Origin of the sequence: Mycobacterium sherrisii, assembly GCF_002102355.1 — a bacterium.
GTDB classification, from domain to species: Bacteria; Actinomycetota; Actinomycetes; order Mycobacteriales; family Mycobacteriaceae; genus Mycobacterium; species Mycobacterium sherrisii.
Genome location: NZ_LQPT01000019.1, coordinates 114,603 through 172,273, shown reverse-complemented (window position 1 = coordinate 172,273; position 57,671 = coordinate 114,603). Strand labels below are relative to the sequence as shown.

The following is a 57,671-nucleotide window of genomic DNA, read 5'->3' as shown; positions in this document are numbered from 1 at the left end:
GGCGCGGTCGCCGACGTTCAGCGCATCTTGTCCGAACAGCACGCCGATGCGACACTGCTGGTCAATGCGGCCGGATTCTTTATCCCCAAGCCATTTCTCGAGTGCGATGAGCAGGTTTACGACTCCTACATGGAGCTCAACTATGCCCTGTTCTTCCTGACGCAAACCGTCGTTGGCGGCATGATCGCTAGGGCGCAGGGTGGCGCAATCGTCAATATCGGCAGCATGTGGGCTCACCAAGCGATGGGCGCGACACCATCCTCGGCCTATTCGATGCAAAAGGCCGGCCTGCACGCCCTCACCCATAACCTGGCCATCGAGCTCGCCGGTCACCAGATCCGGGTCAACGCGGTCGCCCCGGCCGTCGTGAAGACCCCGCTCTACGAGGGCTTCATACCCAAGGACCAGATCGACGCCACACTCGAAACTTTCGCGCCGATCCATCCGCTGGGACGTGTCGGCACCGCATCCGACGTCGCCAACGCCGTGACGTACTTGCTCTCCGACGAGGCAAGTTGGATCACCGGTGCGATCCTCAACGTCGACGGCGGCGTCATGGCCGGGCGCAACTAGCCCGACTCGGGAAACGTGCCGAAATGCCCAGCGCTGCAGCATCAGCAGGCGTGAACGAAGGAGAACAAGTGTCACACCAATACCGCAAGGACCCCGCCGCGGTCGAATCGCTAAGTGCCGCGCAATACCACGTCACCCAGGAGAGCGGCACCGAGCTTCCCTTCACGGGTGAATACTGCAACAACCACGAACCCGGCATCTACGTCGACATCGTTTCCGGAGAACCACTTTTCGCTTCGGTAGACAAGTTCGACAGCGGAACTGGCTGGCCCAGCTTCACCAGGCCAATCAGCGCGGATAACGTTGTCGAACGGCAAGACCGCAGCCATTTCATGGATCGGGTGGAGGTGCGTTCGGCCCACGGGGATAGCCATCTCGGGCACGTGTTCCCGGACGGCCCGACAGAGACCGGCGGGTTGCGCTACTGCATCAACTCGGCGTCGCTGCGATTCATCCACCGTGACGACCTGCAAGCCCAGGGTTATGGGCGCTATCTGCACTTGTTCGCCAAGGACGGCCAACAATCATGAAAGATGACCACAAGATCGCCATCCTCGCCGGTGGCTGCTTTTGGGGCATGGAAGAACTGTTTCGCCAGCGGCCCGGTGTCGTGTCGACCCGGGTCGGCTACACCGGCGGCAGGAACACCCATCCCACTTACCGCAATCATCCCGGACACGCCGAGGCACTTGAGATCACCTATGACCCAGGCGAGACCGATTACCGAGCGCTGCTGGAATTCTTCTTCCAGATCCACGACCCGACCACCCGACACCGTCAGGGCAATGATGTCGGAAGCAGTTACCGGTCGGCGATTTTCTATCTCGACGACGAGCAAAAGCGCATCGCGGTGGACACCATCGCCGACGTCGAGGCGTCGGGGCGATGGCCTGGCGCCGTTGTCACGGAGGTCAATCCGGCCGGCGAGTTCTGGGAGGCCGAACCTGAGCACCAGAATTACTTGCAGCGCTACCCATCCGGCTATACCTGTCACTACATTCGACCGGGATGGTCCTTGCCCGACCGCGACGGCGGAGTCGACCCGCCGGCAATTACCGCACACCATGGCACGCCCTGCCCGTAACGGCGTGGGCTCGGCCCCTCGCCAACGAACGCTGCCGAACCCATGACGCAGAATCCGAACCTGGCCGCCCTATCGGCAGCGGGGGTGTCCGTCTGGCTCGATGATCTGTCCCGCCCCTTGTTGCAATCCGGCGAGCTGCGGCGGCTGATCGACACGAGATGCGTTGTTGGCGTGACCACCAACCCGTCGACCTTCGAGCGTGCGCTCACCCAGAGCCACACCTACGACGGCCAGATCGCGAAGCTGATCGCCCGCGGCATCGATGCCGAAACCGCCGTCCGCACCGCGGTCATCGACGATGTCCAGGCGGCCTGCGATGTGTTGCGTCCGCAGTGGGAGGCCTCCGACGGCGTCGACGGAAGAGTCTCGATCGAGGTCGATCCGGAGTTGGCGCATGACACCGACGCGACGGTGACGCAGGCCACCGAGTTGGCTAAGGCTGTCGACCGGCCGAACGTGTTCATCAAGATACCGGCAACTGCGGCGGGGCTGCCCGCCATCACCGCCGCGCTGGCCAGGGGTGTCTGTGTCAACGTAACGCTGATCTTCTCGGTTGAACGTTACCGAGCTGTGGCGGACGCCTATCTGGCCGGCCTTGACGCCGCTCGGCAAACCGGTGCGGATATCTCACAGATACATTCGGTTGCATCACTTTTCGTGTCTCGGCTGGACGCCGAGGTTGACCGGCGGCTCGAGGCGATCGGCACCGGCGCGGCCCGCACGCTGCGCGGACAGGCCGGTATCGCCAACGCGCGGTTGGCCTACGAGGCCTACCGGCAAGTCTTCGAGGCAGCGCCACGATTTGCGGCACTGCGCGCTGCGGGCGCTCGTGTGCAACGCCCGCTCTGGGCCTCCACCGGTGTGAAAAATCCCCGCTACCCCGACACCATGTACGTCACCGAGTTGGTGGCTCCCAATACGGTCAACACCATTGCGCGGCCGACCCTGGAGGCGGTGGCCGACCATGCCGTCATCACCCGTGACACCGTGTCGGGGAAGGCGGCGCAGGCGCAGGAGGTTTTCGACCGACTAAGCGCGGTTGGCATCGATCTGCCCGACGCGTTCACCGTGCTCGAACACGTCGGGGTGTCCAAGTTCGCGGCTTCCTGGTCGCGGGCACTTCGACGTTGAAGCGTCGGCAGCGCTTGCACTTTCAATTATCTAGGAGATCGATCAATGGCCATCTCGGCGCCCCCGTTGCAGGAGTTGCGGGCCCGCCGCCCATTTCCGGAGCGTGCCGGCCCCACGGGCAACCTGATCTACCGTCTGATCACGACGACCGATCACAAGATGATCGGGATGATGTATATCGTCGCGTGTTTCGCGTTCTTTTTCATCGGCGGATTCATGGCGCTGCTGATACGTGCCGAGCTGGCCGCGCCCGGGCTGCAGTTCCTGTCCAACGAGCAATACAACCAGCTGTTCACCATGCACGGCACGGTCATGCTGTTGTTTTATGCGACGCCAATCGTGTTCGGGTTCGCCAACCTGGTGCTGCCCTTACAGATCGGGGCGCCCGACGTGGCCTTCCCGCGGCTCAACGCGTTCTCGTTTTGGCTTTTCATGTTCGGTGCATTGATCGCCCTAGGGGGCTTTGTCGCCCCTGGCGGACCGGCGGACTTCGGTTGGACTGCCTACACCCCGCTGTCCAATGCCGTCCATTCCCCGGGGCCCGGGGGTGACTTATGGATCCTTGGCCTCATCGTCGGTGGGCTGGGCACCATCCTGGGCGGCGTCAACATGATCACCACGGTGGTGTGCTTGCGCGCTCCCGGCATGACGATGTTTCGGATGCCGATTTTCACCTGGAACATCTTGGTCACCAGCATCATGGTGCTAGTCGCATTCCCGCTGCTGACAGCCGCCCTTTTCGGGCTAGCCGCCGACCGGCACCTGGGAGCCCACGTGTTCGACCCCGCGAACGGCGGAGTCCTATTGTGGCAGCACATGTTTTGGTTCTTTGGGCATCCCGAGGTCTACATCATCGCGCTGCCCTTCTTCGGCATCATTTCCGAAGTCGTCCCGGTGTTCTCGCGCAAACCGATGTTCGGTTACTCCACCATGGTCTACGCCACCCTCAGCATCGGTGCGTTGTCGATCGCGGTGTGGGCCCATCATCTTTATGCCACCGGTGCCGTGCTACTGCCGTTCTTTTCGTTCATGACCTACATGATCGCCGTGCCCACCGGGATCAAGTTCGTCAATTGGATCGGGACGATGTGGCGGGGGCAGTTGACGTTCGAAACGCCAATGCTTTTCGCGATGGGGTTTCTAGTGACCTTTCTGCTCGGCGGCCTGTCTGGCGTGCTGCTGGCCAGCCCGCCGGTCGACTTCCACGTCACCGACTCCTACTTCGTGGTGGCCCACTTCCACTACGTGCTGTTCGGCACCATCGTCTTCGCTACCTATGCCGGGGTGTACTTCTGGTTTCCCAAAATGACCGGGCGACTCCTTGACGAACGGCTGGGCAAGCTACATTTCTGGTTGACGTTAATCGGCTTCCACACAACGTTTCTGGTGCAACACGTGCTCGGCAACGAGGGCATGCCACGCCGCTACGCCGATTACCTGCCCACCGACGGATTCCAGGGGCTCAACATCGTCTCGACGATCGGCGCGTTCACCCTGGGGGCTTCGATGTTGCCCTTCGTGTGGAATGTCTTTCGCAGCTGGCGCTACGGCGAACCAGTCACTGTCGACGATCCGTGGGGCCACGGCAACTCCTTGGAGTGGGCCGCCAGCAGCCCACCGCCGCGGCATAACTTCACCGAGCTGCCCCGCATCCGCTCCGAGCGGCCCGCATTCGAGTTGCACTACCCGCACATGGTCATCCGGATGCGTAGCGAGGCCCATGTGCAACGAGGACGAGCGAGGAAGCGGAGGCGGCGCTGATGGGGATTTTCGAATTCGACGATGTGCAGGCCCATCTACTCGAACCAGAAGAGAGCCTGGACGCCGAACAGACGGGCATCGACCTCGACGAGGGTTACTCGCCCCCGGAACAACCGCGTGAACTGCGGGCGTGGGGCCTCACCGCACGGGAAGCGCGCACCCACGAAAGCCTGGCTCGCCGACTGGCCAGTGAGCTGCCCGAGGTGACCGATCAGACCGACGGCGATGGAATCGGTGATCGCGCCGACGGCGACGGTGAGCCGATCGACGATCAGGTCGGCGCGATGCGCGCCGGCCGGCTTGTCGCGTTCGACGTGGACGCCACGGATCCGAGCTCGGACTACCTTGCCCGCGACGTCGGCCTCGACGGTGGTGCCGCCTCGGCCGAGGAAGCCGCCATGCACATCGTCGTCGACGAAGACATCAGCGAGCAATGGGGTTTCTGACGAACCCCGACGCCAGTTCCGCCCGGGTGAATTCTGCCGAAAGCGGTGGATTCCCGAATACCGGTCAGGAGAACAGAATTGAACGCGATCGCCCTTTCCCGGCAGCAGCACAAGCCCACCTCGGTTGTCATCGTCGGCAGTGGATTCGCCGCTTTCGAGTGCGCGCGTCGACTGGTTCGATCGTTGGGCAGAGCGCGTGCCTCCGATGTGACCGTGACCATCGTGTCGCCGGTGGATTACTTGCAGTACTCTCCATTGTTGGCCGACGTCGCCGGTGGGCTGGTTGACCCGCGGTTAGTGTGCATCCCGCTGGCCGGAACACTCAGGGGCGTGCGGGCGGTGCGCGGCCGTGTCGACAGCGTCGACCTCGATCGGCATTCGCTCTCGTTCACCGATCCAGAGGGCGGGGTAGGGACACTGTCCTGGGATCGCTTGGTGTTGACGCCCGGCTCGGTGACCCGAGTGTTCGACACACCGGGCTTGGCCACTTACGCGCACGGGTTGAAGTCACCGGCCGAGGCGCTGTACCTGCGAGATCGCGTGATTGAACAGTTGGAACTGGCGTGCGTCGACGAAGACCAGGCGCGCGCGGCGGCGCGACGGACGATTGTCGTTGTCGGCGCCTCTTATTCCGGTTCCGAACTGACGGCGCAACTGCGTGCGCTGGCCGATGCGGCGGCGAAACAAATGGGCTTTGATCGGACCGCGGTGCGGTTTGTGCTGCTGGACTTGGCCGATCACGTCATGCCGGAGCTCGGTCGGAAGCTTGGCGACGCGGCGATGCGTGTGCTGCGCGCTCGCGGGATCGAGCTGCGGTTGGGCACGACGCTGAAGGCGGTCCACGCCGAGCATGTTGTGCTCACCGATGATTCGCGGATCGGCACGTATACGGTTGCGTGGGTGGCGGGGGTGACACCGTCACCGTTGATCGCCACCTTAGGCTTGGAGACCGAGCGGGGCCGACTCAAGGTGCAGACGGATTTGCAGGTACCTGGTCACCCCGATGTGTTCGCCGCGGGCGACGCTGCCGCTGTTCCGGATCTGACCCAGCCGGGCAAGATCGCCCCGCCCACCGCCCAGCACGCGGTCAGGCAAGGTAAGACATTGGCGTGCAATGTCGCCGCCAGTCTCGGCTACGGCAAGCGGAAGGAATACCGCCACAGCGACAAGGGTATGGTTGTCGATCTCGGCCCGCGCTACGCCGTCGCCAATCCGCTGGGCGTGCACCTATCGGGTTATCCGGCCAAGTTTGTCACCCGCGCCTACCACCTCTACGCGCTTCCGCGACTCGTCAACCGCTGGGCGATTGCAATCGCATATCTGACCGACGTCTTCTTTCCCCGCACCGTGTTGTCAATGGGATTCGTGTGCGGTGCCGACGTCGAGCTCACGGCCGGCGAAGCGCTGCGGCTACCCAAGGCCGCAGGGGCAGAATGATATTCGACGGTGCCGTTCACCCGGGTGAATTGTCCAACCGGATGACGACATGTCATCCCGTCGGGTGGATAGTGGTCGGTGAGCTAAGCCGCGACTCCCGACGCCCGCGTTGAGCGTGCTGACGGCACAGCGATCGCAACGACCCGAGTTCGCCGATCAATGATGAGAGGAAACGCACATGGCCACGCTCGAATATTTTGACACCCCCGGATACGGTGAGATCGCTCGTACCCGCAACCAATACCGGCAAGCATTGCGCGTTGGTGATCGCGTCGAGATTTCCGGTCAAGGCGGGTGGGAGGCGGACTTCACTTTGTCGGTCATGTCCCTGGAGGACGAGATCGTCAAGGCGTGCGACAACGTCGAAAAGACCCTCGCCGAAGCGGGAGCCAGCTGGAGCGACGTCGTCAATGTGCACTCCTATCACGTCCCGACAGACGAGGATGCCATTGGTGATCAACACATGTCGGTGATGGTCGATCAATTCCGCAAGCGATTCGGCGAAAGCGCGCCGCTGTGGACTGCGGTGGGCGTCCAGGCGCTGGCACTGCCCGAGCAGCGTGTCGAGATCGAAGTCGTCGCCATCGTCGGGTCCGGCGCCAAGTAGGCGTCGGCACCAGGCCGCGCAACGGGCCCTGGACGGAGACACGGGTGGACCGAATCTTTCACGCCCTGATCGGTGACGCGCCTGCTGCAATCGACGCCGCCATCAAAGCTTCCGCGCTGTTCCTCACGGCCGCGGTCCTGTTCCGATTCATGGAGCGCCGGACCCTCGCCGAATTCGCGCCGTTCGACTGGATCGCCGCGGTGGCTACGGGAGCCATCGTCGGACGGGCCGCGACGGCCGGCGACACCTCGTGGCTGAGCGCAACCACCGCCCTTGTTTGTCTTCTTGTCGCCCACGCGATCTTTGCGAGATTGCGCTTCATTCCGGGTCTTCGGCGCTTCATCGATCCGCCGCTAAGAGTGCTGATCCGGGACGGGCACGTCGATCGGCGCAACCTGCGTCGGTGCGGACTCACCACCGCCGACCTAGCGGCGGTGCTGCGAGAGCACGGACACGAAAGCCCCGATCATGTTCACCTGGCCATCTTCGAAGCCAAAGGGGTTATCTCGATTTTGGAACGGATGAACAGCAATGACGAAAGCGGCTGTGTCCGTGTCTCTCAAGGCGCATGACGACATGCGAGTCACCTCGCGGGTACACCGGGCGCGAACCATGAGTCGGCCGGGTGGCGCCTGGCGCTGCTGAGTCGTCGGCGGTCATCAGATCAGGCGGAAGCGGCCCGTTGAGACGCCAATTGGGACACGAACTGCTCGATGACCACGACATCGCGCGCGACTTCAGCGAGGGCGTGGGCCGGGGGACTAGGGATTTGGATTGCACCGGGGACGGCAGCGCCACCGACGACCACCACGTTTGATTCCGCTGCCAGAAGATCATCGGCCAGTGCGGACATGGCGGCATCGCAGGGGTGACTGGAAGCAAAGAGGACCGCGGTTAGCTGGGAGTCTGCATGCCGCACCAGGGCAGGTAGCTCGCGCTGGGCTATGTGGCCCTGGGCGTCAACCCCTGTCGCGTCGTTGGTGAGCAACGCCGCGTACAGAGCAACCGTGGCATGCTGGTCGAATCCGACGTAAGCCAAGCGCGAATCCTGCTGGGCCGCAACGCTGGCAGCCACTGCACGAAGTTCTTTCGGCAACGTCGTGGTGGCGACGACTCGCGCGATGTCGGCGACATCGTCGTTGTCCTCGTTGAGGATCATCGAGGCGACGTAGTCGTGGGCTATCAATGCGTTCAGAAACCCTGTGGGGCTTGCCGAAGCGCCGCTGCGCAACAGAACTTCGCAGTCCGAGACAGCGACCAGGGGACTGGCCATGTCATCGGTGATCGCGATCACCGCGTGCGGTACCGCGGTGCGACCGAGCTCCTCGGCCAAAGTTCCTACCTGTGGGCTGCAGCCCGACCGCGACGTGACGACCAGCATGGAGTCGGACGTGAGGAGCTGCGGATGCTCCAACAGATTCTTTGTATCGATCCACCAGGCCGCCTCGCCGGCTGCCACGAGCCGACGCCAACTCCGCAGGGCCGCGATGTGCGATGCGCCCATTCCGGTGAAGATGACGCGCCGGTGATGATCCCGTAGTAGCGGGTACAAGCCCAACGAGATCGGTGCCCGATCGAATTCGAGCAGCGACCGGGCCTGAGACCGTGCATTGACGCGGAGCCGCTGGGGCGAGCGTCTATCGCAAAGCAGCAGTGCCGTTCTGGGGTTCACCGGGTCCGTACCCCTTCTTGGTCGACGCGGCGGTGGCGGGTGCCGTGCGCCCACGTCCACGTCCACGTGGGCACGTGTGTGCAATCCGCGGGCTTTGCCAACGAGCGTGCGGGCCAACCGGGTGAGATGTCATCACCCGCGCGTCCGATTCACCCGGGTGATGGCGATTGAACCGGCATACCCACCGCGGTTTAGTGGGTGCCGGCCCGCAGGCTCACCCGGTCGCGGACGGCGTCGATCGCGTCTGCCAACAGCCACAGCGCCAGGCCGAGGAGCGCGATGTCTTTCATCAAGAACTCCCCATCGGCGGACAAGATGGGAAAGCCACCAGCGGACGCCTCACCGGTGCCGGGGGTTGTGACCATAAAGCTCAGCGTGGTCAGGAAGAACAGCGAGGCGAATACCCCGCCCACGATCGACGCCTTCGGAAACCATGGTTTGACGGCAAGAAGTGCCGCGGTGGCCAATTCTACTGTCCCGTTCAATCGACCGAACGCGTCGATGGACATGGCGTCGTAGACCCAACTCAAATAAGGGCTATTGGCCACCCAATGTGAAATGCCGTGGGCCTCATAGTATGTGAACTTCATCGCGCCGAACCAAACCAGGACGATGACCAGGCCATACCGCGCTACCAGAGGCGCGACGTTGGTCGTCAAAGACAGTCTTGGACTTTCGGTTCTTGTGGCCGTCGACTGATTGGTGGACATGGCGATCTCCGTTCGTTGGGCCGGTGTCGGTGCATGGTCGGCGCCGCACTCGCGCTGCCTTCACGAGGCCATTGCGAGGACTAGTGCGGGCGCAGTCAGACGAAATGGTGCGCCAGGCGGGCTGCGGTCGCGGCTCGGTAACGACCACTATGGCAGTGCACGAACCGAGCTGTCCTCATCCGCAGGTCCGATTCACCCGGGTGAACTCGGCTGGTACGGGCATGACGGCGTGCCAACACGATTCGCCGTCGCCACATCTGGCGGTGCCGACGGTCGAATTACAACAGGCCGAGTTCTCGCGCCCGGCTGACCGCCGCGCCGCGGTGTGCAACGCCGAGCTTGCGGTACACGGCGCGTTGGTGGGTCTTGACGGTATTGAGCGAAACATATAGTCGCGCACCAATTTCGCGCCGTGACAGCCGGGTGGCGAGTAGGCGCAGTACCTCAAGCTCTTTGGGGGTCAGTTCCTCGCCGACCACGCATGAGTCGACGTGGGGCGCGGCGCCCGCGCTCGGCTCGGCGCTCGCCGGCAGCGACGAGGCGATGCTGGAATCAGCGCAACCGCGCACCAGGGCGCCGGCTTCTTCGAGGGTGGCTCTCGCAGCCTGATGGTCGCCGACATGCTCGAAGATCTTCGATCTGACCATGAGCGCTTTGGCCACTTCGGGGATCGCTGCGCCTTGGCGCGCCGACATCACCGCCATTTCCGCGGCGGCCGCTGCGGCCTCCGCATCACCGCGCATGCGGAGCAGTTCGGCCGCTGCGAGGGACACCATCACGTCGACCAGATGTTCCCCATCCGCCAGATCCCTGGTGCTGCCGGAAGCTCGGCGGATCTGACGTTCGGCGTCGGCGATCTGACCGTGCTCGACCGCGATGAGCGCCAGACCCCCCAATGCGTACCTGCGGGTGCGGCGATCGCCCACCTTTTCGGCAAGCGTTACGGCCCGCCGGAAGGCGGCTTGTGCGTCGTGCGCACAACCCGAAAAGTACAGCGCGGCACCGTAAATGCAGTAGGCACTCGATCGTCCCAGCGGTGTCTCGCCGAGATCGAGGGTGATCGCGCGGCGAGCCGCTTCCAGCGCCTGGCCGAGTTCGGCCGTCTTGAACGAATGAACCGCGCGCAAGATGATCGCCTGAGCGCTGGCGATGCCCCCGACTGCCGTGTCGTTCGCGGACCCGGCCTCCACTGCCTCGATCCACTCGGCGGCATCATCCAATTGGCCCACGCTCAACGCGATCCACGCGCGGGCCACGCCCAGCCGTGGGTCCTGCAGAACCGTCTCCTCGGGAAGCAGATCCAGCAGGCCGGAGATGGTTGACAGGCCCGCCCCGTTGAATTCGCTGACCCAGTCCGCGGCGATCAGATCGGCGCTGCGGGCGATGTCACCGCCGGCGACCAGGTGGCGGACCGCCTCGTCGACGAGGCCCTCGCCTTCGAACCAGGCGGCGGCTCGCCGGTGCAGATCAGGGACGAGTTCGGGCTCGGTACGGCGTAATTCGGTGCGCAGTAGCTCTGCGAAGAGTTGGTGATAGCGGTACCAGTGACGTGACATGTCCATGGGGACCACGAACAAGTTTTCGCGTTCGATCTCCTCCAACACCGCCGCCGAGCCGCTCGTCTGCAGCACCGCGTCGCACAGCGGGCCGCTGAGCCGTCCCAAAATGGCGGTGCGCAACAGGAAGTCGCGCAGTTCTGCCGGCTGGCCATCGATCACCTCGGCCATCAAATAGTCGACGATATGACGGTTATCGCCCGCGAAGGTCTTGATGAACGCTGAAACGTCGTCGCGCCCCGTCACCGAAAGCGCCGCGAGGTAAAGCCCGGCGGCCCACCCTTCGGTTCGCTTGTGCAACAGCTGAATATCTTCCTGTGCCAACCCCAGGCCGAGAACATCATTGAGCAGGTGGTCCGTCTCGGTCGGTTCGAAACGTAAATCGTCGGTGCGCACCTCGGCAAGCTCGCCGCTGGCCCGCAGGCGCGCTAACGGCAGTAGCGGGTCCGACCGGGTGGCCAACACCAAATGCAGGTTTGCAGGGATCCGGCTGATGAAAAAGGCCAGCTGCTCATGAACCGCTCGATTTACCACGAGGTGGTAGTCATCCAGGATGAGCACCATCGGGTCGGGGACGGCGTCCAGATCATTGAGCAGCGTCGGCAGCACGACCTGCACCGGGTCGGCTCCCATCGCGAGGAGCTCGACCGCGCGAACCCCGACCTTGGGACTGATCGTCTGTAGTGCGGCAACCGCGTACATCCAAAACCACACCGGATCGTTGTCGGAGGCATCGAGCGTCAGCCAACCGAAAAGTTCGTCGTCGCCGGCGCCCAACGCCCACTGCGCGAGCAGTGTCGTCTTGCCCCAGCCCGCCGGGGCGCTGAGCAACGTGACTTTGCGCCGGCGGCCGCTCGACAGTACGTCGAGCAGTGCTGCGCGGTGAACGAGCTGCAAGCCGATGGCCGGGACGTGCAACTTGGTGGCAAGTAGCACTGCTCGGGCGGCTGCCTCTCGAATATCGTTGTCGCCGTGCCCATCTGATCTCATATCCGAACTCCGCGAATCCTTCGAATTCGGCGGCCAAGCGGGAGCGTTCGCAGTTGCCGCATCATGGTCGGGCGCCGGGTTTTCGGCGGCCCGGTCGCTCCCGGCAAGGTCGGTCTTGTTGTTTGTCCGCGGCGATCGGCCAAGACTTTGAATTATCTTGGCACGATTGGTCATCGGTAGACCTATTGAATCAGATGAATTTTCCCCGGCTGCCGCCGGTACCCCCAGGCCATCCCCGTCTGGGGCGTGGGACCCATACCCTGCAATTGGTGTAATCGGTGTCTCATCAACCGCGCCCACGCTCTGCCCGCTCACCGGATTTCTCCCCTCGTTACATCGATGTGGTCGCTCGTGCGAGTCATGGCACCGCCGCGGGTAGCGAGCTGGCGTCTCAATGTGAGGTGACGCAACGTCTCAACCTGAACCGCCGTGGGGTGCCCCCGGTCTGTCGTCGTGCCGTCGCCGGCTCACGGCCGACGAGACACCAATACGTATCCGCAGACGCCGAACACCACCGGCATCATCGTCAACATTCCCAGAATTGTGCTCAACATCGTCTTCTCGATTCCGCTGCTCTGCTCCCCGGTGCCGGCGCCTGGTTGAGCGGCCGAGGGGCCGGCGATCGAGCGTGCACTGACTAGATTCGCAGCGTGGGCACGGCCGTCACCATCGCCCGGCGGGTGATTTTTAGGCACGGCGCGGTGTATACCTAGCGGGCCTGATATTTGACGCCTTGGTCAATCAGTGCCGTGCATGAGCTGCGCCAATTGGGCGCGGGAGGTGATGCCGAGCTTGGCGAATGCGTTGTGCAGGTGTGTTTTCACGGTGTGCGGGGACAGGTGTAGTTGCCCTGCGACGTCGCGGTTGGTCGCGCCGTCGGCGATCAGTCCGACGATGGTCAGTTCGGAGGCGGTGAGACTGTCCCAGCCCGTGGTTGCCCGCGGCCGCGCGACGATTCGCCGTTCCGTGCCCAACCGGCGCAGCGTGCGCCCGACCCGGCGGGCGTCGGCGACCGCCCCGCACTCGATGTAGGCGTCGAATGCCGCGTTGAGGTGTCCGAGTGCCTCGGCTTGACGCCGCGCACGATCCAGCTCGCCGCCGGCGTCCTCGGCGGCACTGGCGTACAGGAGGGGCCGTGAAGACGAGCGAAGTGACTCCGCGGCCGCCACCAGGGCCTGGGCATCGTGTTCGAGGATCGCGCGGGCGTACCCGGCGACCGCCGCGAACAGCGGCACCGCAGGCCGATCACGCTCAAGTATCTCGGCGGCCTGCAGGACGCGTGCGCGTAAACCGGCATCACCGGCTGCCGCGGCCACCCGCGCACCGAGGATCAGGCGGGTCAATGCATGGGGGAAAAACGGTGTCGCCAACAGGATGACGTCGCCGAGCCAGCGCATCGCGTCATGAATGTCGTCACGCCGCCACGCCGCCCGCGCCAGGACGTATGCCGACCCACGACGGATGCCCGCGGAGCCCGCGGAGTGGGCTTCGCGCGCGTCGTTAGCCATGTGCTGCAACAGATTTCGGTCATCAGTGTGCACTGCCACCTCGGCGAGGATCACCATGCGAAGAACGTCATGCTCGGTCGCCCCCGTCCGCTGCGGGGGCGGAAGGGATTCGGTCGCGTCGCGAGCCGCCGACAGCCGGCCCGCAGCCAGGTCCACAAGCCCACTGAAGACTGCCCACAGCGCCAAGGCCATCGCGTTGCCTTCCTTGCGGGCTTGCTCAATGCCGTCGGCGACTCGGGCCGTCGCCTGGCTCAGCTGGCCGACGACTGCCAGCAGGTTCGCGTGGTACATGCCGGCATAGGCATGCGCCAATGCTGTTTCATTCGTGTGCGGAAGGGGGGAAATCTCTTCGAAACGGCGCAGTGCCTGGGCCGTATACCCCTCCCCGGCGTCGAGCAAGGCGTGGGTGACGCCGGCCATGATCTTGGCCTCCAGGTCACCGGTGACTGCCGCGGCCGCGGTGGCCGCGTCTGCGGCGGCGCGCCGTTGCCCGCCTTCGTCGAACACCAGGTTGTACGCCAGCCACGCCAGATGCCGCGCTCGGGTGACCTCGCTGATGCCGCTCAATTCGAGTGCCCGCCGATTCTCCGCCACCCGCCGCTGGTCGGTGTGCTTGGTGTGTACCGGGAGCCGCAGTCGGATCTCGGCCTCGACTTCGGGCGACGCCGCCTCCGCGAGCGTCATGTCGGCCAAGTTTTCGGCCTCGCCGTAACGACTGGCCCGGTTGAGCCACCCGACCGTCTCCGCGACCAGTGAGCCGTGTTCCGCGTCGTCGGCGGGCAGTAGCTGCAACGCCCGCTTGCTCAAGTCCGCGGCAGCGCTGGCGTCGCCGCGGCCGACGGCCTGCGCGGCCTGGCGCAGCGCGTCGATGGCTTCCCTGTCTCCAGGCTCGGCACTTCGTGCCAGCTGCGTGGCCACCTCGGCCGGGGTGGCGCCCATGCCCAGCATGACCGACGCCGATTGCCGCTCCATCGCCCGCCGCAGTGACTGCGGCAACGACTGCCGGGTCGCCTCACGCAACAGGTCGTGCCGAAACCGCAGCTGCTCACCGTCTTCGATGAAGAGATCCGCGCGTACCGCCTCCTCGAGTGCCGACAGCAACGAGGTCGGCGAACGTTCCAGCATCGCCGCCAACAGCCCCGCCGAGAACCGGTCCGGCAGCACCGCGGCCACCCGTACGACCTCCGACGCGGAGTCGGACAGCAGGTCGAGGCGCTGCTGCATCGTTGCGCCCAGACGTCGTGGCAGCCCATCTCCGGTGACGATCACACGGCCGCGGGAAAGGTTGAGCCGGCCCTCCTCACCGAGTCCGCCGATCAGCTCGTTGACCAGAAACGGATTGCCGTGCGCCTTGGCGGCCAGATTCAGAAGGGACACATCCGCTTTCGCGCGCACCGCGTCTTGGACCATGTCGGCGACCGCGTCGGGTCCCATCGCCGTCAATCGCACGAAAGTGGCGTTGGTGCGCTGCAGCATCGACAAGGTCTCGTGCACCGCCGGCCCGCCGGCGCCGGTGCGCGCGGTCAACACCCACAACACAGCCGCATTCGGGCGGCCCGCGGTGAGCGACCGCAGCGCCAGTGCCGTGCCGTTGTCCGCCCAATGGATGTCCTCCAGCACGATCGCGAGCGGGGTTTCTGCGGCCGCCGCATGAATCGCCTCGTGCAGGTCGTGCACCACCCAGTAGGTCAAATCGGCCGAGCCGCCCAACCGGCGCAGCGCCTCGGCGTCCCCGACCGGTGGATCGGCGTGCAAGGTCGCCATGAACAGCGAGAAGAACGGCACCGTCTGCTGATATTCGAAGGCCTCCCCGAACAGGGTGCGCACTCCGCACTTGTCGGCCAGGGCCAGCACCTCGGTGAGCAATCGGCTTTTGCCGATACCGGGCGGGCCCTCGATCACCAGCACGCCTCCACGGCCCTGAGCCGCCGCGGCGACCGATGCGCCGATCACGTTCAGCTCGGCCGCCCGCCCTCGAATCGGCGGGGTGACCAGACGCTCACCGCCGACGTCAAATAGGCCTGTTGGAGGCCCCATCCGGGTGTCCTGTCTACCGTGTGCCGGGCATCAGTGCTCGTCATTCTAGGCCAGGGCATGCCCGCGGTTTGCTGCCGATCCGTCAGCGCCGCGCAGAAGCTGTGCCAACTGGGCGCCGAAGATGATGCCGAGCTTGGCGAGGTTCGGTGCAGGTGTGTTTTCACGGTGTCCCACCCCGTCTTTGCTCGCGGGCGCGTGACGATGCGAACATTTGGCCACCGCGGGTGGCCGCCGGCGCCCCGGCGCACCGAGGACCACGAGGTCAAACACCGCAGGCGTGTGCGGTGTCCCGAGCGGGGTGATGCCGCCCAGCCAGCGTGCGGCGTGGTGGATGTCGCCGCGCAGCCGGCAAATCACCCGGGTGAACGCATTCGCTGGGTGATGACTGCTCATCCCATCCGAGTGGATCGTGGCCTGACCCATCGCGCCGACGGCACCTGCCGATTTGCGGGAACGGGGACGAGCTGTCGTCGGGGCAGCGCAGTGATGACCGCGCAAGGCCGTCACGACGAGTCCGAGAAACCAAGAGAAATCAAGATGAAGCATCGCCAATGTCGGCAATCGACTGCTCAGCATGAGCCGGGTGCCACACGCCTGCCAGGTCTGCTGCACCGAATGCGGGACGCCGCCGCAGTGAGCCTGCGTTGGGTGCAGCGCAGGGCAGCTGCGCCGAGCCGAACCACTCCGGCGATCGAGGACCAGCTGCGCGCTCTGCGTCCCATCTGCAGTGCCCAGCGGATGTCGACCGGCACCGCATGCGGCGAGCCGGCGGTGGCGGTGGCCGAGATACACGCCATCGACGGGTGTGATCAGGTGGGGCTGAACCCGGACGGCGACCTCGTAGAGACGCTCTGTCGCGGCTGCCTGGCGACGGTGCGTTGGGCGGTGGCGAGCTACGTGGCCGACAAACGAGACGGTGCCCTCGAGTGCGGCACCCACCCGATGTGCGCCACGTGCGGGCGCCCCACCGGATACTTGCGCGGCGTCTTCTCGGTGCGCCCACTTGGGCAGGAAGGCATGCCACTGTGATCGGCGCGTTGCCTCGGCGCCGCGGCCGTGCGGCGTTGTCGACTTCGGGGCCCGTGCGGTCACCACGAGGCCACGCTCACCCGGGTGAGTTTGCTCTGTGGGTGATGACTACTCACCCCGCGCCGATGAACCCTAATCAACAGCTGGCGAGCGGAGGGTCAAGTGGAGCCGACGATTTACCGGATCTGCATCCGAGGCCGCGTGACCGAGCGGATGGGGTCTGCGTTGGAAGGAATGCGCCTTGAGGCCGGTACGACCGAGACCGGTTTCACCGGTGAAATCCGCGACCAGTCACAGCTTTACGGACTTCTCGACCGGGTCCGTGACCTAGGCCTTGAGCTCATCAGCGTCGAGCCGCAGCCCGCGGCGGATCCACCGGCGACAACCCACAGCAGGAAGGACCTGTAATGCAAGCCATCACTGTTTCCGATCGGGATGCCGGTATCGCCGGCCTGACATTGACCGACCTGCCGCATCCCCAGCCCGCCGACAACGAGGTTGTGGTGCGGGTGCACGCCGCGGGGTTCACGCGTGGCGAGCTGGACTGGCCGCACACCTGGATCGACCGTGCCGGACGCGATCGGACGCCGAGCGTGCCAGGCCACGAGCTTTCTGGCGTCGTGGTCGAGTTGGGTTATGGCACTACACTTTTGAGTGTCGGTCAGCGGGTGTTCGGGCTCGTCGACTGGGCCCGTAACGGCTCGCTGGCGGAGTACACCGCGATGGAAGCCCGCAATCTCGCGCCGCTGCCGATGGACATCGACCACACCGTCGCCGCGGCGCTGCCGATCTCCGGATTGGCCGCCTGGCAGGGCCTGTTCGACCACGGCAACCTCGCCGCTGGACAAACCGTTCTAATCCACGGCGCCGTCGGCGGGGTTGGGTCAATCGCGGTCCAACTCGCTCGCGAGATCGGTGCGCGCGTCATCGGTACCGGCCGGACCGCGGACCGAGAGCGGGCCGTGGAGCTCGGCGTCCACACCTTCCTCGACCTGGAAACCCAGAAACTGGAAGAGGCAGGCGAAGTCGACGTGGTGTTCGACGTGATCGGCGGGGATATCCTCGCCCGCTCGGCGGAACTGGTGCGGAGCGGCGGGACGCTCGTCACCGTCGCCGAGCCGCCGAAGACCCTGCCCCGCGATGGGCGGGCGATCTTCTTCCTGGTCGAAACCGATCGCGCCCAGCTTGCCGAGCTCGCCGCACGAGTCCGGGATGGCCGCCTCACACCGGTGGTGGGTGCCGTGCTGCCGCTGGCCGAAGCTGCCACCGCATTCGCTCCCGGCAAGCGCATTCCCGGCAAGACGATCTTGCGCGTGGCCGAAGACTGAAGACGAGTTATCAAGGCGGCCACGACATGTTACTGAAAATGCCACTTGCCGCGCTCAGCGTTGCGGTGCTGCTGTCGCCAGCCGCCCGGGGCGAGCCGACGCCGCAGAATTCTGGCCAAAACCCAGTTGTCCGAACCGTTTTCAGCCAGCCGAGTAATGTCCCAGGCAAATCGATGCGAGCGGTGACCGTTCACTATCCGCCGGGAGCTAAAAGCGCGGCTCACCACCACGCGAAGTCGGCGTTCATCATGGCGTACGTGCTCTCCGGGGCGATCCGTAGTCAAGTCGAAGGTGAGCCCGCGCGCGTGTATCAGGCCGGTGAGACCTGGAGTGAATCTCCGGGCGCGCACCACACGGTCAGCGAAAATGCCAGCAGCATCGATCCGGCCGATTTACTCGCGGTCTTTCTGGTCGATACCGGGGATGGCCCGCTCACCACCGACGACTGAAGAAGCGGGTCGGCGGCAACGGCGTGCAGCGTCGTCGAGCGACGACTTTCACGAGAATCTTCAGAGGAATCGATGCGAACGCCAGCCGCGGTGGTTGTTCGCCGACCGTTGTCGCCCGGTCCACGGTGCGGACTTCGGAAGCGAAAGTAGATGAAAGCCAGTAGAAACTTCGACGTCGTTGTCGTCGGTGCAGGGGTCGGCGGCGTGGCCGCAGTGCGCAAGCTCGCGGCGGCGGGTCTTACGGTAGCCCTCGTCGAGAATCGGCTGCTCGGCGGGGAATGTCATTACTTTGGCTGCAACCCCAGTAAGACCCTGCTTCGGCCGATCGAGGTGTTCAACCTCGCCCGAACGGTCCCCGGTGTGCAGCAGAGGATTTCGGGTCACGGACCGGACGTCGCGGCCGTCTTCGCCAAACGCGACTCGATCATCGAACATCTCTCGGATGAGGACCGGCTGGACTCGTTGCGGCGAGCCGGTGCAACGGTGTTTCGTGGGTTCGGCCGGCTCAGCGGTGCGCGCAGGGTGTGCGTGACGTGCGCCGACAACAGCGAGGTCGTCCTAGCGGCACGCCACGCGGTGGTGGTGGCCACCGGTACTCGTCCTCACGTGCCGGAAGTCCCGGGGTTGGCGGATGCCCGCCCGTGGACCAATCGCGACTTGACCACCATGGCACGCGTGCCTCCCCGGGCCGTGGTGGTGGGTGCCGGACCGGTCAGCGTCGAGTTCGCGACCATCCTGACGGGTTTGGGTTCGGCGGTGACACTTCTGGCGCGCGGTAGCAGCCTGCTGCGCAATTGCGAACCCGAAGTCGGCGAGCTGATCGCGGAATCATTGCGCAGCAAGGGCGTCAAGATTCACTTCGACACGCAATTGTCGGCGGTGGTCCGACCCGTGCCGGGTGGCCCGGTCACCGCAACTTTTGGGGATCAGACCGTTGAGGTCGACGAGATCGTCCTGGCCGCCGGGCGGCTGACCAACACCGCCAACCTGGGACTGGAAACCGTGGGCTTGCTTGACGGCGAGCCAATTTCGGTGAACGACCATCTGCAGGCGGTCGGCGTCGCAGGCAATTGGCTTTACGCGCTGGGAGACAGCACAGGGCGTGCTCGGCTATCCCACATTTCGACCTATCACGGACGTCTCGTGGCCGAGATCATCGCGGCCCGGGCCGCGGGACGTGATCTGGGGGAAGACGAGTTGGCTGCGCGCGACGCCGGCACCGTGGCGCAGGTCATCTTCACCGAGCCGCAAGTGGTCAGGGTGGGGCGCACGGAAAGTCAGGCACGCGCCGAGGGGTTCACGGTGCGGACGCAAACCGCCCGCTACCCGGGCACATTGTCGTTTCTGGCCCTGTACCGGGACGGCTTCGACGGATGGGCGAAATTGGTGATCGACGCCGACACCAGCACGTTGCTCGGTGCGACATTCGTCGGGCCGGAGTTCTCCGAACTGGCACAAGGCGCCACCCTGGCGATCCTCGCGAAGGTCCCCACCAGTCTGTTACGCCATGCTGTCGCACCGCATCCCACGGTCAATCAAGTGTGGGATCCGCTGCTGGCCGAAGAATCCGAGCTGACCCGTTGACATGCTGGTGGCGCGAATCCGCACGTTCGGCGGTGAGGTGGAGATGCTACGAAAGGTAGCGGCCGGCTTACCACCGGTCGAGATGCACTACGTCGTCGAGCGGGAGCCGCTGGGCGCGACGAAAAGTACTGCCGGTGTAGTAGGCCGTCGGAATGGTGGTGGCGTGATAGACGTTGTCCGGCAAGCCAAGTATTGCCCGCATCTCTCCGTCGGCCATCACGGTCACCCCAGTCCAGGTGGTTCCCAAACCTCGAGAACGCGCGGCCAGCATATAGTTCCACGCGGCAGGCATGATCGAAGCCCAATACTTGTTCGAGTTGTCGCCCGTCAGCGTGACGTCACCGTCGACGAGCTCGACGCAGGGGATCATCAAGACGGGCACTTCCCCGAGGTGCTCGGCAAGGTAGGCAGCACTATCAAATACCTTGTGCTGCTCGCGATTACGCACCGGGTCGTCCTCGAACCGCTCGGCGACTGCGAAAGGGGACGTGGCGATCATATTCCAGGTGCGGCGATACACGTCGGCGATCGCGCGACGTTGTGCGGCGTCGGTGACCACGATGAAGCCCCAGTTCTGCAGGTTGGACGATGTCGGCGCCTGCACCGCGATCTCCAGGCATTCGCGGATCAGGCCGAGCGGAACAGGTCTGGTCAAGTCGAGACGTCTTCGCACCGACCGCGTTGTGGTCAGCAGCGCGTCGACGGACAAGTCGACGACTGGGTAGTCGCTCATGCCGGCAGGACGGCGACGACTTCGACTTCCACACGAATGTTGGGCCATACCAACCCATCGATGATGGCGAGCATCGCCGCGGGCTGGTGGCGGACGATGTCCTTGCTCACCGCCATGTAGGCCGCCGCATTGTCGCGATTGGTGAGCCACTGACGCATGTAGACGATGTCGGTCACCTTGGCACCCGCCTTGGCAAGCGCATCTTCGACATTGGCCCAGCACTGCCTGGCCTCGTCGGAGAAGTCCTCCGGCAGGGTGCCATCTTCGCGTACGCCGGGCGTGCCCGACACGAAAACCTGTGTGCCGCCCGCGGGTACGGCAATAGCGTCGGCGTATGCGGGGGCGATGTGTGCGCCCACTCCGGTGTAAAACCTGTTGGTGGTGGTGGTCATCTCGATCCTCCTAGGTGTCGGTGCGCGTGAAAGCTGGCCGGTGTCAATGTCATCGGTACGAAGTGTCTCGTCATCAGATCGGCTCGCCGGGGAACTTCACGTCGAAGCGTTTGCATAGTTCGGGCACACTGTCGACGTCCATGTCCAGGTGGTACCGCGCACAGAGTTCGTCCAAGTCCGCTGTCGATATCTTGTCCACGCCGCCGCGGTCGGAAAGTTCGTCGAAGAACTGCTCGAATCCCGCGGGCGAGATGATCTCCAGGATGCGCGCCGGCTCGTCGCCCGCGTTCCAGAACGTGTGCCATTGGCCGCGTGGCTTGAAGATGAAATCGCCAGGACCGCCGTAGAGCACCTCATCGCCCAGCAGGGCGCCCACGCGTCCTTCGATGATCCAGCTGTACTCGTCTTCGTTGTGGTGGCGGTGCAGCGCCGAGGCGAGCGCCCGGGGTGACATCGGGTGTTCGAGGACCGAGAAGCGGCCGTCCGCCTGAGCCTCGTCGACGATGTGCCGGACGCCGACCGTCCCGAGGAACACTGACTTGCCTTCGGTGCGTCCGACAGATCTAGCCGGCGGACCCCCCGGCCTCAAGATGTCGTCGGTCACGGATCGCCCCTTTCAACTCTCATATTTCGATGGTATTACCCAGCGCGCCAACGGGTTCCGGTCCGCGACGGTGCAGGACCGAGCCGGGCTAGTTTCGGCCAGCCATGAAGCCGCCGTCGACATTGAGAATCGCCCCGGTGACCCAGCTCGCTCGGTCGGAGAGCAGATAGCTGACCGCGTTGGCGACATCGGACGGGGTCCCGACGCGTCCCAGCGGGTGCAGCGGCGCGAAACTGTCGAGCGTGGCGTCGATTTCGTCTTTGGGGACCCAGCGCTCGAGAGCGGGGGTCTTGACGGCGGCGGGTGCGACGGCGTTGACGCGGATGTTGTGCCCGGCAAGCTCGATGGCCAGGTTGTGGGTGAGCGCGTGTAGCCCGGCCTTCTGCATCGAGTGCCCGGTCGATGGGGTGTGACCGATGGCCTGATGCGCCCACATGCTGCCGATGTTGACGATCGACCCGCCCTCTCCCCGGGCGATCATCCCCGTGACAACGGTCTGCGTCAGGAAGAACAGGGCGTAGTTGAGTTCCATGAACGAGTCGTAGAACTGCTCGTCGTACTCGAGAAATGTTTTGGGCGTAAAGATTCCGGCCGCGTTCACCAACAACGTCGCATCGTTGTGCTGCTCGCAGAGCTCGCGCCGCACCTCGGCGATCGCGGCGCGATCCGTCAGCTCAGCGGCGATGCCCCAGGCACGGCCCGAGCGCCTCGTCAGCTCGGCGACGGTGTCGTCGACACGGGTTTTCGAGCGCCCGATGATCACCGCGCTGCCGCCGTGCGCAACCACATCGATGGCAGCCTGCCGACCGATGCCGGCGCTGCCGCCGACAACGATGATTTTCTTGGCCTCAAAATGCATTCGGGGTCCTTTCTCGGCCGCGAAGTCCGGCACCAGGGGGACACTCGCGCCCCGTGCGGGTGGTACCGACACTGCGTCCACGCCGGGTGAGCTGTCATCACCCCAGCCGTGGATTCACCCGGGTGAGTGGTGAACCGAGGAGGAACGGACATGCCGGTTGGGGCATTCTCGACGCGGGTGAGAGCGGGCTCAGCATGAGTTCCGGCGCGCGTTTTCCGGTCGATCTAACCGGTGATCCGCTCGCCAAGATCGGACGCAGCTAACCGCCATCGCGCGTATTCTGACCCCTATGGTTAAGACCAAAACCAAGATCAGGACCTGCATACACTGCGGTCACACATTCGATGTGAATGACCAGCGGCGTGACGTGTCCGATCCGGAATGGCTTCCGCTCGCGGCGGCCTACTGTTCGCATGAGTGCAGCGACCAGTTCCATTGTGCGATGGGGCATTGCTGCTCGGCCCATACGAAAGACAAGGCTCGGCGCGAGGCCGCGAAGGCGGCCAAGCGCGAAAGGTAAGCGCGGCCCCGGACGGATTTCTGTCAAAGCCGTGCCCTCGGTGGTCGGCTCGAGCCGGCCACCGAGGGCACCGAGCGGAGAGCGCCGCCTTCCTCTCATGGTCAGGAGGTAACGGCCGCGGATCCCCGGTCCATTTCGCGCACATTTTCGGCCACACCGCGCACGACTTGGTGCGGTAGCAGCTGCTAGGTCTGCCGATCCAGCGGCACCGCGTGTCGAGGCTGGTGCAACAGTGCGCGAACCAGGGGACGCGGCCCGACGGACCGAAGCATCTGGCTGGCCGGGCGGACCCGTACCCGCTTGGGCCACCAGAACCAGCGGCCCATCACCGTCATGATCGACGGCGTGATCAACGATCGCACGACGAAGGTGTCGAACATCAAGCCGAGCCCGATCGTCGTGCCGAACTGGCCGATCGCCCGCAGGTCGCTGGTGATCATCGTCGCCATGGTGACGGCGAACACCAGACCGGCCGCGGTCACCACCGGGCCGGTGAGACCCATGCCGCGGATGAGTCCCGTTTTCAGTCCGGCCCCGATCTCTTCCTCGATGCGGGACACCAACATCAGGTTGTAGTCCGACCCCACCGCCAGGAGCACGATCAGCGCGAATTCGGTTGCCACCCAGTGCAACTGGAAGTTGAGAAGGTGCTGCCAGATCAGTGTCGAGAAGCCGAAGGCGGCGCCCAGCGACATCACGATGGTGCCGACGATGACGCCTGCGGCGACCAAAGCGCGGGTGACGATCACCATGATGATGAAGATGAGCACAATCGAGGCGACCGCGGCGATCAGCAGGTCGTACTTGGCGCCGTTGGCGATGTCGTAAAACGTTGCGGCCGTGCCGCCGAGGTAGATGTCGGCGTTTTGCAGCGAGGTGAGTTTCAGCGCCTCCTTGGCCGCGTTGCGTTCCTTGTCGACGGAGGCGATTCCTTCCGTCGTCGCAGGGTCGACCGAATGAGTGATGATGAAGCGGGCAGCCTTGCCGTCCGGCGACACCATCAACCGCAACCCCAGCTGGAAGTCCGGGTTGGAGAAGATTTCGGGCGGCAGGTAGAACAGGCTCTCGATCTGAGAGTCGTTGAAGGACTTGCCCATTACGGCATTGGTGTCGGTCAGCCGGTCGAACTGGTCGATCAGGCTGTCGAACGTGCTGTAGATGGTCAGCGTCGTGTCGCGGATGGCTTTCGTGACGGCGATGTTCTCCGGAATGATCGCCAGCAGCTCGCGCGTGGCCGTCGCCGTGTTCTTGAGGTCGCCGGTGAGGGAATGGAACTTCTCGGCGAGTTGATCGAACCCGTCCAAGGCGTCGAACAGGCTCCGCAGCGACCAGCAGATCGGGATGTCGTAGCAGTGCTTCTCCCAATAGAAGTAACTGCGAATCGGTCTCCAGAAATCGTCGAAATCCGCGATATGGTCCCGGATCTCGTCCGTGATGGCCGCGGTTTCCCCGGTGGTTTTCGAGCTGTCGTCCGCGGCGTCAGCGAGCCGCTGGGTGACCGCGTACTGGCGCTCCAAGAGGGTGATCTGGGTGTCGAGGAAACCCGTGATCTTCTTGATATCGCCGACGCGGGCCTTCAGGTAATTGAGGTTGTCGCGGATGGGCGCGGTCTGCACACTGAGCTGGAACGGAACAGACCCATCTTGAATCGGTGGTCCGAGCGGTCTGGTGATGCTCTGCACCCGTTCAATGCCGGGCACTCGGAAGATGGCTCCGGCGATCTTGTCCAAAACCAGCATGTCGGTGGTGTTGCGCAGGTCGTGGTCCGATTCGATCATCAGGATGTCCGGGTTCAGCCGGGCCTGGGTGAAGTGTCGATCGGCAGCGTCGTACGCCTGGACCGAGGACGCGCTCTTCGGTAGGTAGTACAGGTCGTTGTAGCGGGGGTTGAAGCCAGACAATCCCAGGGCGCCGACGATCGCCAAGATGACGGAGGTGGCGAGGATGGGCGCCGGCCACCGCACGATGGCCGTCGCCAGGCGGCGCCACCGGGTGTAGTTGAACTTTCGCTTCGGATCGAACAAACCGAAGCCGCTCGCGAATGCGATCAGCGCCGGTGTCAGCGTCACCCCGGCGGCCACCACCACCAGCAGGCCAATTGCGCAGGGAAACGCCAGCGAACTGAAGTAGGGCAGCCGGGTGAAATGCAGGCAGGCCAGCGCGCCGACGATCGTCAAACCCGAACCCAGCACCACCTTGGTGACCCCGGCGAAGGTGTCGTAATAGGCGGCTTCGCGGTCCAGTCCCCGCTCGCGACCCTCTTGATAGCGGCCCACCATGAAGATCGCGTAGTCGGTCCCGGCCGCGATGGCCAGTGCCGTCAGCAGGTTGACGGCAAAGGTCGACAGGCCCATGATGCCGGTGTCGCCCAGCAGTGCCACCACGCCCCGGCCGGTGGCCAGTCCGACGAACAGGATGACCATCGTCAGCAGCACGGTGCCGATCGAGCGATAGACGAACATCAGCATGATCGCGATGATGATGATGGTGATAATCGTCATCTTGAACAGGCTCGCGTTACCCACGACGATCGTGTCGTCGGTCAGGGCTCCCTGGCCCGCGACGTAGGCCTTCACCCCCGCCGGCGGGTTCGAGTCCGCGACGATCTGGCGAACCGCATCCACCGACTTGTCGCCGACGGCGCCGCCCTGGTCACCGCGCAGGTTGACCTGGACGTAGGCGGACTTATGGTCGTAGCTCTCGACACCCGAGGCGGTAAACCGCTGCCCCCAGAAGTCGAGCGTATGTTCGACGTGCTTGGTGTCCTGCTTCAGCTTCTTGACCAGCTCGTCGTAATAGTGGTGAGCGTCCTCGCCGAGAGGCTTGTCACCGACCAGGGTCACCAGCACGAGGTTGTCGGAGTCATACTCCTTGAACTTTTCCCCGATGTGCTTCATCCCGGTCACCGACGGCGCATCGGCGGGCGACAGCGGCACCGAGACATCCTCGGCAACGGCCTCCAATTGTGGGACGAAGACGTTGACCACGACCGCGATCAGCAGCCAGATCACGACGATCGGCAGTGCCAGGACGCGAATGGTGCGCGCCAGCCGCGGCTTCCGCTCAAGTTCGTAGTGCGGCACGACCGGGAGTTCGTCCGTGTCGCTCCCGCTGTCGGTCACGCGGATTTATCCAAACAGGAAACCTGCGCGTTGTGCCCGTCGGATTGTTGCTGATCGACTAATTTGCCGTCGACGGTGATCCGGCAGCCGATCGTGGAGCTGTCACCTTGGGCCACGATATAAGCGAAGATGCCAGGCATTTCCGCGACGATCGTCTGCGACCACGGCAGCGTGGTGAAGTTGGCCTTCTGCGGTTGCGCGTCGGCGTCCATCCAGTTGACGACGCCGGTCGTCCCGGCCGGTCCCAGAATTTCGTAGACGGCGGTCTTGGCCGCATACGGCGGGGTCGCATCCCGGGGATCGGGTTTGGGCAAGCCCTGTCCCGGGAAGACGCCGTGCAGCCGGTCCACGGCGACACCGCCGATGATCAGTGCGACCACTACCACCAACGGCACCCATGCACGTCTTAGAAGCGTCAACACCGTGTCTCCTGCAGGGGAGTGCTCGAGGGCCTGATATTAAGGCATTCCATCCTGTCTGGCACCGTTGCGCAAGCGCGTGAGCCGTCGAGTTAATTCCCGCGCTGCCCGCGGACTGCCGCACTGCAACAGGGGAAGTCACTTGAACGTCTAAGCGTCATGGATGCTATCTGCGTCGCGCAGCGGCGGTCTACTGGCAAGAGCGGGTTGCGCATTCGGTCGATCTCGGCACAACGCGGCGATGTCGCAGGCAAGGGCCGGGCAAACCGCGGCGGTATCGGTGATCCCCAAGGCGGAGCTCAATGCGCCCAGGGCGAATAGGGCCCCGCTGACCTCTAAGGCACGGGCAAATCCGGCGGCGCTTGCTGTGCCGGCGGTGATCAGACCCAGCGACCCGATCGACGCCAGCGCCGCCAGCCGGGATGCGGCGTTGTTGATTGCCGAGGCCAGACCGCTGCGGTCGGTCGGCACCGACGCGAGCATCACCGACGTCAGTGGCGTGATCGTCGCGACGAGTCCCAGCGCCAGCACGGTCATTCCGGGCAGCAGGTCTGTAATCGCATGGAATCCTTGAGGTTTCGGACGGATCAGCAGCAGCCCAAGCCCCGCGAGGGTGGGTCCGGCGATCAGGAACGCTCGTGGTCCCACCCGCGCGGCGACGCGACCGACGTGACGGGCAAACATGAACGACAGCAAGGGAATTGGCAGCGTGGCCAGTCCGGCCGCGGTTGCGGAGTAGCCGCCCACCTCCTGGGTGTACAGGGCGATGGCCAGCGATGCCAGCGTCAAGGCGCCATAGACGAAGACGGTGACGAGGTTGGCGGCGGCGAAGTTGCGAACGGTGAACAGCGGCAACGGAAGCATCGGATTCCCGCTGCGCTGCTGCCAGCGCACGAAGCCAGCCAGGGCGGTAAGCCCGATCACCGATGGCGTTACGACCGTGGGGTCGGCCCAGCCATAGCGTTGCGCTTCGATTAACGCATACACGGTCGCGGCCAGCCCCACCGCCGACAGGCTCACCCCGGCGACATCGACACGGGCGCCTTGGACCTGCCCTGACATCGGGCACAGCCAGAAGGTCAGCGCATACCCGACCACCATGGGGACCGCGGAGAGGATGAAAATCCAACGCCAGCCCAGAAAGTCGACGCACAATCCGCCCAACAGCGGGCCCAACGCGAAGGCGGTTCCGGTCCACCCGGTCCAGATGCCAACCGCCGCGGATTGGCGCGCTCTGTCGAACACCGTGTTGATCAGCGCCAACGACCCCGGTACCAGAAACGCCGCGCCCAGGCCCTGGATGAGGCGTGCGACGATCAGCGTGGCCGGCGAGGTGGCGGCCGCCGCCAACACCGACCCGGCCCCGAAAGTCATCAGCCCGAACCGCATCACCGGAACGCGGCCGAACAAATCGGAGATGGACCCGCCGGGCAGAATCGCCACCGCCATGGCCAGCAAGTAGCCGTTGACGGTCCACTGCTGTAACGCCAGGCCGCCGTGCAAGTCGTGCTCGATAGCGGGCAATGCCAGATTGATCACGGTGGAGTCGAGAAGCGCCACCATCGACACCGTCACCGCGACCACCATCGCACGGCTCGTCGGTGGCGCGTCGCGCAACGTCATGGTCGGATCCGTTGGGCCAGTGTCGCTGGTTGGATCTCAGAGCCGTTGTGTGCGCGGGTCATCCGTGCTGTCTGCCTGGGGCGGCGGGCCGCGAGATGGGGCGGAGCAACTCCCGATAGGGTCCGGGTACCAAGTCCGAGTATTTGGGGTGGCGCAGGATGTAGTCGCCGGTGACCTTGCACCGGGGGATGACGGTGTGGCCGGCCCGACGGATCAGTTCGAGCACACCGGAGATCATCGCCGAGGAGATACCCCGGTCTCGCCACGGCGCGTCGACTTGGGTGGCCATCAACACGATGTGTCCGCGGTAGCGTCGGTATGGCTGCTGACCGATCACCTGGTCGCCGACTGTCGCCTCGAACCGATTCGCCTGGGCGTTGTCGGTAACGAACATCTTAAGGCCATCGTGTGCTCGACGTTCGATACTGCCCATCGGGGTTGGCAATTCGCTCACAGTCAATATCCCTCCGTGGTCATCTCAAGCAACGGCGTGGCGGGCATCAACCGCGAGCGGACTTCGCCAGGTCGCGCATTGCTCCTGCCGCGTAGTGTGGCCACACGAGGTCGCGCAACGTGCTGGGGCATAAGCCCCAGAATACGTGTGACGACGTACTGGGTCCAGTACCCCAGTATATGGTCCGACCAACCTCGAAGCCAACAACGGTCCACGCCAGTCGGCAATACAAAGTACCGACGCCGCTCTCGTTGTGCCAGAGTTGCGTAGGCGCACGGGTTTACATGACCACTTACGGCGCCGCGGTCGGTAGTGCCGCGGTGCGAACATGAGTGGGTTGATAACCCCAATAGACTGTGCAATCATCGCTGGATAACGGGTCTGGCATGCGGGCGCCATGCGGGTGAGTGCCGCTAGCAACGGGCCATCACATGCAACTTCGCAAAGGTTGATCATGAAGATCGTAGTTATCGGTGGTCGTGGGCTGATCGGCGGCAAAGTGGCGTCGAAGCTGGGCGCGCAGGGGCACGACGTCGTCGCCGCCTCACGGCGGTCAGGTGTCGATGCGCTGACCGGCGAGGGTCTGGCCAATGCCCTCGCCGGCGCGGACGTCCTCGTCGACGTCGCCGATTCGCCCGTGTTCGACGATGAACCCGTGCTGCATTTCTTCACGACCACGACAAGGAATCTGCTGGCTGCCGAACGGGAAGCCGGCGTTAGCCACCATGTCGCGTTGTCCGTGGTGGGCTCGCAGCGAATGCCCGACAGCGGCTACAACACCGCGAAAGGAGTTCAAGAGAATCTCATCATGGATTCGGGCCAGCCCTATTCGATCGTGCGGGCAACGCCGTTTTACGAATTCGCGCTTGGCTTAGCCGATTCCGCGACAGTAGGAGATGTTGTCCGGCTGCCGCACGCGTTGTTTCGTCCCATCGCCGCCGACGATGTCGCCGCTGCCGTGGCCCGCGCAGCCGTTGAGCGTCCGATCGACAGCGTGGTGGAGATCGCCGGACCCGAAGAGATCGGTATGGACGACTTTGTGCGCGCGGGCCTCGCCGCCGCGGGCGACTCACGTCGGGTCGTGGCCGACGCGCGTGCGCCCTACTTCGGTGCCACGATCGACGACCGCACCCTCGCGCCGGCCGACGACGCCGTCATCTTCGCCACTCGGTACGGCGACTGGATCACCGCATCGTGCGACCGTCGCGCCGCGGAGGGATGACACGCAATGCGCAGACCGTCCCTACCGCCTCGTCCCCACCCTGTTCTGCGTGCCCGGACGGCCGATACGCGAATGGGTTCCCGAAGCGGAGTTTGAGCAGCGAAAGCGACTGCGCGACACTGCTGTTCAACGCGCATGATCCGGTCCTGTGCCCCCGCCCGCACGTCGAGGGCTTGGTTTGGTGCTACGGTGCGAGCGTGATGAGGCCGGGCTCGAGGGGCGGCTGCGTTGTCGTGCCCGCAGTACCTCCGCCGTTGCCGCCACCGCCGGCAGCCGGCGGGCCGACGACTGGAGGAGCTTTCTTCGGTGGGGGCGCGGGCGCCATCACGTGTGGTGAGGTCATCTTGTTTGCGTTCGGTACCTGCGGAAGCGGAACCGGTGCCGGTTCCTGGATCTCGTTCGGATACGACGCGAGTACAACCCGACGCCGACCGGTCCACGCGACGGGGTTGCCCGGGCAATAAGCGCCCACCGCTGCCTTAAAGAAAAGGGTCTCGCTACGCGCGACCCTGCCTGGGTCGCGCCCGGGCGTCACGACGTTAGCGTTGTCCACCAGCGCCTGCACCACTGCGTCGGGGGGCATGCCGCCACCGAGCAACGCACAGATTTGGTGGGCCGTGTCGATGAGCGCCGGGACACCCGAAATGGGCCCAATGCCTTCTTGATTGAGCAATTCCACGAAATGATCGTCTTGGCTTGAGTTGGCCGCGGCCGCGCCGCCCTGCAGAATTGTGGCGCCGCATAGCGCTGCAATGGTGGCGACGAGATAGGACGCGCGAGTGATGATGCCGGCGAACATGTGAGGTTCCGTTCTGCTGAGGCCGTTCCCTGACGGGATGCCGACCACACCCGGGGTTGGCTCCCGGGGCAGGCACGTGTGGGCTTCCCGGTTCCGGACCGGCGTTCGGATGAGGGTGCGCATCCAAGTCGTGGCCGCCAGGACGGCCCGAACCAACTACCCCCACCCCGCGCGCGCCACCGTTAGCCCGCGTTGACGCGGACCTGATGGATTCGGTCCGGTTCCCGCCAGACTTTGCATGCGATGGCACGGCTGGGCTGACGACTGTGCGGGACCGAATTGACATTTGCCACCCCGCTCGGATAGTGGCATGGATCGTTGGCTTCAGAGCCGTCCGCCACCTGTTTTCTGGCAAATCCTGGGCGGATACGCGATGGACAGCTGCCTCAACGACGTCGCGACCGGCTCGCTACGCCCAATTTGTTTCAGCGTCACCTCATCATCCTCGCAATATCTTGCGGGGGACTGAATTTTACTTGTGAGATACCTGTACGTTTCTTTCAGTTCACTGTCTGGACATCTCAGTCGGTCGGCCGGTAGCAGCGGTGGGCACCACCGCGCGGTCCGGACTTTCATCACCCGTTCCCGCGTGGGTGCCGGTGAGACGGCTGTGGTGCCCGTAGTTCAGCGCTGTGCGGCAACGGATTTCGAAGCGGTTGGAATCGCCTGTGGCAGAGATCGATTGCGCCTTCAGGGTGCAAGGGTGATGACGCCCGGCTCCGAGGGTGGCTTGGTGGTAGGGCCGCCAACACCACCGCCAGAACCGGCGCCGCCACGTTGGCCGGGCGGGGTTCCGACGACCTGAGGTAGCCGCTGCGGCGGGTGCGCGGGCGCCAGCACGTGCGGTGAAATCAGTCGATTTGCGTTCGGGACCCGCGGGACCGGACCCGGCGCGGGTTCGGAAACTCCCTGCGAAAACGACGCAAGTACAAACCGGTGCTGCCCATTCCATCCTGCGGGGCTGCCTGGGCAGTAGGCCGCCACCGCGGCCTTGAGGAAAAGGGTCTCGCTGCGTGCGAGCCTGCCCGGGTCGGCCCCCGGCGTCACCGCGTCAGCGTTGTTCACCAGCGCCCGTACTACCGCATCCGGCGACTTGCCCCCGCCAAGCAACCCGCAGATCTGGTGGGCTGTGTCGATCAGTGCCGGCACGCCCGAGACAGGCGGGATGCCTTCTTCAGTGAGCAGCGCCAGAAATTTGTCATCCTGGCTGGGGCTGGCCGCCGCCGTGCCCGCCTGCAGCATTGCGGCGCCGACTAGCACCGCAAAGGCGGTAACTGCGGAGCCGACGCGAGTGGTGATGCCAGTGAACATGGTTAGGGGTTTCCGTTCTGCGAGGGGTGTTATCTGCGGGGAGGCGACCGCGCCGCGCAGTGATGCGAGGCCGGCGTTTGAGTCAGAGTTCACAGCCAAGGCCGTGGCCGCCGGGACGGACGTGCCACGGCGCGGTCGAAGTACCGCGTAACCGGCACCCGGCCGTATGCCGGGGCGTAGAAGTGTGTGGGATCGCATTGACGTTCGCCAACCCGCTCGGTTGCGAGCACCATTCGTTGGCATGAGCACGGTCCGCTACCTGTTTTGGGCCAGTGTTTGGCGACGGCGCGATGGATCAATGCCACGCTGACGTGGCGACCGGCTCGCTACGCCTGTTTTGTTCAACTTGATTTGAGGATGAACCACAGAACTTACGAGGGGCTGCGCGCTGGTTGGGAGGTACCTGTAGTTCGCGTGTGACTCACCTGTGGCCGACCCGCCAGCGCGTCAAATATCTTGAGACGAAGTCACATTCGGCGTAGACCTCATCGCGGTGCGGTGGGTTTCTTATCTAGGAGTGTCAAGGATCAACCGAAGTAACTGTCAAGCATCAACCGAAACACTGTCGCCCGTCACCCGACATAGATATGCCAAGCATCACCCGAGGTAATACATGACAAAAGTGCCCCCGGCAGGATTCGAACCTGCGACACCGGCTTTAGGAGAGCCGTGCTCTATCCCCTGAGCTACGAGGGCGGACGGGCCTGAGCATACCGGGACGGCAAACCCAGGACCGATTGCCGCAGTTTGTCAGCGCAGTTCCGCGATGACCTTGGCGAAGTTGTCGATGTTGTTGTCCTGCACGGTGAAGGAGGACACCCCGTACTTCTCCCGATATCCCAGCAAGGTATCGGCAATCTCGCGGGGCGAACCGCTGAGCACCGCGGGCTGGGAAAGGATCTGCTCGTCGGACAGGTCCGGGGCGTAACTGCGGGTCAGCTTCAAATCCGGCTCGGTCTCACCGACCCGCGGCATTGCGGTGATGGCCAGGTTCAGCTCGAGTGAATCGAAGCGGTCCCGGGCGGCGTTGCGGACGAAGTCGATGCGTTCGGCGAAAGGGTCGTCGACGGCGCGCACCTTGGAACCGGTCAACCCGATGATGTCGGCGTTGCGGGCCGCGATGGTTAGCACCCGGTCGCCATTGCCGGCGATGATCAGCGGCGTCGACGGGTGGTGTTGCTTGAGGTACTTCGTCATGTGTTCGAGGTGATCGACCCGGGCGCCCGCGCTGGGATACGGGATCTCCGCGGCTTCGAACTCTTCGCGCACGTAGCCGGTTCCCAGACCGATCTCGAGCCGACCGTCGCTGAGCAAGTCGAGGGCTTGCATGTCGCGACTGAGCAGGGCCGGCTTGTAGAACGCGGCATTGAGCACGTACATGCTCAGCCGCAGCGTGGTGGTGGCCATCGCGACCGCGGTCAGGGTCGGGAACGGTGCCGCTGCACCCAAATGATCGGGCACACAAAGGATGTCGAATCCTGCGTCTTCAGCGCGCTTGGCCTTGTCCAGCAGCGCCTCGCGTGATTTGTAGAAGCGCATGCTCATCCCAAAGCGAAAGTCCTTGGCCACCATCAACCTCCGTATCAAAAGCCCAAACAATTACCAGGAGCGAGCCGCGGCCACCAGGCCCTGCACCAGGGCAGACGTGACCGACGACAGGCCATCAGCACCCGGCAGCGGGCTGCGCGGACTGAGACCCCGAACGCGAACCGACAACTCCAGCTGGGTGCCGCCGTCGCGTACCCGGTTGACCGGGTTGTCCGGATGTAACCCCCGCAGTTCCATCGGAATGTCGTCGAGGTCGGTGACCACCGCATAGCCCTTGAGCTGAATGTGCCGGGCGAGGCACGCGGCCAGCGCGCGGTTGCGGCCACCGGCCAGCAGCTGTGTGCTGCGCCCGATGCGGCCGTAGCCGTGCAGCGAGACGGCGACGTCGACGTGGTCGAGGAACTCGGCCAGCCGGGGCGACTCGGCGGGGTCGAACCGCGACGACGGCAAGTGGTGCGGGTAGCGGTCGGGATGCCGCACCAGGTACACCGACGCGCCGGCCGCCTCGGCCGCGCGTTCGGCGATGACGTCGGTCATCTGTTCCAGCCCGCCGCCGTGGATGGCCAGGAAGCCGAACCGCGACCGCAGTCGACTTTGCTCGACCACCCCGGGCGCGCTCAGCAGTTCCGAAAGCGACTGTGGCCCAGCCTCGGTCGACGATCTAGCGGCAGCCGGGCGCGGCCAGTTCGCCGGATCCCAGCGCCGCAGATAGTCGATCCAACGTTGCGGAAGCCCGTGCTGGACCGCGCCGTCGATGATGATTGGCAAGTAACCCGGACGAGGCGGTCCGGGAGTCACCCGGTGGTCGATGTACACCCACGCCGGTGACGGCCCGCCGTCGGTGTGCACGGTCAGCCGGTCTCGGCGGTAACGCACCGGAACACCCTCGGCGCTGTCCAAGACGGTCAGGTCGTGATCGGAAACCTGCCAGAGCACGCCGTGCACCTCGGTGCCGGCGATCGGTTCGACGGTTGCCACGCCGCGCTGATTGATCAGCCACTCATGGTCGGACAAGACTGCCGGCCGCGGGTCGGCCGCGTCGGGACAGCGCCGCGCCATCTGCTTGACGCACAGGTTCGACCCATATGCGAAGTAAGCATGCCGGCGCGTCCGCATTCAGCTGCTCACCGTTGGGCAAATTGGCACGAGCTGAGCCTATGTGCTTCGCATAGCTATGTAAAAGGAGGCGCATGTCGAAATGCCGGATGTCGCGCAAATGATTCGGAAGGCCCCTGCGAGCGGCCCGGCAATGTCGACGGGAAAATAGCTTTCCATGCGAGGGAAGCTCATCGCGATCATCGGCGTGGTCGCCGCCCTTGCGGGGTGCGGCGACACAACGAACCCGACGGCCACCACCGTGACATCCACCGTGCCACCGGTCACCCACACCGTCACGGTCACCGCGACCCCGCCACCGCCGCCGGGACCGAAGACCACGATGCCGGCAAACGGCACCTTCCTGGTCAACACCGACATCGCGCCGGGCACCTATCGCACCGACGGCGGCTCTTCCTGCTACTGGGCTCGGCTGAGAAGCCTGAATACCAGCGATGTGATCGACAACAGCGTCGGCGATGGCCAGCAGGTGGTCGCGATCCTGCCGACGGACACCGCCTTCGTGACCCGCGGTTGCGGCACGTGGGCCAAGGTTGGCTGACGGTCGCCCGGCGCTACGGACACTGCTACGGGCAATAGGTGGCCACGGCGAGGTTCACCATCGCCGCGACGTCACCGAAGCTGACGCCGCGCGGGCCCAATGTGTTGTGCACGTCGTCGGCAATCTGTTGGGACGACCAGGCATTCCACCGGTCGGCACAAATATGGTGCGCCATCAGGATGATGTCGTTGTCCTCATTGGGCGGCCAGCTGAACCCGAGGCCGCGCATCTTGACCAGGAATCCGTCGTCGACCGCGTCGGCGGCCGCCACTGCCGCGGTCGTCACCAGGGCGGTGCCGATCAGGAAGGGGGCCGCTAGTCGTGCCAGCCAGAGGGGTGCGGGCATGGGACGCGTTTCCCTTCCGTCGTCGTGCGGGTCGCGTCAGTTTGCGCGCTCGAAGCGGCGGGCAAATGAAAAGCCGAAAAAGCCTGGGCGAATCCTGTGCCAGACCACAAGGCGCGTCGGCTGCTTTACGGTTTGGGCGCCGGGACCGCGTTTCCGGCCAAGCAATCGTGAAGTTCCTGAGTGCCCGGAGCAAAGTCGAATCCGCAGTTGCATTCGTGGACTTGCTGGGGGTTGCCAAGTCCACTGCAGTAGGGGGTCTCGGCCGAGGCCGACGGGGCGCTCCACATGACGGCAGCGGCCAGCGCCGCGCTCGCCGTCCCGACCGCGGCCATCACTACTCGAGCTTTCATGGTGTGGGGTCCTTTGCTCTGGATGTGCTCTGGATGCGTTCGAAGCAGCATCTCATCGGGTTGGCTGTCCCGCAGCGCGAAGCATTGCCTACCGCCCCTGCACGGTCAGATAGATCAGCACCACATTCAGCAGCGTGACCAACAATGCGACCGCCCAGCCGATGGCAGTCGTGATGGGGTGATTGGTGTCGTCGCCCATCAGCTTGCGATTGCTGGTGAGCCGTACCAGCGGCAGTACCGCGAACGGGATACCAAAGGACAGCACCACTTGGGAGATCACCAACGACCGGGTGGGATCGAGTCCGAACGCCAGCAGCGCCACGGCCGGGCACAGCGTGACCAATCGGCGCACCATCATCGGTATCGATCGATGCAGCAGGCCCTGCATGATCATGGCGCCGGCGTAGGCACCCACCGACGAGGACGCCAGGCCCGATGCGAGCAGGCCGACCGCGAACAGCACCGCGATGGTCGGGCCGAGCGTGCCGTGGATCGCGCTGTAGGCCCGGTCGATCGAGGCGATGTCTTGCTGCCCGCGCAGATTGATCGCGGCGACCAGCAAGATCGCGGCGTTCACCGTCCCCGCGACGGCCATCGCCAACACCACGTCCACGCGGGTAACCCGCAATAGCCAGCGCCGTTCGCGGCCGGGCTCGGGATGCCCGTGGCGATCCAGCACTAGGCCGGAGTGCATGTACACGGCGTGCGGCATCACGGTGGCGCCCAGGATGGCGGCCGCCAGCAGCACGCTTTCCGTGCCCTGGAACCGGGGCACCAGGCCGGCGAGCATGGCACCCGGCGGCGGGGTGGTGACGAAGAAGCTGGCGGCGAACCCCACCGCGATGATCAGCAACAATCCGGTGATGACACGTTCGAAGATGAGCTGTCCGCGGCGGTCTTTGATGGCCAACAGCAGCATCGAGATGACCCCGGTGATCACCCCGCCGAGCGGCAACGGCAGCCCGAACAGGATCCGCAACGCGATCGCTCCGCCGATGACTTCGGCGACATCGGTTGCAATCGCGACGATTTCGGCTTGTGCCCAAAAGGTCAGCCGCAGCGGGCGGCCCATGTCCTTACCGATCGCCGCGGGCAGCGACCGTCCTGTCACCAGCCCGAGTTTGGCCGACAAATATTGCACCAACCCGGCCATCACGTTGGCAGCGACGATTACCCACAGCAGCAGATAACCCAGCTGCGCGCCGGAGCTGACATTTGCCGCGACGTTGCCCGGATCGACGTAGGCGATGGCGGCGACGAATGCCGGCCCGAGCAAATACCAGCTTGCCTTGAACGAGGCCCGGGTGTCCTGCGTCAACTGACCGACCTTCGATCCGCATTACCGAATGAAAAAGTGAGGGTATCCGATACCTGCGGCTGCGGCGCGCCGGGGTTAGGTGGCGCCGATGCTGCCGCCGCCGTCGACCCGAATGATCTGACCGGTCACGTAGCCCGCATCCTCGTGCAGCAATGTGCAAATCACGTGGGCAATTTCGGCGGGAGTGCCGACGCGCTGCAGCGGAATGCCCCTGAGCAGAAGGGCTTCGCGCTCCGATCCGACGGGGCTGCGCTCGCGGTACATCTCGGTCTCCGTCGGGCCCGGGGCCACCGCGTTGACGGTGATGCCCGACGGCGCGAGCTCGCGCGCCCAGATACGAGTCGCCGTCTCCAAAGCACCCTTGGCCGCGGCATAGGGGGTTCGTTCGGCCACGCCGAGTGTCGTCAGGCTGCTGACGTTGACGATGCGTCCCCATCCCGCCTCGACCATGCCGGGCAGCGCGGCCTGGACCACCTGGACCGCGGTGCGCACGTTCATGTCGTAGGCGAGCGAGAGATCGTCCAGATCGACCGAGCCGATGTGGCCGAACCGTGCCAGCCCGACATTGTTGACCACCGCGTCGACCGGGCCGTCGGCGACGATCTGCTCGAGCACGGCCGCCGTCGCCTGCCGGTCGGCCAAATCCACCGCGCGAAACTCGCCGGGAAAGTCCGACGGTGCGCTGCGCGCCAATCCGATGGGCTCGTGGCCGTCGGCCACCAGGCGGTCGACCACCGCACGCCCGATTCCCTTCGACGCCCCGGTGACCAGCACCCGCCGCTTCGACATCGCGTTCCCCTTCGGCCCCGTTGCCCCTTCGGCCGGGACAGTCGAACAGGGCAACGTCGAACCGGCACGGTTCATGCCGTGGCCTGGATCACTCCGGCGAATACAGCCCCCTGCCGGTGATCAGCGGAAGGTCGAGAGCGGTCACGATCCCGGGCGGGGCGGCCACCACGGCGGGGATCGCGTTGACCACCCGCATGGCGGTGGCGACCAATCCCGCATGGTTGTGATCGCCCTTGCGGCTACCCAGGCAGACGTCCATGGCGTACGACGGTTCGCCGGTGATCTCGACGCGGTAGGACCCGCCCGGCTGGGCAGGCTGCGGCCACTGTGGACACAGGTCCTCGCGCAGCCGGGTCACGTGTTCCAGGACGACGACCGGGCGCTCGTCGACCATCCCCTTCACTTCGAAGCGCAGCGCCGCCGCGGTGCCCTCGGCGATGTGCCCCGACGCGATATCGAAATCCTCGCGCGCCGGCACCCGGACGTATTCCTGGGTAACCTCGTCGAGCGAGACGCCCAGTCCCGCCGCCAACTGCCGGACCACCGATCCCCACGCCAAACTCAACACGCCGGGTTGCAACAGCATCGGGATGTCGTCCATCGGCTTCCCGAATCCCATGACGTCGAACATCACCTCGGCGCTGTCGTAGGTCGCGTAGTCGACGATCTCCATGCACCGCACCTGTTGAATGTTCTGGCAGGTGCCGGCCAGGGCCAACGGCAGCAGATCGTTGGCGAAGCCGGGATCGATGCCGTTGACGTAAACGCTCGAATTGCCCTCGCGGGCAGCATCTTCCAGCGGCTGGATGAGCTCTTGCGGGATGACCTCCCACGGATACTGCAAAAAGACCGGGCCGCTGCCAACGATGTTGATGCCGGCCGCCAGCGCCCGGCGGTAGTCCTCGAGCGCCTCGGGCAACCGGTTATCGGCCAGGGCGTTGTACACCGCGCACTGCGGCCCGGTGGCCAGCACGGCATCCAGATCGGTGCTGGCCAGCACGCCGGTCGAATCCGCAAGTCCGGCAAGCTCCGCCGCATCCTTGCCGGCCTTGGAATCCGAGGACACCCACACGCCGGTGAGCTCGAAGGCGGGGTTGGTGATGAGTGCTCTCAACGCGTGGATACCGACATTGCCGGTGCCCAACTGGACGACGCGAATGGGCATAAGGGGCTCCTTCACTGGCGGCTGATCACAGGTCCGGGACGGGGATGTCGAGATTGGGGAAGGTCAGACCCCCGTCAACCTCGAGTGTCTTGCCGGTCAGGAAGCTGCCGGCGGGCGACGCCAAATACACTGCCGCAGCGGCAATGTCGACGGGATCGCCGAGACGGCGCATGGGCGTCACCTTTTCCATCGGCTTGCGCAGTTCATCGTTGGAGGCCACCACGTCCAGCGCGGAGGTGAGGATCGATCCCGGGGCGATGGCGTTCACCCTGATGCGCGGGCACAGATCGAGCGCGGCCAAGCGGGTGTAGTGCGACAACGCGGCCTTGGCGGTGCCGTAGGCGGCGAATCCGCGCCCGGCCAGCCGGCCCATGGTCGAGGTGATGTTGATGATGCTGCCCTCACCAGAATGCTCCAGGATCAACGGCACGGCCGCGACGGTCAGCGCATGGGCGGTGGCGACGTTGAAGGTGAAGGCGTCCTTGAGGTCTTTCGTCGAGGTGGTGAGCAGGGTGTTGGGCATGGTCCCGCCCACGTTGTTGACGACGATGTCGAGTCGTCCGAAGGCCTGCACCGCCTGCTCCGCCAGCTTGGCGGTGGCGTCGGGATGTGCCAGATCGGCGGCGACGGTGTGGGCCCGGCGGCCCGCCGCCCGGACCTGTTCGGCGACGGCCTCTAGTTGAGATTCCGTCCGCGATGCGACGAGCACGTCGGCGCCCGCCTCGGCGAACGCCACCGCGATCGCCGCCCCCAGTCCCCGGCCCCCACCAGTGATGACGGCGACTTTGTCGTCGAGACGGAACCTATCCAGGATCATTACGGCCTCTCTTCGTTGAGGTGTCGGCCGAAACGGAAATAAGACTGTCCGTCTCGGATCGGGGCATTTCTGAAACAGGTTCTAGTTTGGCATATGCCGGTAATGATGCATCGACCGATTCCGCGTAATTCTGCGCAATGTCCGGCACGATTATCGGCGTCACCGGGATCGACGGCGATAATCGTCCACCCATGTCTTACCGGGCCTCGCTAAGACCCTGGCGGACAACCGATGTTCGCACTGGGTGTGCGGGCCCGGCGCGACCGTCGTTCATTCGGACGGCGCTTTCCTCCCGGTCGGCCGAACACCACGATTGTCACCCGGTGTGCACCGTCTGCTCGGGGGCGACGACCCCGCCAAGTTTTGCCGAGCGTTAACCTGTTCGTACTGTGGCTTCATGTTCGCGACTCAGACGGTTGATTTTGTAGGCTGCTGCGGCCAGGGCCGTGGCGTTCAATCGTAAAGGTGAGGAACTGACTTGAAACTCAACCGGTTTGGCGGCTTAGTAGGCGTGCTGGCTGCAGGGGCATTCGTCATTTCGGGATGTGGCAGTGACAACAACGCGTCTGGAGGTAGCTCGGCGACGAGTGCGTCCTCGGGGAAGGTGGCTTGCGGGGGCGCCAAAACGCTGAAGGCGAGCGGGTCGACGGCCCAGGCCAACGCCATGACCCGGTTCGTCAAGGCGTTCGAGCAGGCCTGCCCGGGCCAGACGCTGAACTACACCCCGAACGGATCGGGTGCCGGCATTCACGAATTCACCGGCAAGCAAACAGATTTCGGTGGCTCGGACTCGCCGCTGAGTCACGACGAGTACGCGGCCGCGCAACAGCGCTGCGGTTCGCCGGCGTGGAACCTGCCCACGGTGTTCGGGCCCATCGCGGTCACCTACAACATCAGTGGGGTTTCGTCGCTGAACCTCGACGGCCCGACGCTGGCGAAGATCTTCAACGGAAGCATCACCTCCTGGAATGACGGCGCGATTCAGGCGCTCAATGGCGGGGTTACCCTGCCCAACCAGCCGGTTCACGTCGTCTTTCGCAGCGACGAGTCCGGCACCACCGACAACTTCCAGAAATACCTCGACGCCGCGTCCAATGGCGCGTGGGGCAAAGGTGCCGGCAAGAAATTCAACGGCGGTGTCGGCGAAGGCGCCAGGGGCAACGACGGCAGCAGCGCGGCGGTCAAGGGAACCGACGGCTCCATCAGCTACAACGAATGGTCGTTCGCCCAGGCACAGCATCTGAACATGGCCAAGATCGTCACCTCGGCCAGCCCGGACCCGGTGGCGATCAGCACCGACTCGGTGGGCAAGACGATCGCCGGGGCCTCGATCACCGGGCAGGGCAACGACTTGGTGCTCGACACGATCTCGTTCTATCGGCCCAGCCAGGCTGGGGCGTACCCCATCGTCCTGGCGACCTACGAGATCGTCTGCTCGAAGTACCCCGACGCCCAGGTTGGCGCCGCGGTGAAGGCATTCCTGCAAAGCACCATCGGCGCCGGTCAGAACGGTCTGGCGGACAACGGATACATTCCCATTCCGGACTCGTTCGGGTCGAGACTGTCGGCCGCGGCGAATGCGATCTCGTGACCCCGAGCTCGTAGTGGTCGATCGACCGCGCGTCAATCCATCCGGGACAGAGCGCATCCTGGCGACATTTGACGCGCGTGCGGCCCGGCGGGGCGATCAAGTGTTCAAGTTGATCGCCATCGCCGCCGGGTCGACGATAGTGGCCGCGATCGTGCTGATCGCGATCTTCCTATTGGTCCGGGCCATCCCCGCGCTGCGGGCCAACCATGCGAACTTCTTCACCAGCGCCGAGTTCGACACCAGCAGTCCCGCGAAGCTGGCGTTCGGTATCCGCGACTTGCTGATGGTGACGGTGCTTAGTTCGGTCAGTGCCCTGGTGCTGGCCGTGCCGGTCGCGGTGGGGATAGCGGTGTTCCTCACCCAATACGCACCGGCCCGGTTGGCCCGCCCGTTTGCCGCCATGGTCGATCTGCTGGCCGCGGTGCCGTCGATCATCTTCGGGCTGTGGGGGATCTTCGTGCTGGCTCCCAAATTGCAGCCGATCGCCGAGTTCTTGAACCACCACCTGGGCTGGATCTTTCTGTTCAAAAGCGGCAACGTGTCCCTGGCGGGAGGCGGCACCATCTTCACGGCCGGAATCGTGCTTTCGGTGATGATCCTGCCGATCATCACTTCGGTTGCGCGCGAAGTGTTTCGGCAGACCCCGCGTATCCAGATGGAAGCGGCTCAGGCGCTCGGTGCCACCCGATGGGAGGTGATCCGGATGACCGTGCTGCCGTACGGCCGCAGCGGAGTCGTCGCCGCGTCGATGCTGGGCCTGGGTCGCGCACTGGGTGAAACCGTTGCGGTGCTGATCATCTTGCGGGCGGCGGCCCGACCGGGCAGCTGGTCGCTGTTCGACGGCGGGTACACGTTCGCCTCGAAAATCGCCTCCGCGGCATCGGAGTTCAGCGAGCCGCTGCCCACCGGGGCCTACATTGCCGCGGGCTTTGCGTTGTTCGTCGTGACGTTCGTCGTCAATGCGGCGGCACGCGCGGTCGCCGGCGGGAAGGTCAACGCGTGAGCATCGACAGCCTGCGCCAACCCGTCAAGCTCACCGTCCTGCAACCGCTGAGCCTGGGACGGCGGATCAAAAACCACCTCGCGACAACGCTTTTCCTCGCCTCCTTCGCCGTCGCCCTGGTGCCGTTGATCTGGTTGCTTGCGGTGGTGATCGCACGAGGCGGCTACGCCGTCACACGGCCGGGCTGGTGGACGCACTCGCTGCGGGGGGTGCTGCCCGAGGAATTCGCGGGCGGGGTCTACCACGCCTTGTACGGGACCGTGGTCCAGGCGGGGGTGGCCGCCGCGCTGGCGGTGCCGCTCGGTTTGATGACGGCGGTGTTCTTGGTCGAATACGGCTCCGGTCGGTTGGCGCGGGTGACCACTTTCATGGTCGACGTGCTCGCCGGGGTTCCCTCGATCGTGGCCGCGCTGTTCATCTTCAGTCTGTGGATCGCCACGTTCGGACTTCAGCAGAGCGCGTTTGCCGTATCGCTGGCGCTCGTCCTGCTGATGCTGCCGGTGGTGGTGCGCTCCACCGAGGAGATGCTGCGGCTGGTACCTGACGAACTACGCGAAGCCAGTTACGCGTTGGGTGTTGCCAAGTGGAAAACCATTGTGCGGATCGTCTTTCCGATGGCGATGCCGGGCATCATCTCCGGTGTCCTGCTGGCGGTCGCGCGCGTGATCGGCGAAACCGCGCCGGTGCTGATCCTGGTCGGCTACAGCCGGTCGATCAACCTCGACATCTTCCACGGCAACATGGCATCGTTGCCGCTGCTGATCTACACCGAGCTAACCAACCCGCAGCATGCGGGCTTCCTGCGGGTTTGGGGTGCGGCGCTGACCTTGATCATCATGGTGGCCGCGATCAACTTCGCCGCGGCGGCGTTCCGATTTCTGGCCAACCTGCGCCGGCCTTGACGGCCTCAGGAGCGTGACGACGCTTTCGCCGCGGTCTTCTTCGCCGGGGCCTTTTTCCCTGCCGTCTTCTTTGCCGTCTTTTTCGCGGGTGCCTTCTTGGCGGCCGTCTTCTTGGCGGGTGCCTCCCCGTTGCCGGAACGGGCCTTCACGCTGGCCTCCAGCTTGGCGAGCAGGTCGGAGACGTCTTCGGTCTCGTCCAGCTCCTTGGGCTGCTCCTCGGTGGTAAACGCTTCTCCGCCTTCGAGTTTCGCCTGGACCAGCTCGTGCAGCTGTTCCTGGTAGGTGTCGTGGTAGCGGTCCGGGTTGAAGTCTTCTGCCATCGACTCCACCACTTGGCCGGCCATCTTGAGTTCCGCGGGTTTGATCTCGACCTTCTTGTCCAGCACCGGAAAATCCGGGTCGCGGATCTCGTCCGGCCACAACAGGGTATGGATGACCATCACGTCACGCTTGCCGAAGTCTTTCACCCGCAACGCCGCCAACCGCGTCTTGTTGCGCAGCGTGAAGTGAACGATGGCCATCCGATCCGTCTCGGCGAGCGTCTTGGCCAGCAGCACATAGGATTTCGACGACTTCGAGTCGGGTTCGAGAAAATAGCTGCGGTCGAACAACATCGGGTCGACATCGCTGGCGGGGACGAACTCGAGCACTTCGATTTCGCGGCTACGTTCTTCGGGCAGGGTGGAGATGTCGTCGTCGGTGATGATCACCATCTGACCGTCGTCGGATTGGTAGGCCCGCGCGATGTCGCGGTATTCGACGACCTCACCGTCCACTTCGCACACCCGCTGATAGCGAATGCGGCCGTTGTCCTTGGCGTGCACCTGATGGAACTTGATGTCGTGGTCCTCGGTGGCGCTGTACACCTTGACCGGCACGTTGACGAGCCCGAATGCGATCGAACCCTTCCAGATGGAACGCATGCAGCCAGTATGCCCATACCGTTGCCGGCAAAACAGTCCGACAGGCCTTGTAAGCGGGGCGAGCACTGGGTCGGCTCAGGGCCCGGCCGTTGGGGCAGCCGCGGGTCCGGGTCGGCGGTGCGCGGTTTCCCGGAACGAAACCTGTTGACCGTCAACCCCTGTCGCTCACCAACACCGACGGCCGGAGGTTGTCAGTCGAATGCGGGCACCTCGTCGGAATAGTGGCGGACCTGGTTGCCGCCGGCGCGTTTGGCCTGGTACATCGCGGCATCCGCGGTCCTGATCAGATCCTCGATGAGTTGCATGGCCGTCGGCAGCTTTCCGGTGCGCAGCGGGCTACCCGACGTGCCGATACTCGCGGTGATCTCGAAGGGCAGCGCGGCTATCGCCGCACAGATCCGTTCGGCCATGCCCACGGGGGCCGGCGTGGTCTCGATATCGACGACGACGAACTCCTCGCCGCCGGCCCGACCGATTACCGCGGTCGCGCGACAACTTTGCCGCAATGCGGCGGCGACGGCGACCAAGGCCTGATCGCCGGCGGCGTGACTGTGGGTGTCGTTCAGTCGCTTGAAATCGTCCAGGTCGATCAGCGCGACTACCAGGTACGAGCCGAGTGTGTGGCGATGAACCCGGATCAGCTCGGAGGCCGAGTTGCTGAAGGAGCGCCGATTGTGCAGGCCGGTGAGCGGGTCACGATCGGAGCCCTGCAGATCGGTCCGCAACGTGTGCACCAGCGAGTGCATGCCGACCGGGACGCCGACGACCAGGCCCAGCACCACGATCAGCGACCCTGCGGCGAGGGCAACGTCGCCGGTTTCGGCAACGAGTCGATACGACAGCACCGCCACGCACGCCAGCGCCACGGCGAGGTTGACCAGCAGGTACCCGACGGCATGGAAGTAGGCGATGTAGCCGCCCAGTAGCGCAAAGGTCGTGGCGCCCATCAACGCCACGTACGGATCCGACAGCGTGAACAGTGCCGCGGCGATGCCGGCGATCGCCACGAGTGACCAACCGCTGGATTGCCATCGCGTCGGCCAACGCTTCCAGCGCAGGCCCGCGCCGGCGATGCCGAAGCCCGCCGCCACCATCGTGACGGCCCGCGCCACCGGATTCACCGGCCCGGTCGGACTCCACAACATGATCAGGGGGTAGGCCGCAAAAGACACGATGAACACGGCCGATATGCGCCGCCACGGGTTCAGCAGGCCATGCCCGTCCAGGTAGGCGCTGACCCAGTCGAACTGATCCGGCTGCTTGACCACGGGACTCGCCCACACCTCCTGGTGTTCGCCGACGCTGTTACCCCCGGTGCATCCGGGGTTAATGTAGCCGGGCCGTCACGACGGCCGCTCGGCGCGCAGCGCGGCCCGGTCCGGCAGGTCGGCGCCGGCGCGGCCAACCGTCAACGCCGACACCAGCCCCGCGGCCTGTAGTGCCGAGGTCAGCTCGTCCACCCGGATCCGGGCCAGGGCGGCCCGCCGGTCCCCGCCCAACAGGTTCAGGTCCCACAACGCGTCGAGCAGACCGGCCATGAACGCGTCGCCGGCGCCGATGGTGTCGACGACGCGGACCGGCCGGGCGGACACGTGCGCCTCACCCGAGGCGCAAAACGCCCGGCAGCCGCGCGCGCCCATCGTCACGGCGACCACCGCCGGGCCCAGCGCCAGCCAGGCACGCGCCGTCTGCTCCGGTGCGCGCTCAGGGTCGATCCAGGCCAGATCCTCGTCGCTGACCTTGACGACGTCGGCGCGTTCGACGAGGTGCTCGATGCGCCGGCGCACCAGATCCGAGTCGGGGCTCAGCGATGGGCGCACGTTCGGATCCAGCGTGACCGTGGCCGACACCCGGTAGGTGTCCAGCAGCGCCGCAACGGCCAGGCAACCCGGCTCGCGCACCGCGGCGATCGATCCGGTGTGCACGAACAGCGGCGGCGCGACTTCCGGCGTGCCGGACAGCTGCCACTGCAGATCGAAGGTGTAGGTCGCGGATCCGCCGGCGCCGATCTCGGCCACCGCGGTAGGCGTGCGGGCGGCGGTCACGCTTCCCGGAACCAGTTGCACGCCAGATTGTTTCAGGTATTCCGCGACGCGCCGGCCGGGCGGGTCGTCGGCGATGTGGGTCAGGAAGTCGACGTCGCGGCCCAACCGGCCGAGACCCACTGCCACGTTGAGCGGACTGCCGCCGACGTGTTCGTCGCCGCCGACGATGTCGATGAGCGACTCGCCGATCACCAGCGCGCGGGTCATCGCACCAACGCCTCTAACGTCGCGCGAGCGCCCTTGTCGTGCAACGACTCCAGCGCCCAGCGGTACGCCTGGACGAAGGCCGGCTGCGCAGCGAGATTCCCGAACACCGCGGTGATTTCGATAAAGGCCGTCGGGTTCTCATATTGCGTGCGGGCGATGGGAATCAGCGAGTCCGCGAGCTGATCGACGACCTCGAACGGTTCGCCCCACTCGTCGATGCCCTCGGCGTAGCGCGCCCAGCTGGCCACCGCCGCGGCCGCCAGCCGCACCGGGCCGTCGTTGGCGAGGTTGTCGTTGATCACCGGCACCAGCCATTTGGGTATGCGATCCGAGGAGTAGGCGCACAGCCGTGCCACGGTGTCGCGGACGCCGGCGTTGGTGAATCGCTCGATCAACGCGCGGCTGTAGTCGTGGAGGTCGATGCCGGGAACCGGCGGCAGCGTGGGGATGGCCTCGGATTCGAAGTAGCCCAGCAAGAAATCGGCGAACAGCGGATCGCGCGCGGCGTCGTGGACGAACTCGAAGCCGCACAGGTGGGCGAAGTAGGCCAGGCACTGATGCCCCGCATTGAGCAGCCGCAGCTTCATCAGCTCGTACGGTGCGACGTCGTCGACCAGTAGGACGCCCGCCCGCTCCAATGGTGGTCTGCCGTCGGCGAATTCGTCTTCGAGCACCCACGCGGCGAACGGTTCGGCCACCACCGGCCAGCGGTCGTTGACACCGAAATCGCGGCGCACATTCTCGGCCATCTGCACGGTCGTGGCCGGGGTAATGCGATCCACCATCGAACTCGGAAAGCGGGCCTCGTCGGCGATCCAGCGCGCCAGCCCCGGATCGCGGTTTTCGGCATTGGCCAGCACCGCTCGCCGCGCGATCTCACCGTTGCTCTCGATGTTGTCGCACGACACGATCGTCGGTGCCGCGATTCCGCGCTGCCGACGCCGCTGCAGGGCCTCGGTGATCAGCGTGAAGGCGGGCCCGTCCGGGTCCCGGTAACCGCCCTCGGTGATGGTCAGCGAAATGATCCGGGTGGCGGGCGCGGCGAGCACCGCCAACGCCGCCTCCGGGTCGTCGGGCGCATAGCGGTAATCGATGATCGATCCGATCACCTGCGCCTCCCGCCTGTCGTCGGGTTTGACGAGGATCAGCGTGTAGAGCCCGTCCTGATCGCGCAGGACGTCACGCATCGTCCAATCGGCGGGCATCACGCCCACACCGCAGATGCCCCATTCCTGCGCCAGCCCCTGCTGTAGCAACCTCTCGATGTACATCGCCTGATGGGCCCGGTGAAAATGGCCGGCCCCGATGTGCGCGATGCCGACGCCGACGCTGTCGCGCGCATAGCGAGGGGCTTCGATGGACAACCGCCCCAGTGCTGCATTGTTCAGATTGACCGCGCCAGCCACCATTGGCTAACTCCTCCCCGGGTTACGGCCCGGATCGTCAACGGTGTTGGGCAGTGCCGGTCGGCGTGGCCGACAACAGCAGGACATCGGCCAGGGCACGCCACGAATCGGTGATCGCGACCGCCCCGGCCGCGACCAATTCCGCACGGCGGCAATCCCGTTCGTCGGGCAGCACGAACATCAGATTGCCGACGGTGGCATAGCCGGCGGCGACCGCGGATGTCACCCCGGCCACCGAGTCCTCGATGGCCAGGCCTTGGTGCGCGTCGACGTCGAGCACCTGGCCCGCATGCCGATACACCGCTGGGTCGGGCTTGCTGGTGGGCACCGGAAGCGAATCCTCGGCGCTGAAGGTGGCCGTATCGGGGATCAGCGCGTCCAGGCCGGTGGCGGCGAAGCAGGCGCGCAGCCGCTTGGTGGCGCTGGAGCTGACGGCGGCCAGGGCGTACCGCGCCGCCAGGTCGCGCAGCGGCTCCACTACCCGCGGGTCGGGGGTCAGGGTGACCCCCAGATGTGCGGTCACCCGTTCCCGCTCGTCGCGCACCCACCGCTCGAGCTCCTCGGCGGACAACCCACGGCCGTCGGCCAGGTCGTCGAGCGATGCCACCACCGCCCCCGCCCGGCCCTCGGCCAGCGTTTGCTCGAGCGGCACCTGACACTGCATCGCCAGGTCGAGCGCGGTGGTCCGGAAATTTTTCCCGACCGCGCGCTTGCGCAACTCCTCCGAGCTGAGCGGCGCGCGGACGCCGAAGCGGGCCAGGAAGCGATTTGTCACCTCGGTCGATGCCTCAAACGCGGGCCGTTCCGAGGCGAACAGATTGTCGTCGGCGTCGCAGAGCAGGGTCGTCAGCGGTGCCGGGTCGAATGCCCGCACGAAGGTCAAACCGTCGCTCATCGCGCCACCAACTCCCGCTCGCCGTTGCGCAGCGCCTCGCGCAGCGTGGGAACCACACCGCGCTCGTCGATGTCGGCGATCATGGCGCCCAGCCGCTCGGCGAAGCCGGGCACCCCGCGCACCTCGGCGAACATCTCATGCCCGAGCAGCGGGTCCGGGTTGCGTCGTGCCATGTTGGCCAACCTAGCCACCGGGATCGCCTGCGAATCCTCGAGGCGAAGTTTGCGGCCCTTCAGGTCGTGCCCGCGCATGTAGCGGGCCCACCCGGCGACGGCCAGCAGCAGCAGCGTGTGCGGGCGGCCCTGCGCGATCGCCTCCTGCAGCGACGGCAGCACAAACGTCGCGATCTTGTTGGTGCCGCGCCGGGCCAGGCGCGACAGCTGGTCACTCATGCGCGGATTGCTGAGCCGCTCGAGCAAGGTGCCGCGATATTCGGGCGTGTTCATCCCGGGCACGGCGGGCAACAGCGGCTGAACCTCGTCGCCGAGCAGCTTCTCGACATAGGCGAAGATGACGTTGTCCCGCATTGCTTCGTCGGTGCGCTGGTACCCGGCCAGCGTGGCCAGACAGGCCAGCGCGATATGGGTTCCGTTGAGCAGCCGGGTCTTGATCAGCTTGTGGTCGCGCACGTCCGCAACGAATTCGGCGCCGACCTCGTCCAGCGGTGGCCGCCCGTTGCTGAACGAGTCCTCGATGACCCACTGCCGATGCGGCTCGGTCACAACCGGCCAGTTGTCGGCGACCCCGAAGGCCTGCTCGACGAATTTGCGCTCCGACTTCGACGTTTGGGGGGTGATCCGGTCGACCATCGTCGACGGGAAGGCGACATGGGTGTCGATCCAGCGGGCCAGTCCAGGATTCTTCAGCGCGGCGAACGACACCAGAGCTGTCCTGGCGGGTCGCGTGTCAGCGGCGATGTTGTCGCAGCACAGCACGGTGAACGGCGCGACGCCGGCGCGGCGGCGGCGATCGAGTGCTTCGGCCAGGTATCCCCACGCGGTGGCGTAGCCGCCGCCGGGAGCGATCAGGTCGGCGCGCACATCGGGATGCTCGGCGTCGAATTCGTCGGTGACCGGGTTCAAGAAATATCCGTTGTCGGTGATGGTCAGGCTGACGATGCGGGTTTGCGGGTCGGCCAGGGCGGCGCGGACCGCCGCGCCGTCGCTGGGCGCGTAGTGCACGGCGCCGATCGACCCGACCACGCGCGCGGTTTGACGGTCGTGACCGCGCTGCACCACGGTGTAAAGCCCATCTTGTGCCGAAAGCAGATCTTTGACGTCGGGCGAGTGCAGGCTCACCCCGGTGACTCCCCAGCGGTTCGAGATACCCGAGCGGGCGAGGTCGTCGAAGTAGACGGCCTGGTGTGCGCGGTGGAAATTACCCGCACCGATGTGCACCACCCCCGGGCACAGGGCCGAACGGTCGTAGGTGGGCACGTCGACTCGGGTCGCGTGCAATTGCAGGGTCGCTTCACTGAGTGGGACGCCGTTTTTTGGACGCCACGGGGAGGGGATGACATCAAACATTGCCTTCCTGTGCCCCGGTTTAGGGGGCGATCTAAACGCGTCGTGGTTCAGGTCACAGCGGGTAATTATGATCGACCGCATCCCTCCAGGTCAGGGTCGTAACACTGGTGAAACGCGTAGGTTGTCACCATGGCACCGCGGGTGAAACTCACCAATGCCGACAAGGTGCTGTATCCGGCGACCGGAACCACCAAGCGCGACGTCTTCGACTACTACACCCGCATCGCCGAGGTGATGATTCCGCACATCGCGGGCCGCGCCGCGACCCGCAAGCGTTGGCCCAACGGGGTCGAGCAGGAATCGTTTTTCGAGAAGCAACTGGCGTCGTCGGCGCCCGACTGGCTGGCACGTGCCAGCGTCACCCACCGCTCCGGAACGACGACGTATCCGATCATCGACAGCGTGGACGGACTGGCCTGGATCGCCCAGCAGGCCGCGCTGGAGGTCCACGTGCCGCAATGGCGATTCGTCGCGCAGTGGACGCGCAGCAAGGCCGAGGAGCTCACACCCGGTCCGGCAACACGATTGGTGTTCGACCTCGACCCCGGCGACGGGGTGACGATGCCACAACTGTGCAAGGTCGCCCACGCCGTACGAGAGCTGATCACCGATATCGGATTGACCACGTTTCCGGTGACCAGCGGCAGCAAAGGATTGCATCTCTACACCCCGCTGGCTGAACCCGTGAGCAGTGCCGGGGCCAGCGTGCTCGCCAAACGCATTGCCCAGCAACTGGAAAAGACGATGCCCAAGCTGGTGACCTCGACCATGACCAAGAGCCTGCGCGCCGGCAAGGTGTTCGTGGACTGGAGTCAGAACAACGGCTCGAAAACCACGATCGCGCCGTACTCGCTGCGTGGCCGCGAACATCCGACGGTGGCCGCGCCGCGCACCTGGGAGGAACTCGAGGATCCGCAGCTACGCCAGCTGCGTTACGAGGAGGTGCTCGACCGGGTCGCCCGCGACGGCGACCTGCTCGCACCGCTGGACGCGGACGCGCCGGTCGCAGACCGGCTGACCAAATATCGCAGCATGCGCGACGCGTCGAAGACCCCGGAGCCGGTGCCCCATGCCAAACCTGCTGCGGGCCAAGGTAATACCTTCGTCATCCAGGAGCACCACGCTCGCCGGCTGCACTATGATTTTCGGCTGGAACGCGACGGGGTGCTGGTGTCCTGGGCGGTGCCGAAAAACCTGCCGGAGACCACTTCCGTGAATCACCTCGCCGTCCACACCGAAGACCATCCGCTCGAATACGGGTCGTTTGAGGGCACCATCCCCAAGGGCGAGTACGGCGCGGGCAAGGTGGTCATCTGGGACGCCGGCACCTACGACGCCGAGAAGTTCCGCGAGGACGAAGTCATCGTGAATCTGCACGGCAGCCGCATCTCGGGGCGCTACGCGCTGATCCGAACCAACGGTGACCAGTGGCTGGCGCACCGGATGAAAGACCAGCATGTCTTCGACTTCGATGAGATCGCACCGATGTTCGCAACGCACGGCTCGGTGACGAAATTAAAGGCCACCCAATGGGCCTTCGAAGGTAAATGGGACGGCTACCGGCTGTTGGTCGAGGCGGATCACGGCGCCGTGCGGGCACGGTCTCGAAGCGGTCGCGATGTAACCGGGGAGTACCCCCAATTGCGGTCTCTGGCAGAGGATTTGGCTGACCATCACGTGGTGCTCGACGGGGAGGCGGTGGTGCTGGACAAATCCGGCGTACCCAGTTTCCACGCGATGCAGAACCGCGGCCGCAGCAGCCGTGTCGAATTCTGGGCATTCGACGTGATCTACCTCGACGGCCGCTCGCTGCTGCGCGCTAAGTATTCCGATCGCCGGAAATTGCTGGAAACACTGTCCAGCGCAAGTGATCTCATAGTTCCCGAACTGCTGCCCGGCGACGGCGCCGACGCGCTCCAACATTCCCTCGCCCGTGGTTGGGAGGGTGTGGTCGCCAAGAAGCGCGACTCAACCTACCAGCCCGGCCGACGCTCGGCGTCCTGGATCAAAGACAAGCATTGGAACACCCAGGAAGTTGTCATCGGCGGCTGGAAAGCCGGCGAGGGCGGGCGCAGCAGCGGCATCGGGTCGCTGATGGTCGGCATTCCGAGCGACGGTGGGCTGTGCTTTGTCGGCCGGGTGGGCACCGGCTTCACCGAACGCGATCTGGCCAACCTCAAGAAGGAGCTGGCACCGCTGCACACCGCCGAATCCCCGTTCGACGCGCGCCTGCCAACCCGGGACGCCAAGGGCGTGACCTTCGTCGAGCCGGTGCTGGTGGGTGAGGTTCGATACAGCGAATGGACCCCGGACAATCGCCTACGCCAACCGAGTTGGCGCGGACTGCGGCCGGACAAGAAGCCAAGCGAGGTGGTGCGCGAATGAAATGGGTGACATTCCGAGGGCCGGACGGCGAGCGGGCCGGTGTGCTGTCCGGCGACGCGATCCATCCGGCGCCGGCCGGGGCGACGCTGCTCGACTTGATAACGCGCGGCGGCGAGGGGTTACGCGAGGCCGGCGAACAGGCCCTGCGCGCCGCACCCGTGCCACTGCGTGACGTCAGCCTGCTGGCCCCGATACCGCGGCCGCCGTCGATCCGGGATTCGCTGTGCTTCCTGGACCACATGCGCAATTGCCAGGCCGCCATGGGCGCCGGACGCGTCCTCAACGATACCTGGTACCGTATCCCGGCGTTCTACTTCGCCTGTCCGGCAACCGTTTTCGGCCCTTATGACGATGTTCCGACGGCGCCCGGAAGCGCGTGGCAGGACTTCGAGTTGGAGATCGCCGCAATCATCGGAACCCGCGGCCAGGACCTGACCGTGGCGGAAGCCGAACAGGCGATCATCGGCTACACCATCTTCAACGACTGGTCCGCGCGCGACCTGCAACAGATGGAAGGCCAGTTGGCGATCGGGCAGGGCAAGGGCAAGGACAGTGGCGTGACCCTCGGCCCGTACCTGGTGACTCCCGACGAACTCGCGCCCTATTACCGCGACGGCAAGCTGGACCTGCAGGTGACGGCGCTGGTCAACGACAAGGTGATCGGATCGGGATCGACCGCGCAGATGGATTGGAGTTTCGCCGAGGTCATTTCCTACGTCTCGCGCGGAGTGCCGATGATGCCCGGTGACGTCATCGGCTCCGGCACGGTGCCCACCTGCACGCTCGTCGAGCACCTCAGCCTCACCGAACTCGAGGCGTTCCCGGGCTGGCTGGGCGACGGCGACGTCGTCACGCTGCGGGTGCAGGGGCTGGGGGAGACGCGGCAGACGGTTCGCGCCAGCGGCCCGCCGCACCCCCTGGCTCCCCGGCCCAATCCGGCGGCCGCCCCGGCGCCGGTCCGGGTCAACCGGGCGCCCGCCCGGCTGCCCTACACCCGCGGGCTGCACGAGGTCGGCGATCGGGTGTGGGCGTGGACGCTGCCGGACGGGGGCTACGGCTGGAGTAACGCCGGGCTGATCGCCGGTGACGGTGCCGCGCTGCTCGTCGACACCCTGTTCGACCTCGCGTTGACCCGCGAGATGCTCACCGCGATGGCACCGATTACCGCGCGGACGCCGATCACCCATGCGTTGATCACCCACTCCAATGGCGACCACACCCACGGCAACCAGCTGCTGGATCCCTCGGTGCGGATCATCGCCGCCCGCGGCACCGCGGAGGAGATCGAGCACGGGATGGCGCCGGCGATGCTGGCCCTGGTGCAGACCGGGAATCTCGGACCCATCGCGACACCGTACACGCGAGAACGGTTCGGAGCCTTCGATTTCAGTGGCATCCGGCTGCGTAACGCCGACCAGACGTTCGAGCGCGAGCTGTCCCTCGAGATCGGCGGCCGACGCGTCGATCTGCACAACCTGGGGCCCGCTCACACGGCCGCCGACTCCGTCGTGCACGTGCCGGATGCGGGGGTGCTGTTCGGCGGGGACCTGCTGTTCATCGGCTGCACCCCGATCGTGTGGGCGGGGCCGATCGCGAATTGGGTGGCCGCGTGCGACGCGATGATCGCATTGGATGCGCCGACGGTGGTGCCCGGGCACGGCCCGGTGACCGACCCGGATGGAATCCGTGCCGTCCGTGGCTATCTCGTGCACGTCGCCGAACAGGCTGAAGACGCGCATCGCCGCGGACTGTCGTGGGCCCAGGCCGCCGACACCATCGACCTGGGCGAGTACGCCGACTGGCTGGACGCCGAGCGGGTGGTGGTCAACGTCTATCAGCATTATCGCGAACTCGACCCGGACACACCGAAATTGGAGACGATGGCGTTGCTGGTCATGCAGGCCGAGTGGTTGGCCAGGCGTAGCTGACCGACTCGAGCTACGTGCGGATTGCGGTCACAAAGCTGATTGCGGCGCTGGGGCCGCGCTGGTCGGCCGCTGCCAGCTCGGGCAGCCCGGCCGCGGCGAACAGTTCCGGCAGCCGGAACCGCTGCACGTCCCACCCGCGGTCACCCAGATGCGCGGCGACGTCGGTGTGCTCGCCGGGGTAGGTCAGCTCGGCGATGTCGAGATCCAATCCATTCCGTCGCCACCCCTCGGACATTTTCTGGGCCTGCTCCCGCGCCTCGTCCGAGGTTCCGGTGACCGACCCGTGGTCGGCGGCCAGCCGGCTGCCGGCAGCGCTGAGCGAAATGATGTTGTCCAGCAATCGAACCTCGGCCTCCGGCGGCAAAAAGCCGATGAGTACGCCCTCGGCCAGCCAGGCGGTGGGCTGGCTCGCGTCGAAGCCGGCGGCCCGCAGCGCGTTCGGCCAATCGTCGCGAAGGTCGATGCCGACGGGGCGATGCGCGGCGGCGGGCGTCGCACCGAGGCCGGACAGCGTCGCGGTCTTGAACTCGACCACCTCGGGTTGGTCGATCTCGTACACCGTCGTCCCGGCAGGCCAGGCGAGCCGATAAGCCCGGCTGTCCAGCCCGGCCGCAACGATCACGATCTGCCGCAGGCCCGCCGCGGCCGCCTGGGTGAAATAGTCGTCGAAGAATCGGGCGCGCGCGGCGAATGTGTCGGTCATCCGCGGCAGGCCCAACTCCTCGTCGTTGTCGGACTCGAGCTCGCCCGCCGCCATGCGGTTGAACACGTCGATCCCGACGGCACGCACCAGCGGTTCGGCGAACGGGTCGTTGATGACCGGCTGCGCACGCCTGCTGGCGGCCGCCCGCGCGGCCGCGACCATGGTGGCGGTTGCTCCGACGCTGGTGGCAGCGTCCCAGCTGTCACGTTCGGTTCGTGCCATGCTTTCTCCTATGTCCTCGGACCACAATCACCGTATGCCCCGCCGGTAAACAACGTCGTCGCATACGGTTTCGATATGCCAGCAGTGAAATTGGAAACCCTCGAGGACGACATCGCCTGCATCACGCTGAACCGGCCCGAGCGGCTGAACGCGATCGACGGATCGCTGATCGACGGCGTCGACGAGGCGCTCGACGTTCTCGGCGGCGGTCAACATCGCGTCGTGATCATCACCGGCGCCGGCCGCGGATTCTGCGCGGGCGCCGACCTGAGCGGCACCGGACAGGCCTGGACCCGGCCGGCCGGTCCGGCCACCCCACCCTTCAAGATCAACTACGACGCACAGGTCCGGCTGGCCGGCCTTTACACCCGCATCTACGAACTGGACATCCCGGTCATCGCAGCGGTCAACGGGGTCGCGGTCGGCGGAGGTTTGGCCTTCACGCTGGTCAGCGACATCCGGGTGGCTTCCGACCAGGCTCGGTTCGGTTCGGTGTTCATCAAGGCCGGGTTCTCGTCCATGGATATGGGCACCAGCTACCTGCTGCCCAAGATCGTCGGGGCCGGGGCGGCCCGCGAGCTGATGCTGACGGGCCGGATCATCGACGCGGACGAGGCGTACCGCATCAAGCTGGTCCACGAGGTGGTCGCACCGGACGAGCTGATGGCGGCGGCGCTGCACAAAGCCCGCGAAATCGCGGGCAACAACGCCTACGGCGTGTGGCAGACAAAAATCGGACTCAACGCTGCGCTGGATGCGCCGAGTCTGCGGCATGCCATCGAGATCGAGAATCGCACCCAGATCCTCAGCGGTTTCACCAACAACCCCGCCGAGGCGGCCCGGGCGCACCGCGAGAAGCGGGCGCCCAGCTGGGATCCCCTGTAAAACCCTGGGCTGCTTAGAGTTTCGCGATCACGTTCTCGGCGAACATCTCGAGGTTGCGGATCTTGTCCTGCAGGGGCTCGGTATCGGTGCCCTTGATGTAGGGAATGCGGAAGCCGACGATGGCGTCGGTGACGCCCTTGTCCTCGAGCCGTTTGATGCCGTCCACGGTGTAGGCGTCGGCCGAGATGACGTGAATCTGGAACGGCCCGGTCCTGCCCGCCTCGTCGCGAAATCGCTTGAGTTTGGCCAGGAGTGCGTCGAGTTCCTCCGGATCGCCGCCGCCGTGCATCCAGCCGTCCAGCCGGGCCGCCCGGCGCAGCGCCGCATCGGCGTGCCCGCCGATTAGGATCGGGATCGGCTCGGTCGGTGCCGGCGTCATCTTCGTCTTGGGGATGTCGTAGAACTCGCCGTGGAACTCGAAGTAATCGCCCGTGGTGAGTCCCTGAATGATCTCGATGCATTCGTCCATGCGCTTGCCACGTTTGGCGAACGGGACCCCGAGCAGCTCGTAGTCCTCGGGCCACGGGCTGGTGCCGACGCCGAAACCGACCCGGTTGTTGGTCATCGCGGCCAACGAACCGATTTGCTTGGCCACCAGGGCCGGCGGCCGGATGGGCAGCTTGAGCACGAAGAAGTTGAAGTGCAGCTTGGTGGTGACCGCACCCAACGCGCTTGTCAGTACGAAGGTTTCGATGAACTCCTTGCCGTCCAGGAATTCACGGTTGCCGTCGGGCGTATAGGGATACTTCGAGTCGGATTCGAAGGGGTAGGCGATGCTGTCGGCGATCGTCATCGCGTGGTACCCGGCCGCCTCGGCCGCTTGGGCCAGGGGGATGTAATACCTGAAGTCGGTCATCGCCTCGGCGTAGGTGAATCGCACGTCATCCGCCTTCCTGTGGGGCTGTCACACGAGACTAGAACGTGTTCTAGTTTGGTGTGTGAGCGGGTCCCGGCACAATAAGGCGGCCGGGGGAAACGCCGGATTTAAAGCTGATTTTCCGGGCCGATGACGGCCCACACGGACTTACCCGACGAAGTCGCCGTGCTGCCCCAGGCGCGCGACAACGCGTCGACAATCGCGAGCCCCGACACGTCGATGC

Annotated in this window: 55 protein-coding genes and 1 tRNA gene (2 of these 56 cut by a window edge); 23 read left to right on the top strand and 33 right to left on the bottom strand. The window is 65.4% G+C overall.

Annotation, left to right across the window (positions count from 1 at the left end):
• From AWC25_RS02310 to AWC25_RS02270, 9 genes are all read left to right on the top strand, one after another.
• Positions 1-573, top strand: partial view of an SDR family NAD(P)-dependent oxidoreductase gene (locus tag AWC25_RS02310; protein ID WP_085166285.1) — the 3' portion only. 198 nt of this gene lie to the left of the window's left edge; 573 of the gene's 771 nt are visible here — the last part of the coding sequence; its start codon lies beyond the left edge, outside the window; its stop codon occupies positions 571-573.
• A 68-nt stretch (positions 574-641) separates the two neighbouring features.
• A complete protein-coding gene (gene msrB / locus AWC25_RS02305) occupies positions 642-1,103 on the top strand; it encodes a peptide-methionine (R)-S-oxide reductase MsrB (RefSeq protein ID WP_069398519.1) in 462 nt (153 codons plus the stop codon).
• Positions 1,100-1,657: a peptide-methionine (S)-S-oxide reductase MsrA gene (gene msrA / locus AWC25_RS02300; protein WP_069398445.1), complete on the top strand. Its 558-nt coding sequence runs from the start codon at positions 1,100-1,102 to the stop codon at positions 1,655-1,657. The genes msrB and msrA overlap by 4 nt, the downstream gene beginning before the upstream one ends.
• A 42-nt stretch (positions 1,658-1,699) precedes the next feature.
• On the top strand, positions 1,700-2,788 hold the full coding sequence (tal, locus tag AWC25_RS02295; RefSeq protein ID WP_085166284.1) for a transaldolase: 1,089 nt from the start codon (positions 1,700-1,702) through the stop codon (positions 2,786-2,788).
• A 45-nt stretch (positions 2,789-2,833) separates the two neighbouring features.
• Positions 2,834-4,549 carry an aa3-type cytochrome oxidase subunit I gene (ctaD, locus tag AWC25_RS02290; RefSeq protein WP_069398447.1) on the top strand — a complete coding sequence of 572 codons (1,716 nt, stop codon included), beginning with the start codon at positions 2,834-2,836 and terminating at the stop codon, positions 4,547-4,549.
• On the top strand, positions 4,549-4,995 hold the full coding sequence (locus tag AWC25_RS02285) for a DUF5709 domain-containing protein (RefSeq protein ID WP_069398448.1): 447 nt from the start codon (positions 4,549-4,551) through the stop codon (positions 4,993-4,995). The genes ctaD and AWC25_RS02285 overlap by 1 nt, the downstream gene beginning before the upstream one ends.
• Before the next feature lie 87 nt (positions 4,996-5,082).
• Entirely contained in the window at positions 5,083-6,432 is a 1,350-nt protein-coding gene (locus AWC25_RS02280; protein ID WP_069398520.1) for an NAD(P)/FAD-dependent oxidoreductase, read from the top strand.
• A gap of 178 nt (positions 6,433-6,610) precedes the next feature.
• Positions 6,611-7,039, top strand: coding sequence for a Rid family hydrolase (locus AWC25_RS02275; protein WP_069398449.1), 429 nt, complete (start codon positions 6,611-6,613; stop codon positions 7,037-7,039).
• 44 nt (positions 7,040-7,083) lie between these two features.
• Positions 7,084-7,611 (top strand): DUF421 domain-containing protein, encoded by a 528-nt coding sequence (locus tag AWC25_RS02270; protein WP_069398450.1) that lies wholly within the window; start codon positions 7,084-7,086, stop codon positions 7,609-7,611.
• Positions 7,612-7,703: 92 nt separating this feature from the next.
• Here the strand turns inward: AWC25_RS02270 and AWC25_RS02265 are convergent, their stop codons facing one another.
• The 3 genes from AWC25_RS02265 to AWC25_RS02255 form a co-directional block, all read right to left on the bottom strand.
• Positions 7,704-8,498: a hypothetical protein gene (locus AWC25_RS02265; protein WP_142278657.1), complete on the bottom strand. Its 795-nt coding sequence runs from the start codon at positions 8,496-8,498 to the stop codon at positions 7,704-7,706.
• Positions 8,499-8,902: 404 nt separating this feature from the next.
• Complete coding sequence (locus AWC25_RS02260) at positions 8,903-9,421, bottom strand: YkgB family protein (protein WP_069398452.1); 519 nt, start codon at positions 9,419-9,421, stop codon at positions 8,903-8,905.
• A 278-nt stretch (positions 9,422-9,699) separates the two neighbouring features.
• Positions 9,700-11,967 (bottom strand): winged helix-turn-helix domain-containing protein, encoded by a 2,268-nt coding sequence (locus tag AWC25_RS02255; RefSeq protein ID WP_069398453.1) that lies wholly within the window; start codon positions 11,965-11,967, stop codon positions 9,700-9,702.
• Positions 11,968-12,420: 453 nt separating this feature from the next.
• On the opposite strand from AWC25_RS02255, the gene AWC25_RS26760 reads away from it, so the two are divergent.
• Positions 12,421-12,570: a hypothetical protein gene (locus tag AWC25_RS26760; RefSeq protein WP_158089720.1), complete on the top strand. Its 150-nt coding sequence runs from the start codon at positions 12,421-12,423 to the stop codon at positions 12,568-12,570.
• Positions 12,571-12,704: 134 nt separating this feature from the next.
• Here the strand turns inward: AWC25_RS26760 and AWC25_RS02250 are convergent, their stop codons facing one another.
• Both AWC25_RS02250 and AWC25_RS26960 read right to left on the bottom strand, forming a co-directional pair.
• Positions 12,705-15,512, bottom strand: coding sequence for a helix-turn-helix transcriptional regulator (locus tag AWC25_RS02250; RefSeq protein WP_085166282.1), 2,808 nt, complete (start codon positions 15,510-15,512; stop codon positions 12,705-12,707).
• A gap of 45 nt (positions 15,513-15,557) precedes the next feature.
• On the bottom strand, positions 15,558-16,124 hold the full coding sequence (locus tag AWC25_RS26960; RefSeq protein ID WP_169717100.1) for a hypothetical protein: 567 nt from the start codon (positions 16,122-16,124) through the stop codon (positions 15,558-15,560).
• Between the two features lie 36 nt (positions 16,125-16,160).
• On the opposite strand from AWC25_RS26960, the gene AWC25_RS02240 reads away from it, so the two are divergent.
• From AWC25_RS02240 to AWC25_RS02220, 5 genes are all read left to right on the top strand, one after another.
• Entirely contained in the window at positions 16,161-16,541 is a 381-nt protein-coding gene (locus AWC25_RS02240; protein ID WP_244899444.1) for a phosphoenolpyruvate carboxylase, read from the top strand.
• A gap of 162 nt (positions 16,542-16,703) precedes the next feature.
• Entirely contained in the window at positions 16,704-16,949 is a 246-nt protein-coding gene (locus AWC25_RS02235) for a hypothetical protein (RefSeq protein ID WP_069398456.1), read from the top strand.
• The gene (locus AWC25_RS02230; protein WP_069398457.1) at positions 16,949-17,869 is read left to right on the top strand and encodes an NADP-dependent oxidoreductase; all 921 of its coding nucleotides are present in this window, start codon (positions 16,949-16,951) and stop codon (positions 17,867-17,869) included. The genes AWC25_RS02235 and AWC25_RS02230 overlap by 1 nt, the downstream gene beginning before the upstream one ends.
• 26 nt (positions 17,870-17,895) lie before the next feature.
• On the top strand, positions 17,896-18,318 hold the full coding sequence (locus AWC25_RS02225; protein WP_069398458.1) for a cupin domain-containing protein: 423 nt from the start codon (positions 17,896-17,898) through the stop codon (positions 18,316-18,318).
• Positions 18,319-18,468: 150 nt separating this feature from the next.
• Complete coding sequence (locus AWC25_RS02220) at positions 18,469-19,902, top strand: dihydrolipoyl dehydrogenase family protein (protein WP_069398459.1); 1,434 nt, start codon at positions 18,469-18,471, stop codon at positions 19,900-19,902.
• Between the two features lie 67 nt (positions 19,903-19,969).
• On the opposite strand, the gene AWC25_RS02215 is transcribed toward AWC25_RS02220, so the two are convergent.
• The 8 genes from AWC25_RS02215 to AWC25_RS02175 all read right to left on the bottom strand — a co-directional run bounded on the left by AWC25_RS02215 (position 19,970) and on the right by AWC25_RS02175 (position 28,568).
• Positions 19,970-20,635, bottom strand: coding sequence for a nitroreductase family protein (locus tag AWC25_RS02215; protein ID WP_069398460.1), 666 nt, complete (start codon positions 20,633-20,635; stop codon positions 19,970-19,972).
• Complete coding sequence (locus AWC25_RS02210) at positions 20,632-21,027, bottom strand: Rid family hydrolase (protein WP_069398461.1); 396 nt, start codon at positions 21,025-21,027, stop codon at positions 20,632-20,634. Before AWC25_RS02210 ends, AWC25_RS02215 begins: the two co-directional genes overlap by 4 nt.
• Before the next feature lie 73 nt (positions 21,028-21,100).
• Positions 21,101-21,631 carry a cupin domain-containing protein gene (locus tag AWC25_RS02205; RefSeq protein ID WP_232326876.1) on the bottom strand — a complete coding sequence of 177 codons (531 nt, stop codon included), beginning with the start codon at positions 21,629-21,631 and terminating at the stop codon, positions 21,101-21,103.
• An 88-nt stretch (positions 21,632-21,719) separates the two neighbouring features.
• Positions 21,720-22,490 (bottom strand): SDR family NAD(P)-dependent oxidoreductase, encoded by a 771-nt coding sequence (locus tag AWC25_RS02200; protein WP_085166346.1) that lies wholly within the window; start codon positions 22,488-22,490, stop codon positions 21,720-21,722.
• 705 nt (positions 22,491-23,195) lie between these two features.
• Positions 23,196-26,132: an MMPL/RND family transporter gene (locus tag AWC25_RS02190; RefSeq protein WP_069398463.1), complete on the bottom strand. Its 2,937-nt coding sequence runs from the start codon at positions 26,130-26,132 to the stop codon at positions 23,196-23,198.
• Positions 26,129-26,551, bottom strand: coding sequence for an MmpS family transport accessory protein (locus AWC25_RS02185; protein WP_198166578.1), 423 nt, complete (start codon positions 26,549-26,551; stop codon positions 26,129-26,131). Before AWC25_RS02185 ends, AWC25_RS02190 begins: the two co-directional genes overlap by 4 nt.
• 150 nt (positions 26,552-26,701) lie before the next feature.
• Entirely contained in the window at positions 26,702-28,174 is a 1,473-nt protein-coding gene (locus tag AWC25_RS02180) for an MFS transporter (protein WP_085166281.1), read from the bottom strand.
• A gap of 58 nt (positions 28,175-28,232) precedes the next feature.
• Positions 28,233-28,568, bottom strand: coding sequence for a GNAT family N-acetyltransferase (locus AWC25_RS02175; RefSeq protein WP_232326877.1), 336 nt, complete (start codon positions 28,566-28,568; stop codon positions 28,233-28,235).
• Between the two features lie 514 nt (positions 28,569-29,082).
• Here AWC25_RS02175 and AWC25_RS02170 point away from each other — a divergent pair.
• Positions 29,083-29,850: an SDR family oxidoreductase gene (locus tag AWC25_RS02170; RefSeq protein ID WP_069398467.1), complete on the top strand. Its 768-nt coding sequence runs from the start codon at positions 29,083-29,085 to the stop codon at positions 29,848-29,850.
• A gap of 184 nt (positions 29,851-30,034) precedes the next feature.
• On the opposite strand, the gene AWC25_RS02165 is transcribed toward AWC25_RS02170, so the two are convergent.
• The 5 genes from AWC25_RS02165 to AWC25_RS02145 form a co-directional block, all read right to left on the bottom strand.
• Complete coding sequence (locus tag AWC25_RS02165; RefSeq protein WP_158089719.1) at positions 30,035-30,649, bottom strand: DUF732 domain-containing protein; 615 nt, start codon at positions 30,647-30,649, stop codon at positions 30,035-30,037.
• Between the two features lie 690 nt (positions 30,650-31,339).
• Positions 31,340-31,960 (bottom strand): DUF732 domain-containing protein, encoded by a 621-nt coding sequence (locus tag AWC25_RS02160; protein ID WP_158089718.1) that lies wholly within the window; start codon positions 31,958-31,960, stop codon positions 31,340-31,342.
• A 623-nt stretch (positions 31,961-32,583) separates the two neighbouring features.
• Positions 32,584-32,656, bottom strand: a tRNA-Arg gene (locus AWC25_RS02155).
• A 54-nt stretch (positions 32,657-32,710) separates the two neighbouring features.
• A complete protein-coding gene (locus AWC25_RS02150; protein WP_085166279.1) occupies positions 32,711-33,535 on the bottom strand; it encodes an LLM class F420-dependent oxidoreductase in 825 nt (274 codons plus the stop codon).
• 24 nt (positions 33,536-33,559) lie between these two features.
• The gene (locus AWC25_RS02145) at positions 33,560-34,624 is read right to left on the bottom strand and encodes a poly-gamma-glutamate hydrolase family protein (RefSeq protein ID WP_069398471.1); all 1,065 of its coding nucleotides are present in this window, start codon (positions 34,622-34,624) and stop codon (positions 33,560-33,562) included.
• Between the two features lie 157 nt (positions 34,625-34,781).
• Here AWC25_RS02145 and AWC25_RS02140 point away from each other — a divergent pair, with 157 nt between their 5' ends.
• Positions 34,782-35,165 (top strand): Rv1352/Rv1906c domain-containing protein, encoded by a 384-nt coding sequence (locus AWC25_RS02140; RefSeq protein ID WP_069398472.1) that lies wholly within the window; start codon positions 34,782-34,784, stop codon positions 35,163-35,165.
• Between the two features lie 25 nt (positions 35,166-35,190).
• Here the strand turns inward: AWC25_RS02140 and AWC25_RS02135 are convergent, their stop codons facing one another.
• The 6 genes from AWC25_RS02135 to AWC25_RS02115 form a co-directional block, all read right to left on the bottom strand.
• Positions 35,191-35,511, bottom strand: coding sequence for a DUF732 domain-containing protein (locus tag AWC25_RS02135; protein ID WP_069398473.1), 321 nt, complete (start codon positions 35,509-35,511; stop codon positions 35,191-35,193).
• A gap of 125 nt (positions 35,512-35,636) precedes the next feature.
• The gene (locus AWC25_RS26350; protein WP_142278653.1) at positions 35,637-35,861 is read right to left on the bottom strand and encodes a hypothetical protein; all 225 of its coding nucleotides are present in this window, start codon (positions 35,859-35,861) and stop codon (positions 35,637-35,639) included.
• Between the two features lie 88 nt (positions 35,862-35,949).
• On the bottom strand, positions 35,950-37,179 hold the full coding sequence (locus tag AWC25_RS02130; RefSeq protein WP_069398474.1) for an Nramp family divalent metal transporter: 1,230 nt from the start codon (positions 37,177-37,179) through the stop codon (positions 35,950-35,952).
• A gap of 75 nt (positions 37,180-37,254) precedes the next feature.
• Positions 37,255-37,968: an SDR family oxidoreductase gene (locus tag AWC25_RS02125; protein ID WP_085166278.1), complete on the bottom strand. Its 714-nt coding sequence runs from the start codon at positions 37,966-37,968 to the stop codon at positions 37,255-37,257.
• A gap of 88 nt (positions 37,969-38,056) precedes the next feature.
• Positions 38,057-39,133 (bottom strand): NAD(P)H-dependent amine dehydrogenase family protein, encoded by a 1,077-nt coding sequence (locus AWC25_RS02120; RefSeq protein ID WP_085166277.1) that lies wholly within the window; start codon positions 39,131-39,133, stop codon positions 38,057-38,059.
• A 25-nt stretch (positions 39,134-39,158) separates the two neighbouring features.
• Entirely contained in the window at positions 39,159-39,950 is a 792-nt protein-coding gene (locus AWC25_RS02115; RefSeq protein WP_069398477.1) for an SDR family oxidoreductase, read from the bottom strand.
• 478 nt (positions 39,951-40,428) lie between these two features.
• Between AWC25_RS02115 and pstS the strand changes: the two genes are divergently transcribed.
• From pstS to pstA, 3 genes are read left to right on the top strand one after another with little or no spacing between them, the layout of a single operon-like run.
• Positions 40,429-41,541 carry a phosphate ABC transporter substrate-binding protein PstS gene (gene pstS / locus AWC25_RS02110; RefSeq protein ID WP_085166276.1) on the top strand — a complete coding sequence of 371 codons (1,113 nt, stop codon included), beginning with the start codon at positions 40,429-40,431 and terminating at the stop codon, positions 41,539-41,541.
• Positions 41,528-42,544, top strand: coding sequence for a phosphate ABC transporter permease subunit PstC (pstC, locus tag AWC25_RS02105; RefSeq protein ID WP_084229109.1), 1,017 nt, complete (start codon positions 41,528-41,530; stop codon positions 42,542-42,544). The genes pstS and pstC overlap by 14 nt, the downstream gene beginning before the upstream one ends.
• Positions 42,541-43,446, top strand: a complete 906-nt coding sequence (pstA, locus tag AWC25_RS02100; RefSeq protein WP_069398479.1) for a phosphate ABC transporter permease PstA — start codon at positions 42,541-42,543, stop codon at positions 43,444-43,446. Before pstC ends, pstA begins: the two co-directional genes overlap by 4 nt.
• Positions 43,447-43,451: 5 nt before the next feature.
• Here the strand turns inward: pstA and ku are convergent, their stop codons facing one another.
• From ku to AWC25_RS02070, 6 genes are all read right to left on the bottom strand, one after another.
• Positions 43,452-44,369 carry a non-homologous end joining protein Ku gene (gene ku / locus AWC25_RS02095; RefSeq protein WP_085166275.1) on the bottom strand — a complete coding sequence of 306 codons (918 nt, stop codon included), beginning with the start codon at positions 44,367-44,369 and terminating at the stop codon, positions 43,452-43,454.
• Between the two features lie 191 nt (positions 44,370-44,560).
• Positions 44,561-45,637 carry a GGDEF domain-containing protein gene (locus AWC25_RS02090; protein WP_244899443.1) on the bottom strand — a complete coding sequence of 359 codons (1,077 nt, stop codon included), beginning with the start codon at positions 45,635-45,637 and terminating at the stop codon, positions 44,561-44,563.
• 75 nt (positions 45,638-45,712) lie between these two features.
• Positions 45,713-46,621 (bottom strand): carbohydrate kinase family protein, encoded by a 909-nt coding sequence (locus AWC25_RS02085; protein WP_085166273.1) that lies wholly within the window; start codon positions 46,619-46,621, stop codon positions 45,713-45,715.
• Positions 46,618-48,030 carry a mannitol dehydrogenase family protein gene (locus AWC25_RS02080; protein WP_069398483.1) on the bottom strand — a complete coding sequence of 471 codons (1,413 nt, stop codon included), beginning with the start codon at positions 48,028-48,030 and terminating at the stop codon, positions 46,618-46,620. The genes AWC25_RS02085 and AWC25_RS02080 overlap by 4 nt, the downstream gene beginning before the upstream one ends.
• Before the next feature lie 34 nt (positions 48,031-48,064).
• The gene (locus AWC25_RS02075; protein ID WP_069398484.1) at positions 48,065-48,922 is read right to left on the bottom strand and encodes an HAD family hydrolase; all 858 of its coding nucleotides are present in this window, start codon (positions 48,920-48,922) and stop codon (positions 48,065-48,067) included.
• The gene (locus AWC25_RS02070; protein WP_085166272.1) at positions 48,919-50,448 is read right to left on the bottom strand and encodes a mannitol dehydrogenase family protein; all 1,530 of its coding nucleotides are present in this window, start codon (positions 50,446-50,448) and stop codon (positions 48,919-48,921) included. Before AWC25_RS02070 ends, AWC25_RS02075 begins: the two co-directional genes overlap by 4 nt.
• A gap of 129 nt (positions 50,449-50,577) precedes the next feature.
• Here AWC25_RS02070 and AWC25_RS02065 point away from each other — a divergent pair, with 129 nt between their 5' ends.
• The gene (locus AWC25_RS02065) at positions 50,578-52,833 is read left to right on the top strand and encodes an ATP-dependent DNA ligase (protein ID WP_069398486.1); all 2,256 of its coding nucleotides are present in this window, start codon (positions 50,578-50,580) and stop codon (positions 52,831-52,833) included.
• The gene (locus AWC25_RS02060; protein ID WP_069398487.1) at positions 52,830-54,761 is read left to right on the top strand and encodes a fumarylacetoacetate hydrolase family protein; all 1,932 of its coding nucleotides are present in this window, start codon (positions 52,830-52,832) and stop codon (positions 54,759-54,761) included. Before AWC25_RS02065 ends, AWC25_RS02060 begins: the two co-directional genes overlap by 4 nt.
• 10 nt (positions 54,762-54,771) lie before the next feature.
• Here AWC25_RS02060 and AWC25_RS02055 read toward each other — a convergent pair whose 3' ends face one another.
• Positions 54,772-55,686: an SAM-dependent methyltransferase gene (locus tag AWC25_RS02055; protein WP_069398488.1), complete on the bottom strand. Its 915-nt coding sequence runs from the start codon at positions 55,684-55,686 to the stop codon at positions 54,772-54,774.
• Positions 55,687-55,761: 75 nt separating this feature from the next.
• Here AWC25_RS02055 and AWC25_RS02050 point away from each other — a divergent pair, with 75 nt between their 5' ends.
• A complete protein-coding gene (locus tag AWC25_RS02050; protein WP_069398489.1) occupies positions 55,762-56,571 on the top strand; it encodes an enoyl-CoA hydratase/isomerase family protein in 810 nt (269 codons plus the stop codon).
• 13 nt (positions 56,572-56,584) lie between these two features.
• Here the strand turns inward: AWC25_RS02050 and AWC25_RS02045 are convergent, their stop codons facing one another.
• The gene (locus AWC25_RS02045; RefSeq protein ID WP_069398490.1) at positions 56,585-57,451 is read right to left on the bottom strand and encodes an LLM class flavin-dependent oxidoreductase; all 867 of its coding nucleotides are present in this window, start codon (positions 57,449-57,451) and stop codon (positions 56,585-56,587) included.
• A 104-nt stretch (positions 57,452-57,555) separates the two neighbouring features.
• Positions 57,556-57,671, bottom strand: the 3' portion of a protein-coding gene (locus AWC25_RS02040; RefSeq protein ID WP_244899441.1) for an STAS domain-containing protein. Its footprint extends 658 nt past the window's final position; the window shows 116 of its 774 coding nt (coding positions 659-774); its start codon lies beyond the right edge, outside the window; it ends in the stop codon at positions 57,556-57,558.

Coding starts and splice junctions, on each gene's coding strand:
- msrA (WP_069398445.1), top strand. CDS start 1,100: ATGAAAGATGACCACAAGATCGCCATCCTCGCCGGTGGCTGCTTTTGG.
- tal (WP_085166284.1), top strand. CDS start 1,700: ATGACGCAGAATCCGAACCTGGCCGCCCTATCGGCAGCGGGGGTGTCC.
- ctaD (WP_069398447.1), top strand. CDS start 2,834: ATGGCCATCTCGGCGCCCCCGTTGCAGGAGTTGCGGGCCCGCCGCCCA.
- AWC25_RS02285 (WP_069398448.1), top strand. CDS start 4,549: ATGGGGATTTTCGAATTCGACGATGTGCAGGCCCATCTACTCGAACCA.
- AWC25_RS02275 (WP_069398449.1), top strand. CDS start 6,611: ATGGCCACGCTCGAATATTTTGACACCCCCGGATACGGTGAGATCGCT.
- AWC25_RS02260 (WP_069398452.1), bottom strand. CDS start 9,421: ATGTCCACCAATCAGTCGACGGCCACAAGAACCGAAAGTCCAAGACTG.
- AWC25_RS02255 (WP_069398453.1), bottom strand. CDS start 11,967: ATGAGATCAGATGGGCACGGCGACAACGATATTCGAGAGGCAGCCGCC.
- AWC25_RS02250 (WP_085166282.1), bottom strand. CDS start 15,512: ATGGGGCCTCCAACAGGCCTATTTGACGTCGGCGGTGAGCGTCTGGTC.
- AWC25_RS02230 (WP_069398457.1), top strand. CDS start 16,949: ATGCAAGCCATCACTGTTTCCGATCGGGATGCCGGTATCGCCGGCCTG.
- AWC25_RS02225 (WP_069398458.1), top strand. CDS start 17,896: ATGTTACTGAAAATGCCACTTGCCGCGCTCAGCGTTGCGGTGCTGCTG.
- AWC25_RS02220 (WP_069398459.1), top strand. CDS start 18,469: ATGAAAGCCAGTAGAAACTTCGACGTCGTTGTCGTCGGTGCAGGGGTC.
- AWC25_RS02215 (WP_069398460.1), bottom strand. CDS start 20,635: ATGAGCGACTACCCAGTCGTCGACTTGTCCGTCGACGCGCTGCTGACC.
- AWC25_RS02210 (WP_069398461.1), bottom strand. CDS start 21,027: ATGACCACCACCACCAACAGGTTTTACACCGGAGTGGGCGCACACATC.
- AWC25_RS02200 (WP_085166346.1), bottom strand. CDS start 22,490: ATGCATTTTGAGGCCAAGAAAATCATCGTTGTCGGCGGCAGCGCCGGC.
- AWC25_RS02180 (WP_085166281.1), bottom strand. CDS start 28,174: ATGACGTTGCGCGACGCGCCACCGACGAGCCGTGCGATGGTGGTCGCG.
- AWC25_RS02175 (WP_232326877.1), bottom strand. CDS start 28,568: ATGTTCGTTACCGACAACGCCCAGGCGAATCGGTTCGAGGCGACAGTC.
- AWC25_RS02170 (WP_069398467.1), top strand. CDS start 29,083: ATGAAGATCGTAGTTATCGGTGGTCGTGGGCTGATCGGCGGCAAAGTG.
- AWC25_RS02165 (WP_158089719.1), bottom strand. CDS start 30,649: ATGTTCGCCGGCATCATCACTCGCGCGTCCTATCTCGTCGCCACCATT.
- AWC25_RS02160 (WP_158089718.1), bottom strand. CDS start 31,960: ATGTTCACTGGCATCACCACTCGCGTCGGCTCCGCAGTTACCGCCTTT.
- AWC25_RS02145 (WP_069398471.1), bottom strand. CDS start 34,624: ATGCGGACGCGCCGGCATGCTTACTTCGCATATGGGTCGAACCTGTGC.
- AWC25_RS02140 (WP_069398472.1), top strand. CDS start 34,782: ATGCGAGGGAAGCTCATCGCGATCATCGGCGTGGTCGCCGCCCTTGCG.
- AWC25_RS02135 (WP_069398473.1), bottom strand. CDS start 35,511: ATGCCCGCACCCCTCTGGCTGGCACGACTAGCGGCCCCCTTCCTGATC.
- AWC25_RS26350 (WP_142278653.1), bottom strand. CDS start 35,861: ATGAAAGCTCGAGTAGTGATGGCCGCGGTCGGGACGGCGAGCGCGGCG.
- AWC25_RS02125 (WP_085166278.1), bottom strand. CDS start 37,968: ATGTCGAAGCGGCGGGTGCTGGTCACCGGGGCGTCGAAGGGAATCGGG.
- AWC25_RS02120 (WP_085166277.1), bottom strand. CDS start 39,133: ATGCCCATTCGCGTCGTCCAGTTGGGCACCGGCAATGTCGGTATCCAC.
- AWC25_RS02115 (WP_069398477.1), bottom strand. CDS start 39,950: ATGATCCTGGATAGGTTCCGTCTCGACGACAAAGTCGCCGTCATCACT.
- pstC (WP_084229109.1), top strand. CDS start 41,528: ATGCGATCTCGTGACCCCGAGCTCGTAGTGGTCGATCGACCGCGCGTC.
- ku (WP_085166275.1), bottom strand. CDS start 44,369: ATGCGTTCCATCTGGAAGGGTTCGATCGCATTCGGGCTCGTCAACGTG.
- AWC25_RS02085 (WP_085166273.1), bottom strand. CDS start 46,621: ATGACCCGCGCGCTGGTGATCGGCGAGTCGCTCATCGACATCGTCGGC.
- AWC25_RS02080 (WP_069398483.1), bottom strand. CDS start 48,030: ATGGTGGCTGGCGCGGTCAATCTGAACAATGCAGCACTGGGGCGGTTG.
- AWC25_RS02075 (WP_069398484.1), bottom strand. CDS start 48,922: ATGAGCGACGGTTTGACCTTCGTGCGGGCATTCGACCCGGCACCGCTG.
- AWC25_RS02070 (WP_085166272.1), bottom strand. CDS start 50,448: ATGTTTGATGTCATCCCCTCCCCGTGGCGTCCAAAAAACGGCGTCCCA.
- AWC25_RS02065 (WP_069398486.1), top strand. CDS start 50,578: ATGGCACCGCGGGTGAAACTCACCAATGCCGACAAGGTGCTGTATCCG.
- AWC25_RS02060 (WP_069398487.1), top strand. CDS start 52,830: ATGAAATGGGTGACATTCCGAGGGCCGGACGGCGAGCGGGCCGGTGTG.
- AWC25_RS02055 (WP_069398488.1), bottom strand. CDS start 55,686: ATGGCACGAACCGAACGTGACAGCTGGGACGCTGCCACCAGCGTCGGA.
- AWC25_RS02050 (WP_069398489.1), top strand. CDS start 55,762: ATGCCAGCAGTGAAATTGGAAACCCTCGAGGACGACATCGCCTGCATC.